This window comes from Streptomyces sp. NPDC056600, assembly GCF_042792855.1.
GTDB lineage: Bacteria > Actinomycetota > Actinomycetes > Streptomycetales > Streptomycetaceae > Streptomyces.
Genome location: NZ_JBHTVQ010000002.1, coordinates 1 through 55,001 on the forward strand (window position 1 = coordinate 1; position 55,001 = coordinate 55,001).

54 protein-coding genes and 1 pseudogene (1 of these 55 running past the window's edge) are annotated in these 55,001 nt (G+C 74.5%); 21 read left to right on the plus strand and 34 right to left on the minus strand.

The annotated features are described in order from the left end of the window. Positions 1-53 precede the first annotated feature (53 nt). The 7 genes and pseudogenes from ACFRAV_RS01265 to ACFRAV_RS01295 form a co-directional block, all read right to left on the minus strand. Positions 54-1,436, minus strand: coding sequence for an alkaline phosphatase family protein (locus tag ACFRAV_RS01265; protein WP_382550282.1), 1,383 nt, complete (start codon positions 1,434-1,436; stop codon positions 54-56). Next, complete coding sequence (eboE, locus tag ACFRAV_RS01270; protein WP_382550656.1) at positions 1,433-2,605, minus strand: metabolite traffic protein EboE; 1,173 nt, start codon at positions 2,603-2,605, stop codon at positions 1,433-1,435. Before eboE ends, ACFRAV_RS01265 begins: the two co-directional genes overlap by 4 nt. A gap of 2 nt (positions 2,606-2,607) precedes the next feature. After that, the gene (locus tag ACFRAV_RS01275) at positions 2,608-3,459 is read right to left on the minus strand and encodes a TatD family hydrolase (protein WP_382550284.1); all 852 of its coding nucleotides are present in this window, start codon (positions 3,457-3,459) and stop codon (positions 2,608-2,610) included. Further along, positions 3,459-4,214 carry an EboA domain-containing protein gene (locus ACFRAV_RS01280; RefSeq protein ID WP_382550286.1) on the minus strand — a complete coding sequence of 252 codons (756 nt, stop codon included), beginning with the start codon at positions 4,212-4,214 and terminating at the stop codon, positions 3,459-3,461. The genes ACFRAV_RS01275 and ACFRAV_RS01280 overlap by 1 nt, the downstream gene beginning before the upstream one ends. Before the next feature lie 323 nt (positions 4,215-4,537). Next, positions 4,538-5,413, minus strand: a pseudogene (locus ACFRAV_RS01285) (sugar phosphate isomerase/epimerase family protein); the annotation flags it as partial. Continuing rightward, positions 5,410-6,729: an SCO3242 family prenyltransferase gene (locus ACFRAV_RS01290; protein WP_382550288.1), complete on the minus strand. Its 1,320-nt coding sequence runs from the start codon at positions 6,727-6,729 to the stop codon at positions 5,410-5,412. The gene ACFRAV_RS01290 and the pseudogene ACFRAV_RS01285, both read right to left, overlap by 4 nt. Continuing rightward, entirely contained in the window at positions 6,726-7,844 is a 1,119-nt protein-coding gene (locus ACFRAV_RS01295; RefSeq protein WP_382550291.1) for an inositol-3-phosphate synthase, read from the minus strand. Before ACFRAV_RS01295 ends, ACFRAV_RS01290 begins: the two co-directional genes overlap by 4 nt. A gap of 181 nt (positions 7,845-8,025) precedes the next feature. Between ACFRAV_RS01295 and ACFRAV_RS01300 the strand changes: the two genes are divergently transcribed. Both ACFRAV_RS01300 and ACFRAV_RS01305 read left to right on the plus strand, forming a co-directional pair. Then, entirely contained in the window at positions 8,026-8,628 is a 603-nt protein-coding gene (locus ACFRAV_RS01300; RefSeq protein ID WP_382550293.1) for a CGNR zinc finger domain-containing protein, read from the plus strand. A gap of 5 nt (positions 8,629-8,633) precedes the next feature. Beyond that, positions 8,634-9,029 carry an SRPBCC domain-containing protein gene (locus ACFRAV_RS01305; protein ID WP_382550295.1) on the plus strand — a complete coding sequence of 132 codons (396 nt, stop codon included), beginning with the start codon at positions 8,634-8,636 and terminating at the stop codon, positions 9,027-9,029. Between the two features lie 105 nt (positions 9,030-9,134). Here ACFRAV_RS01305 and ACFRAV_RS01310 read toward each other — a convergent pair whose 3' ends face one another. From ACFRAV_RS01310 to ACFRAV_RS01320, 3 genes are all read right to left on the minus strand, one after another. Next, positions 9,135-9,812, minus strand: a complete 678-nt coding sequence (locus ACFRAV_RS01310) for a GntR family transcriptional regulator (RefSeq protein WP_382550297.1) — start codon at positions 9,810-9,812, stop codon at positions 9,135-9,137. Positions 9,813-10,001: 189 nt separating this feature from the next. Beyond that, complete coding sequence (locus ACFRAV_RS01315; protein ID WP_351111067.1) at positions 10,002-10,133, minus strand: hypothetical protein; 132 nt, start codon at positions 10,131-10,133, stop codon at positions 10,002-10,004. Then, positions 10,114-11,430: an OFA family MFS transporter gene (locus tag ACFRAV_RS01320; RefSeq protein WP_382550299.1), complete on the minus strand. Its 1,317-nt coding sequence runs from the start codon at positions 11,428-11,430 to the stop codon at positions 10,114-10,116. Before ACFRAV_RS01320 ends, ACFRAV_RS01315 begins: the two co-directional genes overlap by 20 nt. A 208-nt stretch (positions 11,431-11,638) precedes the next feature. Here ACFRAV_RS01320 and ACFRAV_RS01325 point away from each other — a divergent pair, with 208 nt between their 5' ends. From ACFRAV_RS01325 to ACFRAV_RS01355, 7 genes are all read left to right on the plus strand, one after another. Then, positions 11,639-12,610, plus strand: coding sequence for a 2-dehydropantoate 2-reductase (locus ACFRAV_RS01325; protein ID WP_382550301.1), 972 nt, complete (start codon positions 11,639-11,641; stop codon positions 12,608-12,610). Further along, positions 12,607-14,604 (plus strand): molybdopterin oxidoreductase family protein, encoded by a 1,998-nt coding sequence (locus ACFRAV_RS01330; protein WP_382550303.1) that lies wholly within the window; start codon positions 12,607-12,609, stop codon positions 14,602-14,604. The genes ACFRAV_RS01325 and ACFRAV_RS01330 overlap by 4 nt, the downstream gene beginning before the upstream one ends. A 4-nt stretch (positions 14,605-14,608) precedes the next feature. Further along, the gene (locus tag ACFRAV_RS01335) at positions 14,609-16,441 is read left to right on the plus strand and encodes an NADH-ubiquinone oxidoreductase-F iron-sulfur binding region domain-containing protein (protein ID WP_382550305.1); all 1,833 of its coding nucleotides are present in this window, start codon (positions 14,609-14,611) and stop codon (positions 16,439-16,441) included. Beyond that, the gene (locus ACFRAV_RS01340; RefSeq protein WP_382550307.1) at positions 16,438-17,298 is read left to right on the plus strand and encodes a 2Fe-2S iron-sulfur cluster-binding protein; all 861 of its coding nucleotides are present in this window, start codon (positions 16,438-16,440) and stop codon (positions 17,296-17,298) included. The genes ACFRAV_RS01335 and ACFRAV_RS01340 overlap by 4 nt, the downstream gene beginning before the upstream one ends. A gap of 7 nt (positions 17,299-17,305) precedes the next feature. Beyond that, positions 17,306-18,163 carry a formate dehydrogenase accessory sulfurtransferase FdhD gene (fdhD, locus tag ACFRAV_RS01345; protein ID WP_382550309.1) on the plus strand — a complete coding sequence of 286 codons (858 nt, stop codon included), beginning with the start codon at positions 17,306-17,308 and terminating at the stop codon, positions 18,161-18,163. A 231-nt stretch (positions 18,164-18,394) separates the two neighbouring features. Beyond that, positions 18,395-18,853 carry a hypothetical protein gene (locus ACFRAV_RS01350; protein ID WP_382550311.1) on the plus strand — a complete coding sequence of 153 codons (459 nt, stop codon included), beginning with the start codon at positions 18,395-18,397 and terminating at the stop codon, positions 18,851-18,853. A 63-nt stretch (positions 18,854-18,916) separates the two neighbouring features. Continuing rightward, positions 18,917-19,561, plus strand: coding sequence for a class I SAM-dependent methyltransferase (locus tag ACFRAV_RS01355; protein WP_382550313.1), 645 nt, complete (start codon positions 18,917-18,919; stop codon positions 19,559-19,561). 57 nt (positions 19,562-19,618) lie between these two features. Here ACFRAV_RS01355 and ACFRAV_RS01360 read toward each other — a convergent pair whose 3' ends face one another. Beyond that, complete coding sequence (locus tag ACFRAV_RS01360; protein ID WP_382550315.1) at positions 19,619-20,641, minus strand: bile acid:sodium symporter family protein; 1,023 nt, start codon at positions 20,639-20,641, stop codon at positions 19,619-19,621. 167 nt (positions 20,642-20,808) lie between these two features. On the opposite strand from ACFRAV_RS01360, the gene ACFRAV_RS01365 reads away from it, so the two are divergent. From ACFRAV_RS01365 to ACFRAV_RS01380, 4 genes are all read left to right on the plus strand, one after another. Continuing rightward, positions 20,809-21,678, plus strand: coding sequence for a LysR substrate-binding domain-containing protein (locus tag ACFRAV_RS01365; RefSeq protein WP_382550317.1), 870 nt, complete (start codon positions 20,809-20,811; stop codon positions 21,676-21,678). Between the two features lie 550 nt (positions 21,679-22,228). Next, entirely contained in the window at positions 22,229-24,055 is a 1,827-nt protein-coding gene (locus ACFRAV_RS01370; RefSeq protein WP_382550319.1) for an AMP-dependent synthetase/ligase, read from the plus strand. 115 nt (positions 24,056-24,170) lie between these two features. Next, a complete protein-coding gene (locus ACFRAV_RS01375) occupies positions 24,171-25,007 on the plus strand; it encodes an aldo/keto reductase (protein ID WP_382550321.1) in 837 nt (278 codons plus the stop codon). 112 nt (positions 25,008-25,119) lie between these two features. Beyond that, positions 25,120-25,872, plus strand: coding sequence for a glycoside hydrolase family 75 protein (locus tag ACFRAV_RS01380; protein WP_382550323.1), 753 nt, complete (start codon positions 25,120-25,122; stop codon positions 25,870-25,872). Positions 25,873-25,898: 26 nt separating this feature from the next. On the opposite strand, the gene ACFRAV_RS01385 is transcribed toward ACFRAV_RS01380, so the two are convergent. After that, positions 25,899-26,204 carry a 4a-hydroxytetrahydrobiopterin dehydratase gene (locus tag ACFRAV_RS01385; protein WP_382550325.1) on the minus strand — a complete coding sequence of 102 codons (306 nt, stop codon included), beginning with the start codon at positions 26,202-26,204 and terminating at the stop codon, positions 25,899-25,901. A 203-nt stretch (positions 26,205-26,407) separates the two neighbouring features. Here ACFRAV_RS01385 and ACFRAV_RS01390 point away from each other — a divergent pair, with 203 nt between their 5' ends. Next, the gene (locus tag ACFRAV_RS01390) at positions 26,408-27,274 is read left to right on the plus strand and encodes a helix-turn-helix domain-containing protein (RefSeq protein ID WP_382550327.1); all 867 of its coding nucleotides are present in this window, start codon (positions 26,408-26,410) and stop codon (positions 27,272-27,274) included. Positions 27,275-27,331: 57 nt separating this feature from the next. On the opposite strand, the gene ACFRAV_RS01395 is transcribed toward ACFRAV_RS01390, so the two are convergent. Then, the gene (locus ACFRAV_RS01395; protein WP_382550329.1) at positions 27,332-27,757 is read right to left on the minus strand and encodes an OsmC family protein; all 426 of its coding nucleotides are present in this window, start codon (positions 27,755-27,757) and stop codon (positions 27,332-27,334) included. Between the two features lie 91 nt (positions 27,758-27,848). After that, a complete protein-coding gene (locus ACFRAV_RS01400; RefSeq protein ID WP_382550331.1) occupies positions 27,849-29,927 on the minus strand; it encodes a phage holin family protein in 2,079 nt (692 codons plus the stop codon). A 160-nt stretch (positions 29,928-30,087) separates the two neighbouring features. Between ACFRAV_RS01400 and ACFRAV_RS01405 the strand changes: the two genes are divergently transcribed. Further along, positions 30,088-30,870, plus strand: a complete 783-nt coding sequence (locus ACFRAV_RS01405) for an MBL fold metallo-hydrolase (RefSeq protein WP_382550333.1) — start codon at positions 30,088-30,090, stop codon at positions 30,868-30,870. After that, positions 30,867-31,448 carry a DedA family protein gene (locus tag ACFRAV_RS01410; protein ID WP_382550335.1) on the plus strand — a complete coding sequence of 194 codons (582 nt, stop codon included), beginning with the start codon at positions 30,867-30,869 and terminating at the stop codon, positions 31,446-31,448. The genes ACFRAV_RS01405 and ACFRAV_RS01410 overlap by 4 nt, the downstream gene beginning before the upstream one ends. A gap of 74 nt (positions 31,449-31,522) precedes the next feature. Here ACFRAV_RS01410 and ACFRAV_RS01415 read toward each other — a convergent pair whose 3' ends face one another. From ACFRAV_RS01415 to ACFRAV_RS01430, 4 genes are all read right to left on the minus strand, one after another. Further along, a complete protein-coding gene (locus ACFRAV_RS01415; protein ID WP_382550337.1) occupies positions 31,523-32,725 on the minus strand; it encodes an MBL fold metallo-hydrolase in 1,203 nt (400 codons plus the stop codon). After that, positions 32,722-33,990: an aminotransferase class I/II-fold pyridoxal phosphate-dependent enzyme gene (locus tag ACFRAV_RS01420; RefSeq protein ID WP_382550339.1), complete on the minus strand. Its 1,269-nt coding sequence runs from the start codon at positions 33,988-33,990 to the stop codon at positions 32,722-32,724. Before ACFRAV_RS01420 ends, ACFRAV_RS01415 begins: the two co-directional genes overlap by 4 nt. 114 nt (positions 33,991-34,104) lie before the next feature. Next, positions 34,105-34,959 carry a hypothetical protein gene (locus ACFRAV_RS01425; protein ID WP_382550341.1) on the minus strand — a complete coding sequence of 285 codons (855 nt, stop codon included), beginning with the start codon at positions 34,957-34,959 and terminating at the stop codon, positions 34,105-34,107. A 172-nt stretch (positions 34,960-35,131) separates the two neighbouring features. Continuing rightward, positions 35,132-35,374 carry a hypothetical protein gene (locus ACFRAV_RS01430; RefSeq protein WP_351111112.1) on the minus strand — a complete coding sequence of 81 codons (243 nt, stop codon included), beginning with the start codon at positions 35,372-35,374 and terminating at the stop codon, positions 35,132-35,134. 178 nt (positions 35,375-35,552) lie between these two features. Here ACFRAV_RS01430 and ACFRAV_RS01435 point away from each other — a divergent pair, with 178 nt between their 5' ends. After that, a complete protein-coding gene (locus tag ACFRAV_RS01435) occupies positions 35,553-35,924 on the plus strand; it encodes a DUF2795 domain-containing protein (RefSeq protein WP_382550344.1) in 372 nt (123 codons plus the stop codon). Positions 35,925-35,949: 25 nt separating this feature from the next. Then, entirely contained in the window at positions 35,950-36,501 is a 552-nt protein-coding gene (locus ACFRAV_RS01440) for a type 1 glutamine amidotransferase domain-containing protein (protein WP_351111116.1), read from the plus strand. 146 nt (positions 36,502-36,647) lie between these two features. Here the strand turns inward: ACFRAV_RS01440 and ACFRAV_RS01445 are convergent, their stop codons facing one another. Continuing rightward, a complete protein-coding gene (locus ACFRAV_RS01445) occupies positions 36,648-36,920 on the minus strand; it encodes a DUF6158 family protein (RefSeq protein ID WP_108952774.1) in 273 nt (90 codons plus the stop codon). A 92-nt stretch (positions 36,921-37,012) separates the two neighbouring features. Here ACFRAV_RS01445 and ACFRAV_RS01450 point away from each other — a divergent pair, with 92 nt between their 5' ends. Further along, positions 37,013-38,131, plus strand: a complete 1,119-nt coding sequence (locus ACFRAV_RS01450) for a Vms1/Ankzf1 family peptidyl-tRNA hydrolase (protein ID WP_382550659.1) — start codon at positions 37,013-37,015, stop codon at positions 38,129-38,131. Between the two features lie 72 nt (positions 38,132-38,203). On the opposite strand, the gene ACFRAV_RS01455 is transcribed toward ACFRAV_RS01450, so the two are convergent. From ACFRAV_RS01455 to ACFRAV_RS01470, 4 genes are all read right to left on the minus strand, one after another. Further along, a complete protein-coding gene (locus tag ACFRAV_RS01455; protein ID WP_382550346.1) occupies positions 38,204-38,950 on the minus strand; it encodes an SAM-dependent methyltransferase in 747 nt (248 codons plus the stop codon). A gap of 17 nt (positions 38,951-38,967) precedes the next feature. Next, complete coding sequence (gene rsgA, locus ACFRAV_RS01460) at positions 38,968-40,095, minus strand: ribosome small subunit-dependent GTPase A (protein WP_382550349.1); 1,128 nt, start codon at positions 40,093-40,095, stop codon at positions 38,968-38,970. Between the two features lie 243 nt (positions 40,096-40,338). Then, positions 40,339-41,958: an ABC-F family ATP-binding cassette domain-containing protein gene (locus ACFRAV_RS01465; RefSeq protein ID WP_382550351.1), complete on the minus strand. Its 1,620-nt coding sequence runs from the start codon at positions 41,956-41,958 to the stop codon at positions 40,339-40,341. 88 nt (positions 41,959-42,046) lie between these two features. Beyond that, on the minus strand, positions 42,047-42,703 hold the full coding sequence (locus tag ACFRAV_RS01470; RefSeq protein ID WP_382550353.1) for a histidine phosphatase family protein: 657 nt from the start codon (positions 42,701-42,703) through the stop codon (positions 42,047-42,049). Between the two features lie 239 nt (positions 42,704-42,942). On the opposite strand from ACFRAV_RS01470, the gene ACFRAV_RS01475 reads away from it, so the two are divergent. Together ACFRAV_RS01475 and ACFRAV_RS01480 are read left to right on the plus strand one after the other, a co-directional pair. Further along, positions 42,943-44,370: a bifunctional phosphatase PAP2/diacylglycerol kinase family protein gene (locus ACFRAV_RS01475; protein WP_382550355.1), complete on the plus strand. Its 1,428-nt coding sequence runs from the start codon at positions 42,943-42,945 to the stop codon at positions 44,368-44,370. A 120-nt stretch (positions 44,371-44,490) separates the two neighbouring features. Beyond that, positions 44,491-45,315 carry a class I SAM-dependent methyltransferase gene (locus tag ACFRAV_RS01480; protein ID WP_382550357.1) on the plus strand — a complete coding sequence of 275 codons (825 nt, stop codon included), beginning with the start codon at positions 44,491-44,493 and terminating at the stop codon, positions 45,313-45,315. Between the two features lie 52 nt (positions 45,316-45,367). Here the strand turns inward: ACFRAV_RS01480 and ACFRAV_RS01485 are convergent, their stop codons facing one another. The 11 genes from ACFRAV_RS01485 to ACFRAV_RS01535 all read right to left on the minus strand — a co-directional run. Beyond that, positions 45,368-46,060, minus strand: a complete 693-nt coding sequence (locus tag ACFRAV_RS01485) for a GvpL/GvpF family gas vesicle protein (protein WP_382550358.1) — start codon at positions 46,058-46,060, stop codon at positions 45,368-45,370. A gap of 181 nt (positions 46,061-46,241) precedes the next feature. Beyond that, positions 46,242-46,568: a hypothetical protein gene (locus ACFRAV_RS01490; RefSeq protein WP_382550360.1), complete on the minus strand. Its 327-nt coding sequence runs from the start codon at positions 46,566-46,568 to the stop codon at positions 46,242-46,244. Further along, positions 46,565-46,822, minus strand: a complete 258-nt coding sequence (locus ACFRAV_RS01495) for a gas vesicle protein GvpG (RefSeq protein ID WP_382550362.1) — start codon at positions 46,820-46,822, stop codon at positions 46,565-46,567. The genes ACFRAV_RS01490 and ACFRAV_RS01495 overlap by 4 nt, the downstream gene beginning before the upstream one ends. A 4-nt stretch (positions 46,823-46,826) precedes the next feature. Further along, complete coding sequence (locus tag ACFRAV_RS01500) at positions 46,827-47,603, minus strand: GvpL/GvpF family gas vesicle protein (RefSeq protein WP_382550364.1); 777 nt, start codon at positions 47,601-47,603, stop codon at positions 46,827-46,829. Further along, positions 47,600-48,001, minus strand: coding sequence for a gas vesicle structural protein GvpA (locus tag ACFRAV_RS01505; protein WP_351111137.1), 402 nt, complete (start codon positions 47,999-48,001; stop codon positions 47,600-47,602). Before ACFRAV_RS01505 ends, ACFRAV_RS01500 begins: the two co-directional genes overlap by 4 nt. 101 nt (positions 48,002-48,102) lie before the next feature. Further along, positions 48,103-48,456 (minus strand): gas vesicle protein, encoded by a 354-nt coding sequence (locus ACFRAV_RS01510; RefSeq protein ID WP_382550366.1) that lies wholly within the window; start codon positions 48,454-48,456, stop codon positions 48,103-48,105. Between the two features lie 155 nt (positions 48,457-48,611). Beyond that, positions 48,612-50,507 (minus strand): transketolase, encoded by a 1,896-nt coding sequence (locus tag ACFRAV_RS01515; protein ID WP_382550368.1) that lies wholly within the window; start codon positions 50,505-50,507, stop codon positions 48,612-48,614. Between the two features lie 73 nt (positions 50,508-50,580). Further along, entirely contained in the window at positions 50,581-52,557 is a 1,977-nt protein-coding gene (locus ACFRAV_RS01520; protein WP_382550370.1) for a DUF5107 domain-containing protein, read from the minus strand. 47 nt (positions 52,558-52,604) lie between these two features. Continuing rightward, positions 52,605-53,153, minus strand: a complete 549-nt coding sequence (locus tag ACFRAV_RS01525; protein ID WP_382550372.1) for a GNAT family N-acetyltransferase — start codon at positions 53,151-53,153, stop codon at positions 52,605-52,607. A gap of 263 nt (positions 53,154-53,416) precedes the next feature. Beyond that, positions 53,417-54,340, minus strand: coding sequence for an LD-carboxypeptidase (locus ACFRAV_RS01530; RefSeq protein WP_382550374.1), 924 nt, complete (start codon positions 54,338-54,340; stop codon positions 53,417-53,419). Between the two features lie 9 nt (positions 54,341-54,349). After that, positions 54,350-55,001, minus strand: partial view of a prolyl oligopeptidase family serine peptidase gene (locus ACFRAV_RS01535; RefSeq protein ID WP_382550376.1) — the 3' portion only. The gene runs 1,331 nt beyond the window's last position; the window shows 652 of its 1,983 coding nt (coding positions 1,332-1,983); its start codon lies beyond the right edge, outside the window; the stop codon is at positions 54,350-54,352.

Genomic DNA, 55,001 nt, shown 5'->3' on the forward strand with positions numbered 1-55,001 from the left:
GGCGTCCTCCACGGACGTCCCGCCGCGGGCCGGACGGCCTCACCGGCGCCGGGTCAGGCGAGCCCCGCCAGGCGCAGCAGCAGGTTCTTCACCTCGGTGGCCTCGACGCGGTCGCCCAGCTCGTGCGGGGCGGAGCAGAGCAGCAGCGGGCCGTCCTCGTCCCGCTCGGGCAGCCGGCCGTGGCTGCCGCCCACGGGTGAGGGGTCGAGCGGGACGACGGCCATCCGGTAGCGCATGCCGAGCTTCTTGCGGGCCAGGGCGCCGGCCGCCTTCACCTTCACGTACGGGTCGAGGGGGTCCATGAAGAGCTCGGCGGGGTCGTAGCCGGGCTTGCGGTGGATCTCCACCAGCTGGGCGAAGTCGGGGGCGTGGTCGTCGTCGAGCCAGTAGTAGTAGGTGAACCAGCTGTCCGGCGCGGCCACCAGGACCAGTTCGCCGGCGCGCGGGTGGTCGAGGCCGTTCGCCTTCTTCCCCGCGTCGTCGAGGATCTCCGCGACGCCCGGCACCTCGGCCAGCAGGGCGCGGACCGTCTCCCGGTCCTCCTGCCGCCGCACGTAGACGTGGGCGATCTGGTGGTCGGCGACGGCGAAGGCGCGGGAGGTCGTCGGGTCGAGGTACTCCATGCCGTCCTGGGTGTGCACCTCCAGCAGTCCGGCGCGGCGCAGCACGCGGTTGACGTCGACGGGGCGGGACACCGGGGTGATGCCGTACTCGGAGAGCGCGACGACGGTGCGGCCCTCGGCGCGGGCCTGGTCGAGGAGCGGGGCGACTGCGGCGTCCAGTTCGGTGGCGGCCCGCAGCGAGCGCGGGTCGTCGGGGCCGTAGCGCTGCAGGTCGTAGTCGAGGTGGGGCAGGTAGCACAGGGCGAGGTCGGGCCGCCGGGTGCGCAGGACGTGGCGGGTGGCGTCGATGATCCAGCGGCTGGAGACCAGGTCGGCGCCGGGTCCCCAGAAGTTGAAGAGGGGGAACGTGCCCAGCGCGTCGGTGAGTTCGTCGTGCAGGGCCGGCGGCCGGGTGTAGCAGTCGGGTTCCTTGCGGCCGTCGGCGTAGTAGACGGGGCGGGGGGTCACGGTGATGTCCGTGTCGGCGCCCATCGCGTACCACCAGCAGATGTTGGCCACCGTGTAGGCGGGGGCGACCCGGCGGGCGGCGTCCCAGAGCTTGTCGCCGCCGACCAGCCCGTTGTGCTGCCGCCACAGCAGGACGTCGCCGAGCTCGCGGAAGTACCAGCCGTTGCCGACGATCCCGTGCTCGGAGGGGAGCGTGCCGGTCAGGAAGGTCGACTGCGCGGCGCAGGTGACGGCGGGCAGCACGGTGCCCAGCGGTGCGCGGGAGCCGTCGCGCGCCAGGGACTTCAGGTGCGGCATGTGGTCCAGGAGGCGTGGGGTCAGTCCCACGACGTCGAGGACCAGCAGCGGGTTCACCGAGGGTGTCACGGCAGCTCCTTGAGGCCGAGGTCGGTCAGCAGGTCGCGGGCGAGGGCGAGTTCGGCGGCGATGCCGTCGGCGAGTCCGCCGGCGTCGCGGGGGCGCAGCGCGGGCGGCAGTGCCTGCCAGGTGTAGGTCTCGACCTCGAGGTGGCGGGTGCGGGGGACGGGGCCGCCGACCAGGTGGGCGAGGGCGTCCCGCAGCACGGGCAGGGTGGAGGTCAGCGGCGGGGCGGGGGCGGCGTGCAGCGGGACGTGGAAGTGGGAGCGCCACGGCGCCTGCCGCGGCAGCGCCCCGCTCGTGAGGGCCTCGGGCAGGTCGTCGACGGCGTGCAGGGCGCCGTCGGGGGTGCGGGCGCGGGTCTGGTGGAGGAAGCGGGGCTCGGCGAAGGCGGCCAGCGCCTCGCGTCCGGCCGGGTCGCCGGGGTCCTCGGCGTGCAGGGCGGCGGAGAGCTGCGACTTGACGACGGGGACGCCGGCCGCCGCCAGGGCGTCGAGGGCGGGGCCGGGGTCCTCGAAGGAGGTGGCCAGGTGGCAGGTGTCCACGCAGACGCCGACGCGCGGGTGGCCGATCTCGGTGAGCGGGGCGACGGCGTCGGCGGTCGTCTCGATCACGCAGCCCGGCTCCGGCTCCAGTCCGACGCGGACCGAGCGGCCGGTCTCCTCGTGGAGCCGGTCGAGCCCGCGCCCCAGGGTGCGCAGGGCGGTCAGGGCCGCCGCGGCGCGTTCGCCGTCGTCCGCGGTGCGCCAGGCCAGGGGCAGGGTGGAGACGGTGCCCTCGGCGGCGTCCTCGGGGAGCAGCCGGGTGAGGACGCGGGCCAGGGCGGTGGTGTGCTCCAGGCGTTCGGGGTCGGCCCAGTCGGGCCGGTAGACGCGGTACTTGACCTCCTCGGCGCCGAAGGCCTGGTAGGGGAAGCCGTTGAGGGTGACCACCTCCAGGCCGCGGCGGTCGAGTTCGTCGCGCAGCCGGCGCAGGGCCGCGGGGTCGGTGTCCAGGGCGCGGGCCGCGTCGTGGGCCAGCCACAGGCCGATGCCGAGCCGGTCGCGTCCCAGCCGTCGGCGGACGGCCTCGCAGTGGTCGCGGAGCTGGGCGAGGACGCCGTCGAGGGTCTCGGCGGGGTGGACGTTGGTGCAGTAGGCGAGGTGGACGACGGAGCCGTCCGGGTGCCGGAAGCGCATCGTCATTCGCCCCCGCGCAGGATGGAGTTGCCCTCGTGGGTGGCCGCGGCGGCGTCGGCGGGCGTCAGGTCGAGGCGGCCGCTCAGTGCGTAGAAGGCGACCGGGTTGCGCCACAGCACCAGGTCGACGTCGTCCTCGCCGAAGCCCGCCGCGAGCATCGCGTCCCCGACCTTGCGGGTCTTCAGCGGGTCGCTCCTGCCCCAGTCGGCGGCGGAGTTGACCAGGACGCGCTCGGGGCCGTAGGCCCGCAGCACGGCGACCATGCGGTCCTCGTCCATCTTGGTGTCGGGGTAGACGGAGAAGCCCAGCCAGGCGCCGCTGTCCTTGGCCTCGGCGACGGTGGTCTCGTTGAGGTGGTCGACCAGCACCCGGTCGACGGGCAGCTTCGACTCGCGCACCACGTCGAGGGTGCGCCGCAGTCCGGTGACCTTGTCGCGGTGCGGGGTGTGGACCAGGGCGGGCAGGCCGTGGTCGGCGGCCAGTTGCAGCTGGGCGGCCAGCGCGTGGTCCTCGGCCGGGGTCATGGAGTCGTAGCCGATCTCGCCGAGCGCGACCACGCCGTCCTTGGCCAGGTAGCGGGGCAGTTCGTCGAGGACGGGAGTGCAGCGCGGGTCGTTGGCCTCCTTGGGGTTGAGCGCGAGGGTGCAGTGGTGGGCGATGCCGTACTGGGCGGCCCGGTAGGGCTCCCAGCCGAGCAGGGAGTCGAAGTAGTCGACGAAACTGGCCGGCGAGGTGCGGGGCTGGCCGAGCCAGAAGGCGGGCTCGACGACGGCGCGCACTCCGGCGGCGCGCATCGCCTCGTAGTCGTCGGTGGTGCGGGAGGTCATGTGGATGTGGGGGTCGAAGATGCGCATCAGTGTGTCTCCTGTGGGGCGGAGGCGGGAGCGGGTTCGGTGAGGGCCAGGACGCGGTACAGGTCGGCGGGCACGGTGCGGCCCGCCGCACCCCGTTCGGCGGCGAAGTCGCCCAGCATGCGCACGAGTTCGGCGTCGCCGTGGGCGCGTTCGGCGAGCCGGTCGACGGTGTCGAGGGGGACGCCGGTGAAGAGGCACTTGAGGACGGCGTGCCGCCAGGGGTGGGCGGGCAGGTGGCGGGCGCCGTAGGGGCCGAGGGCGGCGGCGACCAGCCGGGTGTCGTTGGTGCGCAGGGCGTCCTCGACGAGGTCCAGCGCCTCGTCGCCGGGGACCAGTGCGGGCAGGGCGTGGAGCACGGCGCGGCGTTCGGCGGCGGTGCCCTGGCGGTAGAGGCGGGCCAGTGTGCCGGGGCCGGCCCCGGCGGCGTGCAGCAGGAGGATCCGGGCGTCGTCGGCGGCGTCGGGGCCGACGCGGCGGCCTGCCTCGGCGAAGCGGATCTCCAGGCCGGAGACCCCGGCCGCGGGGGTGCGGGACTCCCCGGCCGCGGCGGTGTCGGCCCCCCGGGCAGCGGCGGTGCCGGACTCCTCGGCCACGGTGGTGAGGGCGTCCTCCAGCCAATCCCGTGCGGGGGCCGGGAGCCGGGCGGCGAGACGGGCGCGGCGCTCGGTCGTCGGGGACGGGACGGACGCCGGGGGTGCGGCGTGGAGGGTGTCCTGGGAAGCGGGGTCGGGGTCGGGACCGGGACCGGCGGTCATGCGGTGCTCCCTTCGGTGGCCGTGGTGGTGGAGGGCGGGGTGGTGGCGGGGGCATCGGTCGTGGCGGGGGGCGAGGTCCCGGCAAGGTGTCCAGCTGTCGCGGAGGGCCGGGTCCCAGCGAGGGGTCCGGTCGTGGCGGAGGGCGAGGTCCCCGCAAGGGGTCCGGTCGTGGCGGAGGGCCGGGTCCCGGCGGGCGCCGCCGTCGTGGGGGCGGAGGGCGGGGGCGGCATGGAGGGCGTGGTCGCGGCGGAGGACGCGGTCGCCGCGCGGGTCGTCGTAGTGACGTCCGCCGCCGTCGTGGCCCGTGCCGTCGTCGCCACCCCGGCCGTGTGCGCGGCCCGGTGGAGGAAGGAGAGCGAGTGTTCGGCGTACCGGGGTCCCGCGTGGGAGTGGCGGGGCAGTTCCACGACGGTCAGCCCGCGGTAGTCCGCCGCGGCGAGCGCGGCCAGCACGGAGGGGAAGTCGATCTCGCCCTCGCCGAACGGGAGGTGCTCGTGGACGCCGCGGCGCATGTCCTCGATCTGCACGTGCCGCAGCCAGGGCGCGGCCTCGCGGACGCAGTCGGCGGGCGGCAGGGGTTCCAGGCACTGGCAGTGGCCGATGTCCAGGGTCAGACCCAGCGGCCGAGGGTCACCGAGGAGACGGCGCAGCCGGTGGAAGCCGGCCAGGTCGGCGAGCAGGTGCCCGGGCTCCGGCTCGATCGCCAGGGCGACCCGGGATGCCTCGGCCGCGGCCAGCACGGGGTTCAGCGCCTCCGCGAGCCGCATCCAGGCGGCGTCCTCGTCGGTGCCGGGCGGGATGACCCCGCTGAAGCAGTGCACGGCGTGTGCGCCGAGGTCCGCGGCCACCCGGACGGCCCGCAGCAGCAGGGCGACGCGGCGGCCGCGGTCCTCCGGCTCGGGGTCGAGCAGGGAGGGACCGTGCTTGCGGCGCGGGTCCAGGACGTAGCGTGCGCCGGTCTCGACGGTGACCGCCAGGCCGAGTGCGGCCAGCCGCGCGGCGAGCTTGGCGGTGCGGGCGGCGAGATCGGGGGCGAGCGGGTCGAGGTGCATGTGGTCGAGGGTGAGTCCGACGCCGTCGTAGCCGAGGTCGGCGAGCAGGGCGAGGGCGTCGTCGAGACGGAGGTCGGCGAGGCCGTTGGTGCCGTAGCCGAGGCGTAAGGGGCGTAAGGGAAGGGTGTCGCTCGTGCTCGTTCTCATGTGAGGCTCACTTTCCGGCCGAGGCGGCGGGCGACGGGCGCGAGGGCCGCGGTGAGGAGGGCGGTCGCGGGGTCGCCGGCCCGGGCCGCGAGGGCGGCCTGCAGGGGGACGAGGGCGCGGATCCCGCCGCCGACGGCGCGCTGGGTCAGCTGGGGGGACGGGTTGAGCACGGCGTGCAGCAGGGGGCGGGCGGCGGTCACCGCGAACGCCGCGGCGGCCGGCGGGGTCAGGCGACGACCGAGGCCCGCGGCGAGCGGGGGCGGACGGCCACCGAGACCCGCGGCGAACGCGGTCGGACGCCCACCGAGGCCCGCGGCGAACGGGGCGAGGCGGCCACCGAGGCCCGCGGCGAACGGGGCGAGGCGGCCACCGAGGCCCGCGGCGAACGGGGCGAGGCGGCCACCGGGACCTCCGCCCCGCGGGGCCGGGCCTGCACCGTGGCCTCCGCCGGGCGGGGCCGGACGATCACCGGGACCCCCGCCGAGGGGGGCCGGACGGCGTTCGGGGCCGTCCGGTCGCCCGGTGTGTGCGGGCGGCGCCACGCCGGTGGGGGGCGACGCGGCACGAGGCCGACGCCCGATCCCGGTGACGGCCCCTGACGCGGACCCGGACCGCCCGCCGACGGCCGGGCCCGGCGCGGCCCCGAGGCGCGCGTCCTCGCCTCGACCACGCCGTGACGGACCGCCCTCGTCGCCCCCACTCGTGCGAGCGGCGCTCCGCACGAGCCCCGCGGTGACCGCGGCGGTCACCGCCAGGGCCGCCACGGACGGCCGCACCGCGCCGCCGCGGGTCTCGTGGCGGGAGACCACCGTGACGGCGCAGGTGTGCGCGCCCACGGCCAGGGCGGACGGCAGCGCGCGGAGGGGCGCCCCGGTGGAGGCGGCGCCCATCAGCAGGTCCAGGGCGCGGGCGGCGCCCATGGCGGCCGGTCCCAGCGGCGTGTGCTTGAGGTGCAGGTCGTAGGCCCACACGGTGGCCGCCAGGGGGGCCGCGACGGCCGCGGTGCTCCGGCCGGCCAGGGCCGCGCAGCCGAGGCCCGCCGCGGTGAGCCCTCCGGCGGCGGCCAGCGCGACCCCCGGCCGGATACGCCCGGACGGCAGCGGCCGCCCCGGTCTCTCCCTCGCGTCCTCCTCGCGGTCGGCCCAGTCGTTGAGGGCCATGCCCGCCGCGTACAGGCACAGTGAGGCGGCGACGGCGCCGAGGGTGCGGGTCCGGGGCCGTCCGCCGCCCGCGACGGCGCCGGCCAGCGCGTCGCCGGGCACGGTGAACAGCGCGGGGACGCGCAGCAGTTCGGCCCAGTCCCGGGCCGCGCTCATCGGCCGGCCGCCAGCCGTCGCGCCAACTCCAGCAGGCGGCCGTACTGTTCGCCGAGCGCGACCGGCCCCTCCCCCACCGGGTCCTTGAAGTAGAACCCGAGCTCACCGACGGGCCCCGTCAGACCCAGCTCCCCTGCCCGGGCCATGATGCGGGCGAGGTCCAGCACCAGCGGCGCGGCCAGCGCGGAGTCGCAGCCCTGCCAGGTGGTCTGCAGCACCATCCGGGTGCCGAGGAAGCCGTCGAAGGCGATGTGGTCCCAGGCCGTCTTCCAGTCGCCCAGCGCGGGGACGTCGTCGATGTGCGTGCCGCCCTCCGGCAGGGTGCCGAGCGCGTCGGCGAGGACCCGCGCCTTGCCGGCGTTCTTGGCGGCGGCGGCCGCCGGGTCGGCCAGTGCCGCGCCGTCGCCGCCGCCCAGCAGGTTGGTGCCCGACCAGGCCCGCACGTCCAGGGCGCGCTGGGCGAACATCGGCGCCAGCACGGCCCGCAGCAGGGTCTGCCCGGTCTTGCCGTCCCGTCCCGCGTACGGCAGTCGGCTCTCCTCGACGAGCGGGGCGAGCGCCGGGTGCTGGATGCCCGCGGAGGGGGTGAAGTTCACGTACGGGCAGCCGGCCCGCACCGCGGCCGCCGCGTACAACGCGCTCGGCGGAAGTCCGGGGCCGTCGGTCCGCGGCTCGGTGGAGGCGACGTTGACCACCACGACCCGCCGCAGTCCGCGCCGCCGCGCGAACTCCCCGATGTCGTCGGCCAGTCGCTCGGTGACGCCGTCGGCGTCCTCGGTCGCTCCCGCCCTGATCTCGCGGTCGGCGTCCTCGAGTTCGGCCCGGACGGCGTCCGGCAGACCGTGGGGCAGGACGCCCGCCCCGGCGAGTGCCTCGGCGCGCTTGGCGAGCGGACCCTCGGCGGTGTCGTGACCGCCGAAGACGAGGGCGGTGAGCGGGGGCAGCCCGCTGCGGGCGAAGGGGGGTGTCTCGGTGAGCATCCCGGTCGGCGGGCGCAGTCCGGCGGTCAGGGCCGCGCAGCCCGCGACGGCGGTGGTGGCGACGGAGCCCCTGGCCCCGATCAGCCAGACGCCCACCCGGGGCGGTAAGTCGGACGGTAAGTCGGACGGGGACATGACGCGGCCTCCTCGGTTCGCACGGAATACGCAACGGGGAAACTAGCAGCCGCGGGCGGGTCTTGATCAGTGTCAGGACGGACGGACTGTGCCTCGCGGACCTCTGCGAAGCACCGGAACTCCGCGATGGCAGCGGGCCTTCCGTCTGGCCGGGCATCGTGTAACCGGTTAAAGTGGTTACATGGACTCCGTCGCGCCCCCGGGGCTGACATTGCGCTCCCACACCGGTGCCGCCTACCGGTTCGACCCCGGCGCGCTCTGCCTGGAACTGCTGACCACCGGCGGCCCCGGCCCCTACCGCCGCTACGAGGTCCTGCACGAGCCCGCCGACCTGGCCGCCTGGGCGGAACGCTCGCGGCTGACCCCGACACCCGCGCTGGACGTCTCCGCGTCGGAGGTGGCCGACGCCCGAGCGCTGCGTGACGCGCTGTTCCGGGTGGTCCTCGCCCGCACGCGCGGCGAGCACCCCCCGTCCGGCGACCTGGAGACCCTGAACGAGGCGGCCGCCCGTCCGGCCATGGCGCCCGCCGTCGCCCCCGACGGGACGCGGCAGTGGGCCGGCACGCCCACCGGCACGCACCTGACGGCCACCGTCGCCCGGGACGCCGTCGAGCTGCTGACCGGGCCCTTCGCGCACCGCATCCGCACCTGCGCGGCCGAGGACTGCCACCTGGTCTACGTCGACACCTCGCGCCCCGGCCGCCGCCGCTGGTGCTCCATGGAGCACTGCGGCAACCGCCACAAGGTCAGGGCGCTGCGCGCCCGCCACTCCGAGGAAGGATGACCGCCATGCCCACAGGTCTCACCCAGGACGCCGGCTGGCAGATCGGCGTGTCCCGCACCCTGCCCCACCCGGTGGAGGCCGTATGGGAGTTCGTGAGCGGCCCCGACGGCATCGCCCTCTGGCTCGGCGCCGGTGCGGTCCTGACCCCGGAGAGGGGCGCCCCCTACCGGACGGCCGACGGGGTCACGGGCGAGGTGCGCGGCTACCGCACGGCGGACCGCATCCGCGTCACCCACGGCACGACCACGGTCCAGATCGCCCTCAGCCCCGCGGCCGACGGGGCCCGCACGACGCTGCGCCTCCACCAGGAGCACCTGGCGAGCGCCGAGGAGCGCGAACGGCGACGGGCCCACTGGCAGCACGTCATGGATCAGGTCGCCGCCGCCCTCGAGCGGCGGTGACCACGGCGCACGACACCTGGCCGGAGACCGGCGCCGCGGGGCAGCCGTGGGCACCCCTTGCAGGCGGCGCCCACTACCGGGGCGCCCGTCCCCGCCGCGGCGCGGTCAGCCCTTGGGGCGGGCGTGGTAGGAGTGCCGGGTGTGTTCCGTGTGCTCGCGCATGAGCCGCGTCGCCCCCGCTTCGTCCCGCTCGGCGATCGCGGCGATCAGCGCGCGGTGCTCGGTCCACGACTGGGCGCCGCGCTGCCGGGCGATCGGCGTGTAGTACCACCGCACCCGCCGGTCCACCTGCGCGGCCAGTTCGGCCAGGACGGCGTTGCCGGCCAGCTCCATCACCGCGGCGTGGAAGCGCGCGTTGGCCTCCACCGCGCCGTCGACGTCGTCCGCGGCGACCAGCGCCTCGCCCTCCGCGCACAGCGCCTCGAGCCGCTCGATGCCCGGCTTGCCCGCGTTCGCAGCGGCGAGCCGGGCGGCCTCGGCCTCCAGCAGCGTGCGCACGGTGAGGAGTTGGTCGGCCTCCTCCTCGGTCGGCTCGTGAACGAAGGCGCCCTGGGCGGGGCGCAGGTCCACCCAGCCCTCGGTGTTGAGCCGCTGCAGCGCCTCGCGGACGGGCTGGCGGGACACTCCGAGGTGACCGGCGAGCTCGCTCTCCACCAGGTGCTGTCCGGGCCGCAGCGCGCGGGTGGTGATGAGCTCCAGCAGCGCCTCGTAGACGCGGTCCCGGAGCGGACCGGGGCGTTCCAGCTTGGGCACGGCGCCCTGCGGCAGACCGGTGGACAGCATCGCATCCCCTCCTGAACACCCTGATCAACACCCTGATCCTGGAGACCCTGGGCACACCCCGTTGTCCATCGTCTACAGTCTACGGCGCTCGGGGAGTTGCGGCGCGGGTGACGTCGGACACGACACGCCGGTGCGCCCCGTCCCCTGCCGCGGGAACGAGGCGCACCGTGGGCGACGCCGGTCGCGGAGTCAGCCCGTGAAGAGCTGGGTGGCCTTGCGGACCAGCTCGAAGAGGCCGTAGGCGAGCGGCGCCCCGACCCACAACCACGAGAAGGCGATCAGCCCGCGGCGCCCGGCGCCCTCAGGCGGGTTCTGCGACATGGACGCCCTCCTTCACGTGGTACTTGGCGTGCACCGGCCGCACCAGCTCGTTGGCCACGAACCCGACGACCAGCAGGCCGAGCATGATGAACAGCGAGGTCCCGTACAGCTCGGGGCCCTCCTTGCCCGCCTCCTCCTGCCGGTCGGCGATCCAGTTGACGATCAGCGGGCCGAGGACGCCCGCGGTGGACCAGGCCGTCAGCAGCCGTCCGTGGATGGCGCCCACCTGGTAGGTGCCGAACAGGTCCTTCAGGTAGGCGGGGATCGTCGCGAACCCGCCGCCGTAGAAGGACAGGATGACCAGCGCGCAGAGCACGAAGAGCGGCTTGGATGTGTCCCCGAACAGCGCGATCATCAGGTACATCAGCGCGCCGACGCCCAGGTAGACGCGGTAGATGTTCTTGCGCCCGATCAGGTCGGAGGTCGAGGACCAGCCGATCCGGCCCGCCATGTTGGCCGCCGAGAGCAGCGCCACGAACCCGGCGGCGGCCGAGACCGACACCGGCGTCGAGGAGTCGGCGAAGAAGTCGGTGATCATCGGCGCGGCCTTCTCCAGGATGCCGATGCCCGCGGTGACGTTCATGACAAGCACCAGCCACAGCAGCCAGAACTGCGGCGTGCGCACGGCGTCGCGCGCGGACACCTGGACCCCGCCGACGCCGGCCGTGGCGTCGGCGGCGGCGTCGCCCTCCGCGGGCCTGGGCACGCGGATCAGCAGCACGCCGAGCGACATGAAGACCGCGTAGACCAGGCCGTGGACCAGGAAGGCGGTGGCGATGCCGGAGGAGTCGGAGCCGAACGACTCCAGCATCCGGGTGGACCAGGGCGAGGCGATCAGCGCGCCGCCGCCGAAGCCCATGATGGCGATGCCGGTGGCCATGCCCGGCCGGTCGGGGAACCACTTGATCAGCGTGGAGACCGGCGAGATGTAACCGATGCCGAGGCCGATGCCGCCGACGAAGCCGTAGCCGAACACGATCAGCCAGTACTGCCCGGTGTACGCGCCGAGGGCGGAGAGCAGGAAGCCCGAGGAGAAGCACACCAGGGCGACCGTCATCGCCCAGCGCGGGCCGTTGCGTTCGACGAGGGTGCCGCCGAAGGCCGCGGACAGGCCCAGCATCACGATGCCCAGCTGGAAGGGAAGCGCGCTCAGCGTGCCGCTGATGTCGAGCGAGGATTCCAGGGGGGCCTTGAAGACGCTCCAGGCGTAGGCCTGACCTATGGACAGATGGACGGAGAGGGCGGCCGGGGGCACGAGCCAGCGGCTCCATCCCGGCGGTGCTACCGGTGGACTCATGATCCGGAACCTTAGGTACCGCTTACCTGCTTGGGAAGACTCCGGACGCCCCCCGCTTCTCTTCCCGCACCGCTCGGCCTCATGCCTTGCCAGGAGCCTTGCCGCCTCACCTCCCATACTGTAGACAATATTCAGTCGACCTTCTCGCCGAACGGCCCGGAGGGAAGGCCCAGTTCCTCGGTACGCCCTCGACCGGACGGAGCTTGCTGTGAGAGTCGCGGTACTCGGCGCGGGCGCGATCGGCGCCTATGTGGGCGCCGCCCTGCACCGGGCGGGCGTGGAGGTGCACCTGATCGCCCGCGGCGCCCATCTGGAGGCCTTGCGACGGGACGGCGTGCGCGTCCTGAGTCCCCGAGGCGACTTCACCGCCCGTCCCCCCGCCACCGACGACCCCGCCGGGGTCGGCCCGGTGGATCACGTGTTCCTCGGCCTCAAGGCGAACGCCTACGCGTCCTGCGGGCCCCTGCTGAAGCCGCTGCTGAAGCCGGGGACGGCGGTGGTCGCCGCGCAGAACGGCATTCCCTGGTGGTACTTCCACCGCCACGGCGGCCCGCACGACGGGCGGCGCCTGCACAGCGTGGACCCCGGCGGAGCGGTCAGCGAGGTGATCGCCCCGGAACGGGCCGTCGGCTGCGTGGTGTACGCGGCCACCGAACTCGCGGCCCCGGGGGTGGTGCGGCACATCGAGGGGACCCGGTTCTCGATCGGCGAGCCCGACCGCTCCGTCTCCGCGCGCTGCACCGTCTTCAGCGAGGCGATGGTCGCGGGCGGCCTCAAGTGCCCCGTCGAGCCGGACCTGCGCGAGGACATCTGGATCAAGCTGCTGGGCAACGCCACGTTCAACCCGATCAGCGCCCTGACCCGGGCCACGATGCGGGAGATGTGCGTGCACCACGGCACCCGCCGGGTCGTCACGGCCATGATGCGCGAGACGGTGGCGGTGGCGGAGGCCCTGGGCTGCAGGGTGGGCGTCTCCGTCGAGCGCCGGCTGGCGGGGGCGGAGCGGGTCGGCGACCACCGCACCTCCACCCTGCAGGACCTGGAGCGCGGCCGGCCCCTCGAACTCGACGTGCTGCTCACCGTGTTGCTCGAACTGGCGGAGATCACGTGCGTCGACACCCCCACCCTTCGCACGGTCCACGCCCTGTCGGACCTGCTCGCGCTGAGGAGCGCCGCATGAGCAACTCCCCCGTCTCCCCCGCGGCTCCCGGGCCCCGCGCCCGGCGGCGCGGCCGGACCCCGAAGACCTACACCCGGCTCACCCACCCCCTGGTCCGCGACGCGCGCGACGAGCCGTTCCGCCGCGCCACCTGGAGCGAGGCGCTGGACCGGGTCGCCCGGGCGCTGCGTGAGCACCGCGGCGCGTTCGGGATGTTCTCCTGCGCCCGGGCGACCAACGAGATGAACTACGTGGCGCAGAAGTTCGCCCGCGTGGTGATGGGCACCAACAACGTCGACTCGTGCAACCGCACCTGTCACGCGCCCAGTGTGGCGGGGCTGTCGGCGGCGTTCGGCTCCGGCGGGGGCACCTCCTCGTACGAGGAGGTGGAGCACACCGACGTCATCGTCATGTGGGGTTCCAACGCCCGCTTCGCGCATCCCATCTTCTTCCAGCACGTCCTCAAGGGCATCCGGGCCGGCGCCCGGATGTACGCCGTCGACCCGCGCCGGACCTCCACCGCGCAGTGGGCGGAGAGCTGGCTGGGCCTGAACGTCGGCACCGACATCCCTCTGGCGCACGCCGTGGGGCGCGAGATCATCGCCGCCGGCCTGGTGAACGAGGCGTTCGTGGAGCGCGCCACCACCGGCTTCGAGGAGTACCGCGCGCTGGTCGAGCCGTGGACGCCGTCGCTGGCGGAGAAGGTGACCGGCGTGCCGGCCGAGGCGATCCGCGAGCTCGCGCACGCCTACGCGCGCGCCGAGCGGGCGCAGCTGTGCTGGACCCTGGGCATCACCGAGCACCACAACGGCACCGACAACGTCCGCGCGCTGATCAACCTGTCGCTGCTCACCGGCCACGTCGGACGGTTCGGCTCCGGCCTGCAACCGCTGCGCGGCCAGAACAACGTGCAGGGCGGCGGCGACATGGGCGCCATCCCCAACCGGCTCCCCGGCTTCCAGGACATCCTGGACCCGGCGGTGCGGCGGAAGTTCGAGGGCGCCTGGAACACCACCATCCAGCCCCGCTACGGCCTGAACCTCACCGAGATGTTCGAGGCGATGGAGGAGGGCTCGCTGCGGGCCGTCTACTGCGTGGGCGAGAATCCCGCGCAGTCGGAGGCGGACTGCGAGCAGGCGGTGCGCCGCCTGAGGGAGCTGGACTTCCTGGTGGTGCAGGACATCTTCATGACGGCGACGGCCGAACTCGCCGACGTGGTGCTGCCGTCGACTGCCGGCTGGGCGGAGACCGACGGCACCTTCACCAACAGCGAACGCCGCGTGCAGCGGGTGCGCGCGGCCGTCACCCCGCCCGGGGAGGCCCGCGAGGACATCGACATCCTCTGCGACCTGGCCGGGCGGCTGGGCCACGACTGGAAGTACGCGGACGCCGAGTCGGTGTGGAACGAACTGCGCGCGGTCTCACCCGACCACCACGGCATGACCTACGGCCGGCTGGACGAGCACCAGGGCATCCAGTGGCCCTGCCCGTCCACCGAGCGTCTCGAGCCGACCTACCTGCACGGCAGGCTGTGGGAGCGCGACCCCGGACGCCGGGGCAGGAGGGCGCCGTTCGGGCTGGTGCAGCACGATCCGCCGGTGGACGTCACCGACGAGGACCACCCGGTGCGGCTGACCACCGGGCGACGCCTGGACTCCTACAACACCGGTGTGCAGAGCGGCGGTTTCGCCTCGCCGCTCCGGCGCGGCGAGTACGTCGAGCTCAGCCCGGAGGACGCCGAGCGGTACGGCGTCGCCGTCGGCGAGGAGGTGCGGGTGGTCTCCCGGCGCGGCGCGGTCGTCGCCCCGGTGTGGATCGACACCGCGCTGCGGCCGGGGCTGGCGTTCATGACCTTCCACTTCCCCGACGAGGTGGACACCAACGCCCTGACCATCGAGGCCAACTGCCCGATCGCCGGCACGGCGGAGTTCAAGGCGTCGGCGATCCGGATCGAGAAGCTGCCCGCGCCCACACCCGCGGCCGCGCCCATGCCCACGCCCGACCACGTGAGGTGACCTGGTGGACCTGCACTTCGGCGACAGCGAACCCACCGACGAGGAACGCGCCGCGGTCGACGCGCTCCTCGGACCGCCGGCGTCCTCCTGGGAGGGCGCGGACCGCGACGAGACGCCCGCCGCCGACCTGCGGTGGGCACGCGGCGGGCGGGCCGCGCGCGACCGCCGCGACCTGCTGCTGCCGGGGCTGCACGCGATCAACGACCGGATCGGCTGGATCAGCGACGGCGCGCTGGACTACCTCTGCCGCCGCCTGACGGTCCCTCCGGCCGAGGCGTACGGGGTGGCCACCTTCTACGCCCTGTTCTCCGTGAGGCCCCGGCCGAGGACGGTGCTGCACGTGTGCACCGACATCGCCTGTGCCCCGGCCGGCGCGGACGGCGTGCTGGCCGCGGCCCGGGAGCGGCTGGGGCCCGGCTCGGGCGTCCAGGTCCAGGCGAGTCCGTGCCTGGGGCTGTGCGAGCGGGCCCCGGCGGCCCTGGCGATCCGGGCGGGCGACCCGGTGCGCACCGCGGTGGCCGCGCCGGCCACCGCCGCGTCGGCCGTCCTGGCGGCCACCGCCCCGGAGTCGGCCGCCGAGGAGCCGCCCGCCGCCCTGGCCGTCCCGCAGGCCGGGCAGGGCGGCCTGGTGCTGCTGCGCCGGGTCGGCATGGTGGACCCGTACTCGCTCGACGACTACCGGGCGCACGGCGGCTGGAGCGCGCTGCGCCGCGCCTTCGCGCTCGGCCCGGCGGGGGTGATCCGCGAGGTCACCGACTCAGGGCTGGTGGGCCGGGGCGGCGCGGCCTTCCCCACCGGGGTGAAGTGGCGTGCCACCGCCTCCCAGCCCGACCGCCCGCACCACCTGGTCTGCAACGCCGACGAGTCGGAGCCCGGCACCTTCAAGGACCGGGTCCTGATGGAGGGCGACCCGTACGCCCTGGTGGAGGCGATGACGGTCGCCGGGTACGCGACCGGCGCGCACCAGGGCCACCTCTACCTGCGCGGCGAGTACCCGCGGGCGCTGCGCCGTCTGGAGCACGCGATCACGCAGTCCCGGGCCCGGGGGTTCCTCGGCGAGGACGTCATGGGCATGGGGTACGCCTTCGACATCGAGATCCGGCGGGGCGCGGGCGCGTACGTGTGCGGCGAGGAGACCGCGCTGTTCAACTCGATCGAGGGCCGCCGGGGCGAGCCCCGCTCCAAGCCGCCCTTCCCGGTGGAGAAGGGGCTGTTCGGCAGGCCCACCGCCGCGAACAACGTGGAGACCCTGGTCAACGTCCTGCCGGTGCTCACCATGGGGGCGCCCGCCTACGCGGCCACCGGCACCGCGAAGTCGACCGGGACCAAGCTGTTCTGCGTCTCCGGCAGCGTCGCGCGGCCCGGCGTGTACGAGCTGCCCTTCGGCGCCACCTTGGGCGAGCTGCTGGAACTCGCCGAGGTGCGGGACGGGCTGCGGGCGGTCCTGCTCGGCGGGGCGGCCGGCTCCTTCGTGCGCGCCGACGAACTGGACGTCCCGCTCACCTTCGAGGGCACCCGCGAGGCCGGGGCCACCCTCGGCTCCGGCGTGGTGCTGGCCTTCGACGGCACGGTGCCGCTGCCGCGGCTGCTGCTGCGGATCGCCGAGTTCTTCCGCGACGAGTCCTGCGGCCAGTGCGTGCCCTGCCGGGTGGGGACGGTCCGCCAGGAGGAGGCGCTGCACCGGATCGCCGGGCGCACCGGCGCGGACGCCGCCGGTGACGTCGCCCTGCTGCGCGAGGTGGGCCGGGCCATGAAGGACGCCTCGATCTGCGGTCTGGGGCAGACCGCCTGGAACGCCGTGGAATCCGCCATCGACCGTCTGGGGGTCTACCAGTGACCGCGATACCGCTCGGCGTGCCGCGCCGCCTACTGGAGTTCACCCTGGACGGCGAGGAGGCCCGGGTCCCGGAGGGCTCTACGATCCTCGACGCCTGCCGCGCCTCCGGCAAGGACGTGCCGACCCTCTGCCAGGGCGACACCTTGGAGCCGAGGAACGCCTGCCGGGTCTGCGTCGTCGAGGTCGAGGGCGCGCGGACGCTGGCGCCGGCCTGCTCGCGCAGGGCCGAGCCGGGCATGGTGGTGCGCACCGGCACCGAGCGGGTCCGGCACAGCCGGAAGGTGGTGCTGGAACTCCTCGCCTCCTCGGTGGACCTCTCCACCACCCCCGGGGCCGCCGGCTGGATCGACGAGTACGGGGCCGTGCCGGACCGCTTCGGACCGGACGCCGCCCGGCAGACCGACGAGCCGCGGGTCGACAACGACCTGTACGTCCGCGACCTGGGCAAGTGCGTGCTCTGCTACAAGTGCGTGGACGCCTGCGGGGAGCAGTGGCAGAACACCTTCGCCATCTCCGTCGCGGGGCGCGGGTTCGACGCGCGGATCGCCGTCGAGCACGACGGTCCGCTCACCGAGTCGGCCTGCGTGTACTGCGGCAACTGCGTCGAGGTGTGCCCGACGGGGGCACTCTCCTTCAAGAGCGAGTTCGACCTGCGCGCAGCGGGTACGTGGGACGAGTCCCGGCAGACGCGGACCACCACGGTCTGCGCCTACTGCGGAGTAGGGTGCAACCTCACCCTGCACGTTCAGGACAATGAGATCGTCAAGGTCACCTCGCCGCACGACAACCCGGTGACCCACGGCAATCTCTGCATCAAGGGCCGCTTCGGCTACCAGCACGTACAGAACCGGGACTGACAGGGCTATGGGACGAGTCACGGAACGACGCAGGGTGATCCGGATCCGCGACGGAGTGGTCTCCGCCCGTCCGGACACGCTCGTCGCCGAGGAACCTCTGGAGATCCGGCTCAACGGCAAGCCGCTGGCCATCACCATGCGCACGCCCGGCGACGACTTCGCGCTCGCCGCCGGGTTCCTCGTCAGCGAGGGGGTGCTGGGCTCGGCCGCGGAGCTGCGCAACATCGTGTACTGCGCGGGGGCGACGGCCGACGGGGCCAACACGTACAACGTCGTGGACGTGCGGACCGCGCCCGGGGTCGTGATGCCGGACATCACCCTGGAGCGGAACGTCTACACCACCTCCTCGTGCGGGCTGTGCGGCAAGGCGAGCCTGGACGCGGTGCGCACGACGGCGCGCTGGGCGATCGACGACGGGGACGGGCCGGCCATGTCGCTGGAGCCGGCGCTGCTGTCGGTGCTGCCGGAGCGGCTGCGGGAGGCGCAGCGGGTGTTCGACCGCACCGGCGGGCTGCACGCGGCGGCCCTGTTCTCCGAGTCCGGGGAGCTGCTGGACGTCCGGGAGGACGTGGGGCGGCACAACGCGGTGGACAAGCTGGTCGGGCGGGCCCTGCAGAACGACGCGCTGCCGCTGTCGCGGACCGTGCTGATGGTGTCGGGGCGGGCGTCCTTCGAGCTCGCGCAGAAGGCGGTGATGGCGGGCATACCGGTGCTCGCCGCGGTGTCCGCGCCCTCCTCGCTCGCCGTGGACCTCGCGGCGGAGACGGGGCTCACGCTGGTGGGCTTCCTGCGGGGGGCCTCCATGAACGTCTACGCGGGAGAGGAACGGATCGCCCTCACGGCCGCCCCGGCCGTGCGGACCTGACGTCCCGTTCCCTCCGTCCCACGAGCGGGCGGGGCCCCGGCAGGCGGGGAGCGCCCCCTGCGCCACCGGGACCCCGCCCTTTTCCCGTCCCCCTTCGTGTATCGGTTTCGTGTATCGGTCACGTGGTCGAGCTGTGCCTCGTGCGGGCTGCTCGGCATGTCTCTCCATGCTTCGGCCGGGGTGCGCCGCTACGTTCCGGGCGTCCCGACTGACCGTTCAGGAGAGGTGCCCATGCGTAGAGGAAGAGTCGTCGTCGCCGGCCTGGTCGTGGCCGCGGGCCTGGTGGCCGGCTGCGGAGCCGCGGAGGACGGCGGCACCGCGGGGAAGGCCCGCGCGGACGTGAACGCGCGGCCCGCGCCGGTCACGAGCCCGCACGACGCCACCCCGCGGGACGCGAGGATCCTGGAGTCCGGCTTCGAGGACCACGCGACGTGGGGCCCGGACTCGTACGTGGTGAGGTACGAGATCACCAACGGCGGCAAGGACGACGCCCACTACTTCGTCGGGTTCGAGTTCCTGGACGAGGACGGCGACGTCCTCGGCTCGACCGGAGTGACGGCGGACAAGCTGGGCCCGGGGAAGACGAAGCGGGGGGACACCGCCCCCCTTCCCTCCGAGATCGAGAACGGCCCCCTGAAGTCGATCACCGCCGTCCGGGTCTCCACGGTGGAGCGCATGCCCGCCCTGTGAACCGCCGCACCGGCAGGGTTCCCGAGGCAGGCCGGGAACTGGTGCACTCACGCCACGGACATCTTGTCGCACCGCGTCCTGCGAGCCCTGGAGCGCTTCCACGCGGCCCACCCCTGGGACCACAACGCCCACTACCACCGGTGGATCCTGCGTCGCCTGCCCAGGCATGCGGACAGGGCTTTGGACGTCGGGTCGGGCAGCGGGGACCTGGCCCGGCTGCTGGCCACACGGGCCGGATCGGTGCACGGCATCGACGTCGACCCGGCCGTCGTCGGGCGCGCGCGGGAGCTCACCGCCCCCGCCGCCCCGGTGACCTTCACCGTCGGCGACGCGCTGAAGGAGGCGCCGCCCGGCCCCTACGACGTCATCACCTGTGTCGCCACCCTCCATCACCTGCCGTTCGGCGAGGCCCTCGCCTGCTTCCGCCGGCAGCTGGCGCCCGGCGGGACCCTGGTCGTCGTCGGCGTGTGCCGCCAGACGTCCCTGAGCGACCGCCTGATCGACGCCGTGGCCGTGCCGGCGAACGTCGCCATGGCCTTGATCAAGAACCGGGGACGCACGGGGCCGCGGCCGGTCTCCATGACCGCCCCCACCCGCCCGGCGGCCATGACCTTCACCGAGATCGTCCGCGAGGCTCGTCAGGTGCTGCCCGGCGCCCGCCTTCGCCGGCGGCTGTTCTGGCGGTACACGCTGGTGTGGCGCGGCTGAGGGCGGCGGGCCCGAGGGCGAGGCCGCGGGGCGGGAGGCTCGGTGCGGGGGGGGGCGCTACCGGGGCGCCGTGGTGGCGTAGTGGGGGCGGGTGTCGGTGGGGGCGGGGTCCCGTTCGCGGCGGCGGGCGACGACCGCGGCGACCATCAGCTGCATCTGGTGGAAGAGCATCAGCGGGAGCACCGCGAGGGCCGCCTCCGCCCCGAACAGCACGCTCGCCATCGGCAGCCCCGCCGCGAGCGACTTCGTCGAGCCGGCGAACTGGATCGCCACCCGGTCCCCCCGGTCGAACCTGAGCGCCTTGGAGCCGTACCAGGTGACCGCCAGCACCACGGCGAGCAGCACCGCCTCGACCCCGATCAGCTCGAGGAGCCGGACCACGCTCACCTGGCCCCAGACGCCCCGCACCATGCCCTGGCTGAAGGCGGAGTAGACGACCAGCAGGATCGCCCCCCGGTCGACGAGGGACAGCAGCCGTCGGTGCCGCAGCACCACTGCGCCGATCCAGCGCCGCAGCAGCTGCCCGGCGAGGAACGGCACGAGCAGCTGCAGCACGATCCGCAGCACCGCGTCCGTGGAGAACCCGCCCCCTCCCCCGATCTCGCCCCCGAGCAGCAGCGCCACCAGCAGGGGCGTGAGGACGATGCCGGCGAGGGAGGAGAAGGAGCCCGCGCAGATCGCCGCGGGCACGTTGCCGCGGGCGACGGAGGTGAAGGCGATGGAGGACTGGATGGTCGACGGCACCAGGGTGAGGAAGAGCAGCCCCCGGTAGAGGGCGTCGTCGAGGAGGAGCGGCACCAGCGCCTGGCAGGCCAGCCCGAGCAGCGGGAAGAGCACGAACGTGCAGCCAAGGATGGTCAGGTGGAGCCGCCAGTGGCGCAGGCCGTCCAGCGCCTCACGGGTGGACAGCCGCGCGCCGTAGAGGAAGAAGAGGAACGCCACCGAGGCCGTCGCCAGCCAGGAGACACCGTCGGCGGCGGCCCCCCGGGCCGGGAGCAACGCCGCCACCCCCATCGTCGCCAGCAGCAGCACGATGTAGGGGTCGACCGGCATCCAGCTCGGCCACTGCGGGCGTTTCACGGTGTTTCAGTGCTCCGGGATCTCAGGGGGCAGGGGCAAGGCACGAGCTCATGACGTGCCCTCTCCATCGTCCACCCTCGCGCCGTGATCGGGAATCCGGCATACCGCTCTCACTGTGATCGCGGTTCGTGATGACCGGCGGTCGGTCCGCCGTTAGGGTTCCTCCCATGTACGACCCCTCCCATCTGCGGACCTTCCTCGCGGTGGCGCAGACGCTGAGTTTCACCGGGGCCGCGCACCGGCTCGGGGTGCGCCAGTCGACGGTCAGTCAGCACGTGCGCCGCCTGGAGGACGCCACCGGCCGGCCGCTGTTCGCCCGGGACACCCATTCGGTGGAGCTGACCGAGGACGGCGAGGCGATGCTGGGGTTCGCGCGCCGGATCCTGGAGGTGCACGAGCAGGCGTCGTCGTTCTTCTCCGGCGAGCGCCCACGTGGCCGGCTGCGGTTCGGGGCGTCGGAGGACTTCGTGCTGACCCGGCTGCCGGAGATCCTGGAGGGGTTCCGCTACGACCACCCCGAGGTGGACCTGGAACTGACCGTCGAGCTCTCCGGCACGCTCCACGAGCGGCTGGCGGCGGGGAAGCTGGATCTGGTGCTGGCCAAGCGGCGGCCGCACGACCCGCGCGGGCAGCTGGTGCGCCAGGACCGGCTGGTGTGGATCGGCGCGGAGCGGCTGCGGCTGGACCCGGAACGCCCGGTGCCGCTGATCGTCTACCCGCCGCCGGGCATCACCCGCGCGCTCGCCCTGGAGGCGCTGGAGAAGCAGGGGCGCGCCTGGCGGATCGCCTGCACCAGCGGAAGCCTCAACGGCCTGATCGCCGCGGCCCGCGCGGGCCTGGGGGTGATGCCGCACTCCCGGGGCCTGATCCCGCCGGGGCTGGTGCGGGTTCCGGACCGTGCGGGGCTGCCGGAGCTGGGCCGGGTGGACTTCGTCCTGCTGCACGGGCACCGGCCGGGGCCGGCCCGCGGCGCCGCGCAGGCACTGGCCGCGGCGGTCCTGGCCGGCGGCGAGCGCCTGCACCGTGGACACCCGTGAACGTCCGGATCACCGCTGCGCCGAGCGGGGCCGCCGGCGAGCCTCCGAAGCTTTCGCGGGGGCAGAGCTCCCCGCGAACCGCAAGGAGGACCGCCCCTGCGCCGCCGGAACCGTCCGTGGGCCGACCGAGCCGCCCCCGCACCGGCCGGGACGCAGCCGTGAACCGGGCCGAGCCGCCCGGCGCCTGGCCGGGCGCATCCGCCCGGCCAACGGCCCGCCTCCGCACCGGCGGAACCCCCTGACGGGGCGGCCGGGCCACCCCGTGCCGCCCCCGTCACGCACGTCGCGGACACGACACGCGCGACCCGGTGACCGGGCCGCGAGGGTTCGGTAAAGACCCGCGCACAGAAGTTACGCCTGCGTAGGCCCAGGTGGCCGCCATACCCCCGTTCACCCCATTCGCTCCGCCCCGCCGGAGGCTTCCGGCGGTCCCCCGCCCCCGGCCCCCCTCCCGGCCGACCGCCGGGTGAGGTAGTTTCACGCGCCGGGGGGATCGGTTCACGGCGCGTGACCAGAGCGCGTGACCAGGGCACGGAAGCGGGGATCGGCCTTGCGTGAGTACTACAACCCGCCGCTGGCGGGGACACCGCCCGTCGGCGGCCTGGCCGACACCGTCTTCCGGCGTGCCCAGGCGGAGCCGGACCGTGTGGTGCTCACCCGCAAGGACCGCTCCGGCGACTGGCAGGACGTCAACGCCGCCGAGTTCCGCGACCAGGTGCTGGCCCTCGCCAAGGGCCTGATAGCCGAGGGCGTCCGGTTCGGCGACCGGGTGGCCGTGATGGCCCGCACCCGCTACGAGTGGACGCTCTTCGACTTCGCGCTGTGGACGGTCGGCGCCCAGGTGGTGCCGGTCTACCCGACGTCCTCGGCCGAGCAGGTCGCCTGGATGTTCCACGACGCCGAGGTCACCGCGGCCGTCGTGGAGCACGAGGACCACGCGATGACGGTGGCCACCGTCATCGACCGCGCGCCGAGCCTGCGCCGCCTGTGGCAGATGGACGCGGGCGCGGTGGCGGAGATCTCCGCGGCGGGCGCCCACCTGGACGACGATGTCGCCCACCGGCACCGCAACGCGGTCACCCCGGAGACCGTGGCCACGGTCATCTACACCTCGGGCACCACCGGCCGCCCCAAGGGCTGCGTCCTCAGCCACGGCAACTTCATGGCCGAGGCGGACACCATGGTGGGCCGCTGGGAGCCGGTCTTCCACTCCCGTCCGGGCGACGAGGCGTCCACCCTGCTCTTCCTCCCGCTGGCCCACGTGTTCGGCCGGATGGTGGAGGTGGCGAGCATCCGTCACGGGGTGCGGCTGGGGCACCAGCCCGAGCTGAACGCCGCGGTGCTGATGGCGGACTTCGCCTCCTTCCGGCCCTCCTTCGTACTGGCCGTGCCGTACATCTTCGAGAAGATCTTCCAGGCGGCCCGCCGCAAGGCGGAGCGTTTCGGGAAGGGCGCCGCCTTCGACAAGGCCGCCGACGTGGCCGTGCGGTACGCGGAGGCGATGGAGGAGCGGGACTGGGGGCAGGGGCCTGGCCCGTCGGCCGCCCTGCGGATGCAGCACCAGTTCTTCGACAAACTGGTCTACGGCAAGGTGCGCCAGGCGCTCGGCGGCCGGGTGCGGCACGCCATGACGGGCGGCTCCGGGATGGACCGCCGGCTCACCCTGTTCTTCGCCGGGGCGGGGGTGCGCGTCTTCGAGGGGTACGGCCTGACCGAGACCACCGCCGCGGCCACCGCCAACCCGCCCGACCGCGTCCGCTCCGGCACGGTGGGCCCGCCGATCCCCGGCGTCACCGTGCACATCGCGGACGACGGCGAGATCTGGCTGGCCGGCGACATCCTCTTCCACGGCTACCTCAACGACCCCCGGGCCACCGAGGACGTGTTGCGCGGCGGCTGGCTGGCCACCGGCGACATCGGCCGGCTGGACGAGGACGGCTACCTGCGGATCACGGGCCGCAAGAAGGAGATCCTGGTGACCTCCGGCGGCAAGAGCGTCTCCCCGGTGATGCTGGAGGAGCGGGTCCGCGACCACCCGCTGGTCGCGCAGTGCCTGGTGGTGGGCGACGACCGCCCCTACATCGCCGCTCTGGTCACCCTCGACCAGGAGGCCGTCGAGCACTGGCTCCAGATGCGCGACAAGCCTCCCCTGGCCGCCTCCGAACTGGTGCGCGACCCCGCTCTGGAGATGGAGGTGCGGCGCGCCGTCCAGGCCGCCAACAGCCTGGTCTCGCAGGCCGAGTCGATCCGCACCTTCCGCATCCTCGCCCAGCCCTTCACCGAGGAGCAGGGCCTGCTGACGCCCTCCCTGAAGCTCAAGCGCAAGGCCATCGAGAAGGCGTACCAGGCCGAGGTGGAGGCCCTCTACCGGAGTTGACGGTGCGACGGCCGCGGGTCCCGCGCGGGACCCGTCCGCCGCCCCCGGAATGCGGCACGCCCGCCGATCGTTGAGGATGGGATGCATTGTCCGTCCAACGAAGGATCGAGAGCGCGTGAGCAGCAAGGTCCCCCCGGTCGTCCTGAACAACGGTGTGGAGATGCCCCAGCTGGGCTTCGGGGTCTGGCAGATCCCGGACGACGAGGCGGAGCGCGCGGTGGCCACCGCCCTCGAGGCCGGCTACCGCAGCATCGACACGGCGGCCGCCTACGGCAACGAGCGGGGCACGGGCAGGGCCGTGGCCGCCTCCGGCCTGCCCCGTGAGGAGGTGTTCGTCACCACCAAGCTCTGGAACAGCGACCAGGGCCACGACTCCACCCTGCGCGCCTTCGACGCCTCGCTGAAGAAGCTCGGCCTGGACTACGTGGACCTGTACCTGATCCACTGGCCGCTGCCGAAGCGGGGCACCTTCGTGGAGACGTACAAGGCGTTCGAGAAGCTGCACGCCGAGGGCCTGATCCGGGCGATCGGGGTCTCCAACTTCCTCCCCGAGCACCTGCGGACGCTGATGGAGGCCACCACGGTGGTCCCGGCCGTCAACCAGATCGAACTCCACCCCCGCCTCCAGCAGTCCGAGGCGCGCGCGGTCCACGCCGAACTCGGCATCGCCACGGAGGCCTGGTCGCCGCTGGGCGCCGGCAAGGGACTCCTCGAGGTGCCGGCCATCGCCGCGATCGCCCGCAAGCACGGCCGCACGCCCGCCCAGGTGGTGCTGCGCTGGCACCTGCAGACGGGCAACATCGTGATCCCGAAGTCGGCCACGCCGTCCCGGATCAAGGAGAACTTCGAGGTCTTCGACTTCTCCCTGGACGAGGAGGACCTCGCCGCGGTCCGGGCCCTGGACGAGGGCCGGCGCACCGGCGCGGACCCCGCCACCTTCGACATGGTCTGACGGCGCGCGCCGCCCGGGGGCCGCACCCCGGCCCCCGGGACGGCCGCCCGACTGCTCCTCCCACTGACCCGAGCGGCCCGCCAGGGTCCGGAGAAAGAGGGGTTCCGCAGCAGTGCGTACCAGCAGCCCGACCCGTACGGCGTTCCTCGGCGCGGCCCTCCTGTCCGCCGCGCTGCTCCCGGCCGGCGTCGCCGGCGCGACCTACGACTCCGCGGGCGCGGCGCCCGTCGCCCGGCCCGGGGCGCCGCCGGGCCGCGGCCCGGTGCGGGTCGTCGACCTCCCGGTGACCGCGTGGACGGTGCGGGACAAGCTGAGGTCCTGTCACCGCGTCTCCCGCGGCGCGTACCGCACCGACGAGGGCCGCGGACCCGAGGTGCCGGTCTGCGCCCAGGGCGAGGTGGTGCACTGGACCGCCGACCTCGACGTCGACTGCGACGGGCTGCGCACCAGGCTCTGCAACGAGCGGACCGACCCCTGGTTCCGGCCCGACACCGCCTTCCACCAGGCCGACGGCATGCCGCTGCGCGCCGACCGGCTGCCCTACGTGGTGGTGCCCGGGCCCGGCAAGGCGTGGGACCACGCCGCGGCGGGGGTGGACGCCGGGGATCCGGTGGTGCTGCTGCACGGGGACCGGATCGCCTACGCGGTGGTCGGGGACATCGGCCCCGCCGACATCATCGGCGAGGCCTCCTACGCCGCGGCGAGGGCGCTGGGCCTGGACCCCCACCCGGTGGGCGGCGGCGCGCAGTCCGGGGTGACCTACCTGGTCTTCAAGGACGCCGAGGTCCGGCCGCTGGAGAGCCCCCGGGCGGCCGTCCAGGAGGGACGCCGCCTGCTCGGGACCTTCGTGAACCCGCCTTCGTGAACCCCCAGGAGTGCCGGGCCGGGCGGTCAGTGCGCGTCGTGGCGGGCGGCCAGTTCCTCGATCCGGTCGGCCAGTTCGACGTCCAGCGCGGTGATCCGCCCGCCCACGCTGTGGGTGTTCACCGACACGTCCACCGTGTCGTAGCCAAGGGTCAGGTCGGAGTGGTGGTCCAGCTCGTCCTGGACCCGGGCGACGTCCGCGACCAGCGCGGCGGCCGCCTTGTGCGAGGCGAGACGGTAGGAGCGCACCAGGTGGTCGTCCACCGCCCGCCAGGCCGGCAGTGCGGACAGCCGGTCCTCGATCTCGGACTCCGTCAGCGGTTGCACGGCCATGGCCCGTTCTCCTCCCACAGGTGACCAGGGATGATCCTCCCGGCCAGCCTGCCACAGGCTCCCCGCCCCGGGGCGGATCCGCGGGCCGTGGCCCCGCCCGTGCCGCGAGCCGTGGCCAGGAAACGACCGGAACGGTGGGACATCACGGAGCGGCGTGGCAGACTGCCCCCGCAGCGAAGGCGTGAAGGTCTGGGGAGGACGGCGTGAGCGAGCGACGCACCGCGCCCACCGTGGGTCAGGTGGTGCTCGGCAAGCGGCTCCAGGAGCTCCGTGAGACGGCCGGACTCAAGCGCGAGGAGGCCGCCCGGGTCCTGCACGTCGCGCCCGCGACGGTGCGCCGCATGGAGACGGCCGAGGTCGCGCTGAAGATCCCGTACGTGCAGATGCTGCTCTCCGCCTACGGGGTTCCCGAGCAGGAGGCGGCGGAGTTCGTGGCGCTCGCCGAGGACGCCAACCGGCCGGGCTGGTGGCAGCGGTTCCACGACGTGCTGCCCGACTGGTTCTCGCTGTACGTGAGCCTGGAGGGCGCGGCGAAGATGCTGCGGTCCTACGAACCCCACTTCGTGCCGGGGCTGCTGCAGACCGAGGACTACGCCCGCGCGGTGCTGCGGGCGGGGGCGACCGGCGCGGGCGCCGAGGCCACCGTCGAGCGGCACGTGGCGCTGCGGATGACCCGGCAACGGCTGCTGGAGCGGGAGACCCCGCCAAAACTGTGGGTGATCATGGAGGAGACGGTGCTGCGCCGCCCGGTCAGCTCCGACGCCCGGGTGATGCGCGAGCAGATCGACCGCCTGCTGGAGGCCACGGGCCAGGCGCACGTCACGCTTCAGGTCGCCGAGTTCGCGTCCGGTCCGCACCCGGGGGCCTACGCGCCGTTCTCCCTGTTCCGCTTCGCGGAACCGGAGCTGCCCGACATGGTGTTCACCGAGTACCTCACCGGCGCGCTCTATCTCGACTCCCGCAACGAGGTCGCCGCCCACCTGGAGGCCCTCGACCACATGACGGCCCGCGCCGCCTCCACCGAACGCACCCGCGCCCTGCTGCGCGAGTACCGGGAGCGGTACGTGTGAACGGACGGCGCCCGGGACGGCGCGGCGGAGGAGGTCCGCCGCCGCGCCGTCGGGGTGTCAGGCGAGCTTCGCCGACAGGGTGATGGTGGTGCCGGTGAGCGCCTGGCTGACCGGGCAGTTCTTCTTGGCGTCCTCGGCGGCGGCGACGAACGCGTCGTCGTCGATGCCCGGCACCGCGCCCTCCACCGTCAGGTGGATGCCGGTGATGCCCTCGCCGGGCTGGAAGGTGACGTCCGCGGAGGTGGTGAGCCGCTCCGGCGGGGTGCCGGCGCCGGCCAGGGCGTGCGAGAGCGCCATCGAGAAGCACGACGAGTGGGCCGCGGCGATCAGCTCCTCCGGGCTGGTCTTTCCGTTGGCCTTCTCGGCCCGCGACGGCCAGGAGACCGGCTGCTCGCCGATGCCGGACGAGTCGAAGGTGACGACGCCGTTGCCCTCGAGGAGGTTGCCCTCCCAGACGGTGTGGGCGGATCGCGTGGTGGCCACGTTTGATTCCTTCCTACGGAAACACTTCTGACGCCGATGCGGCTTCCGGGACGGCGTCCCGGGATCACCTCCATCGGCTACCCCCATGCCATCACACATTCCTCGCGGCGCGCCCGAAGGTCTCGTCCCGCGAACCCTCCAGCCACCGCCGCAGCACCCGGTGGACGGCCTCGGCGCCCACCAGGTCCCCCTCCGGGGCGGGCAGGGTCATCGGCGCCATCAGGAAGGCCCGGCTCTGCTCGCCGCCCAGTCCGCCGTGCGAGCCGATCTGTTCCTCGAAGGCGTGCACCTCGCCGGTGGCCGGGTCGTACATGGAGTTGATCATGATGTCGGCCGTGTGGGGGAAGCCGTCCGTGCGCCGCACGGCGGCCACCGCCCCGGGGCCGTAGCACGCGAGCGGGCCGGGCTCGTCGTCGCCGAGCTCCGCCAGCGGGACCTCGACGCCGTGCGCCGCCATCACCAGCGCGCCGTGCCGCTCGCTGCGGACCAGCAGGAAGCCGATCCCGGGATGGTTGGCCAGGGTGGACAGCAGCGCGGGGTGGCGGGCGTCGATCTCCTCGCGGCTCATCCGGTGCCCGACGTCGGGGAAGGACACCAGGCCCAGGTTGCCCGAGGCCAGCACGACGGGCTCGGCGCCCGGGGTCGGCAGCAGATGCTCCCCGGCGCCCTCCTCGACCGGCCGGTGCAGCGCGGCCAGCACCGCGGCGCGGGCCTCCGCGCCGCTGCGGGTGCGGCGCGCCCGGCGCGGCACGGGCAGTCCGCAGCCGGCCCGCACCATGTCGCCCAGCGAGAGGCCGTAGCGGGAGCGGAAGGTCTCGCCGGGGCTCTGCCCGTGGTCGGAGAGGACGACGAACCGGTAGGGCCGGGGAGAGTGCTCGGCGACCTTCTCGAGCAGCGACAGGGTCCGGTCCAGCCGGCGCAGCACCTGCGCGGCGTCCCGGCTGCGGGGCCCGGAGTGGTGGGCCACCTCGTCGTAGGCGACCAGGTCGGCGTAGACGGCGCTGCGGCCGGTGAGCATGTCGCCGGCGACCGCGTAGGCCACCACGTCCCGCTGGACGACCGTCACGAAGGCGCGCAGCAGCGGGTACAGCCCGCCGCGGTTCACCCGCGGTCGCCGGCGCTCGGCCCGGGCGCGCAGCGACTGCCCGATCTCCCGGAACACCTCGGCGACGAAGGACAGGGCGGTGCGGACCGCGTTGGCGGGGTCGGCGAAGTAGGCGAAGTAGCCGGAGCGGGAACGGAAGCCCTTGCCGCGGCGGCGTGCCGCGATGGACAGCACCAGGGCCTGCTCGCCCGCGCCGCCGCTGAACAGGTTGCCCCTGCTGGCGCCGTCGACGGCGAGCAGGCCGGGGTGGCCGGAGTGCTTGACGGCGCGCTGCTCCAGCACCACGGCGCTGGAGGGACGGTTGCAGACCATCACCTCGCGGCGCTGCTTGTCGTACCAGCGGAAGGCGGGCACGTCGTCGTTGGAACCGTGCAGGATGCCGAGCTGGCTGGCGCCGGTCTGGCTGGACCAGTCGGTACGCCAGGGCGCGATCCGGTGCGTGGGCGCGTGCGCCGCGGGGTCCTTGCCCAGCCGGCGGGCCACGGTGGGCATCAGTCCCCGCTCGACGGCGTCCATCAGCACGTCGTGGCCGACGCCGTCGAGCTGGACGAAGACGATGCCGGGGGTGACCGGGCCCTCGATCGCGGCGCGCGCCTCGCGTCGGTTGCGGCGGTCGGACAGCCGGTAGAGGCGGCGGCGGTAGGCGTCGTCGTCGCGGACGGCGAGGGCGCCGCCGGTGGCCGAGGCCACCGCGGACATCACCGCGGCGACCACCACCGCGGTCTCCGGCCCGGCCTCCCCGCGCTGCACGGGGTTGAGCCACAGGGCGAGCAGGAGCAGACCGCCGTTGAGGAAGAACACCAGCAGCCCCAGCACCAGCGCGGGCACCAGAAGCAGCAGCCGCACCAGCAGCGGCCAGACCAGCGCGGACAGCAGGCCGAAGACGCCGGCCCCGAGGGCCGCGGTGACGCCGAGTCGGGTCGCGCTGGTCCCGTCGGACGCCTCGAGACGGAAGTCGGGCAGCAGCCCGGCCAGGACGAGCATGGTGAGCGTGGAGACCACCCACACGGCGACGCTCCGCCCCAGCTGTCCCGCGCCCCGCCGCCAGCGGTCCTTCACTCGCACCTCGCGTTCTCCACGTGTGATCCACCTGTCCGGCCAGGAGACCGTTCAACCCTGCCATACCGGGCAGACGGCAGGTACGGGCAGCCCGACCGGCCTGCCCCCGCCCACCGTGCCGTTACCCGTAGGCTCGTCGGCAAGTCGCGGAAAGGAGGGCATCGAGGTGCCCGCGGAGATCACCTGGTGGGGACACGCCACCTGCACGCTGCGGGACTCCGGTGTGCGCGTCCTGACCGACCCCCTGTTCACGCGTCGTCTGGCGCACCTGCGCCGCCGGCGCGGCGCCCCGCCGCCCCCGGACGCCTGGCGTGCGCAGGTGGCGCTGGTCTCGCACCTGCACGCCGACCATCTGCACCTTCCGTCGCTGGCCCGGCTGGACCCGGGCACCGTGCTGCTGGTCCCGCACGGGACCGGGCGGGCGGTGCCGGCGCTGGCCCGGCTGGCCAGGTCGCGTGAGCTGGACGTGCGGGAGATGGCGCCGGGCGAGCGGGTGCGGATCGCCGACCTGACCGTGCGGGCGGTGACCGCGCTGCACGACGGGCGGCGGCTGCCGGTCGGCCCGCAGCGCTCCCCCGCGCTGGGCTTCGTGGTGGAGGGCGAGCAGCGCACCTACTTCGCCGGGGACACCGGCCTGTTCGAGACCATGGCCGAGGAGGTGGGTCCGGTCGATCTGGCGCTGCTGCCGGTGGGCGGCTGGGGTCCGTTCCTCGGCGAGGGCCATCTCAACGCGGCCCGGGCGGCCGAGGTGCTGCGGACGCTGGGCCCGAGCTGCGCGGTGCCGGTGCACTACGGGACGTTCTGGCCGGTGGGCCTGGACGCCGTGCGGCCGTACGAGTTCCACGCGCCGGGTGACGAGTTCGCCCGTCTCGCGGCGCGCAGCGCGCCGGAGGTCGACGTGCGTCTGCTGGGCCACGGCGAGTCGACGCGGTTCGGGGACGCCGGATGACGCCGGACGGCGCGGTCGGATATCCGATGCTGTTCCTGCTGGTGCTGGCCGGCGCGCTGGTGCCGGTGATCCCGACGGGGGCACTGGTCAGCTCGGGCGCCGTGGTGGCGTTCCACCACGGCGCGCCAGGGGTGTCGCTGGGGGTGGAGCTGCTGGTGGCCTCGGCGGCCGCGTTCCTCGGAGACATGGCCCTGTACTCGCTGGGCCGGCGCGGCATGGACTCCCGGGGCGGCACCCGCTGGCTGGAGCGCATCCGCGACCGGGCGCCGCAGGAACGGATGGAGCAGGCCCAGGACCGGCTGCGCCGTCACGCGGTGCCGGTCCTGGTGCTGTCCCGGCTGATCCCCGGGGGGCGGCTGCCGGTGATGCTGGCCTGTCTGGTGTCCCACTGGCCGCTGGCCCGCTTCGTGCGCGGCAACGCGCCGGCCTGTGTGGTGTGGGCGGCGACGTACCAGGTCATCGGGGTGCTCGGCGGGTCGCTCTTCGACGAGCCGTGGAAGGGCGTGGTCGCGGCCGTGCTCCTGACCGTGGCGATCAGCGCGGCCCCGGCCGCCTGGAGCCACTACAAGGACCGCTAGAGAAGGGGGGCCCCGTCGCCGACGCCCCCCTTCGCGCGTACGTGGCCCCCTTCGCGTGTACGTGGCCGTCGCGGTCAGTCGCCGAGGACCCGTGATCCGCCGATCGGCAGGTCCCACAGGTCCTCGCGGTCGCGGCCGGCCGCGGCCCAGGCCGCGCGGACCCGGTGGAGGGGTTCCATGACCGGCTCGGAGGAGAGCAGGAAGGTGCCCCAGTGCATCGGGGCCATCCGCCGGGCCCCGAGGTCGAGGGTGGCGCGGACCGCCTCCTCCGGGTCGCAGTGCACGTCGCGCAGCCACCACCGGGGTTCGTAGGCGCCGATGGGCATCAGCGCCAGGTCGATGCCGGGGTAGCGCTCCCCGATCCGCCGGAACCAGTGCCCGTAGCCGGTGTCGCCGGCGAAGTACACGCGCCGCCGCTCCCCCACCTCGCCGGCGCCCGGGCCGGTGCCGTCGTCGGGGCCCGCGGTGAGCATCCAGCCGCCCCACAGGGTGCGGCAGGTGTCGGTGAGGGTGCGCTTGGACCAATGGTGCGACGGCACGAAGTCCAGCCGTACGCCGCCCAGCCGGGCCGACTCCCACCAGTCGAGCTCCACCACCCGCCGGAAGCCCTTGCGGGTGAACCACCGGCCCAGCCCTCCGGGCACGAACATCGGGGTGTCGGACGGCAGCCGGCGCAGGGTCGGCAGGTCGAGGTGGTCGTAGTGGTTGTGGCTGATCACCACGGCGTCCACCGGGGGCAGCGCGTCCCAGGGCACGCCGACCGGCGTGACGCGGGCGGGCGTGCCGAGGATCCGGCGGGACCAGACCGGGTCGGCGAGCACGGTCAGGCCGCCGATGCGCATCACCCAGCTGGCGTGTCCCGCCCAGCTGACGGCCACCTGACGCGCGTCGACCCGGGGCAGCGGCTCGGGGCGGCAGGGGATGCGGGGGATGTCCGCCAGCCCTTCGCGGCTGGGCCGCACCGCGCCCTCGCGGGCGAACCGCGCGAAGGAGCGCAGCCCGGGCAGCGGGGCGGTCAGCCGGTCCTCGAACGACTTGGGCCAGCGGCGGCCCTGGCCGGGCGCCGTGATGCCGTCGGGCGAGGGCGTGCGGGTCCGGGGCGGCGGCGCGGCGGTGCGCAGCCGCCCCGGGCTCCCCTCCTGTCCTCTCCCCGGTCCGGGATCCTCCCCGGACCGGCGACCGGCACCGCCCCGGTGGTCGGGGTCGGTCCGGTGGTCCGGGTCGGTCCGGTGGTCGGGGCCGGGCAACTGCTGTGACCTGTAGCGCGGTTGGGTCATCGCACGCTCTCCCCTCGCTCGGCCGGTGTGCCGAGGCCGTCGAAGGCCGTTCGCCATCGGGTCAGCGCTCCCCTCACCCGGTGCAGTTCCAGCGGGTCGGGAGCGGTCAGGCAGGCGGCGCGTTCGGTGGCGTCGCCGCCGAGCAGGTCCCCGGTGGACAGCCGGACCCGCGGGGCGGCCAGGTCGTCGCCGAAGCGGTGACCTCCGCTCGCGGGGACGCCGTAGTGCGCGTCGAGCCGTTCCTCCAGCTCCTGCGCGTCGCTCACGCCGTGGGTGGCGAGCGAGTCGGCCAGCGGCGACAGGTCCGCGTAGACGCACCGCCCGGCCTGCGGTGGCAGGGTCAGCCCGCCGACGGAGACGACCAGTTCGTGGACCGCGGCGGCCAGCCGGGCGTGCAGGCGGACCGAGGCGGTGCGGCGGGCGACGACCTCGTCGGGCTCGCTCAGCGCGTAGGCGGCGGCGACGGCGAGGGGCCTGGGGATCTGGGCGCCCAGCGCGGTGAGCACGTCGAGCACCCGGGCGCGCAGCGCGCCGCCGTCGCCGGGTCCGGTCGGGAAGCGGGCGATCGCGGCGGGCCAGCCCGCCGGGAGGAGCCCGCCGCGCAGGTCGGAGACGACCGCGACCCGGCCCGGCAGCATCTCGGCGGGACTGAGCAGCACGGTGCCGTGCGGATCGTGGACCGTGTCGCGCCAGGTCTCGTCGCTGATCACGAAGAGCCCCTCGGCCTCGGCGGCCTCGACGGTCTCGTGCAGGAAGTCGGGGGTGGCGACCACGCCGGTCGGCTCGTCGGCGGGCGAGAGCACCAGCTGGCGCGGGTCCCCGCCCTCCGCGCGCACCCGCCGCACGGTCTCCAGCAGGGCGTAGGCGTCGGGCACGCCGCCCGACTCGGGCGGCGTGGGGACGTGGAAGACGGGACGGCCCAGCAGGCGCGCGTAGGGCGCCCACCAGGCGGCGCACGGGCGCGGCACCAGGACGTCGCCGCCGAGCGTGGCGGTCAGCGCGAGCAGCAGCGCCGGCGCGCCGGGGGCGGCCGCGACGCGGTCGGGCCCGGCCGGCAGGCCACGCCGGGCCCAGTAGCCGGCCGCCGCCTCGAGCAGGGCCGGCCCGCCGCCGGGCGGTTCGTCCTCGGCCCGCTGGGCGGCGGCGGTGAGCACCGCGGTGAGTTCCGGGAGCACCGGCAGGCCGTCGTCCGGCATGCGCGGCCCGAACCGCACCGGGCCGTGTCCGACGGCCGGCTGGGCCCCGTCCCGTTCCGTCCGCGCCATCCGCACCTCCGCGCGGTCACCGGCATCCGCCGTCGCGGTCCTTCCGCACCGGATGCCGTGTCCGATGGCCACGAGTACCCCGTGACGGGCGGGACATGACCCGCCGCGCGGCGATCAGCGCATACGGCCGCCGCGGGAGGGGGCGAAACGCTGCCGGACGCGGTGCCCGGCGGCGACCGCGGCTCCGGCGATCAGCAGGCCGCCGGCCACCTGGAGCGGCACCGAGTCGGTGAAGGCGCCGCCCGCGCCGGCCTCCACGCCCCGGTGCACCGGCGGGGCGGTGCGGTGGTGGCCCTCCTTGCCGCCGTGGCCCTCCTTGCCGCCCTGCTCGCCGGGGCCACCAGGACGGTGCCCGGGTTCCTCGCCCCGGCCGCCGCCGGCGCCGCCCGCACCGCCGGGTCCCCCGGAGCCGCCGCCGGGGCCACCGCCCTGGCCGCCACCAGGGCCACCGCCGGAACCGCCGGGGCCGCCGCCCGGCTCGTGGAGGAGTTCGGGCTCGACCGGCTCGATCTCGATCCCGGTGGTGGAACCCAGCGCCGGGTCGCCCGGCGCGTCGGCCGCCGCGCCGCCCCCGGCCTCGTCACCCGGAAGGGGCTCCGCCTCCGCCGCCGCCAGGTCGTCCGCCGCGCCGCCCACCGCCTCGTCCGTCCCGGGCTCCTCGAGGCCGGTGTCCTGAAGGACGGCGTCCTCCGGCACCGCGCAGGCGGCCGGGTCCGCGCCCTCCTCGCAGGGGGCCGCGGCCGCCGCCCCGCGCAGACCGCGGGAGCCGTCCTGCCCGGGGCAGGCGTCGGCGGCGCCCGGCTGCGGGGCGCGCTGCTGCGAGGTGGCGATGCCCGCCACGGCCTCGGCGCGCGCGCCGGCCGTGCCCGCCTCGCAGGATGCCGGTTCCGCGAAGGCGGTGGGCGCGGCGACCGTCACGGCCGCGCCGGCGAGGGCGGCGGCGGACAGGACACGGAGAGTGCGGCGCATGGGGCGGGGCTCCTTCAGCCGGACGACAACGGGTGCGTCCATCCCAGCCCGGTCCCCGGCCCACCGCGCGCCGCGCGGCGCCATCCGCGTGACTCCCGCCGCCGAACGGGGGAGGCCGGGGCCCCTTTCGTGGCCCGCCTCCCCCTCTGTGACGCCTGGCCCGGACGACGTCTCAGGACGTCCGTCCCGGCTGACCGCCCGTACCGGGCGTACCGCCCGGCAGGGCGGGCCGTACCGCCGGCGGCGCGGGGAGCGCCAGAGGAACCGGCAGGGGTGTCGTGGCAGGCAGTGCGACATCCCCCTCTTCCGAGGCCGTCTCCCCCTCAGGTCGGGGGAAGACAAAGTCCTCGTACCAGTCCATCGCCAGCATCATGCAGAGCATCAGGACCGGAATGATCACTACGAGCACCACCATGGGTCCGTCCTCCCAGGGGTGAACGGGGGCGCCGGAGCGCCCCGGGTCACCTTCAGCCTGCCGGACATTTCGGACTCCCGCGCGCCGACGGGATTCGCCCCGCTCCGGCCCGGACCGTCGGTGTGTCGCCTCCGCCTCTTCGGGTACGCGGGGGCCACCCGAAGATGTGGAGGGAGCCATGCAGCGTGGCAGCGACCGGTTGAGCGTTCACCGGGACGACGAGATGAAGCACGAGCTGCGGGGTCTGCTGCAGTCCGGACACCCCACCCGTACGGAGGAATGGCACGACCCCGAGCCGGTCGCCGACGACGACCCGGCGGTGGCGGGCGGCACAGCCGAGGTGCGGGAGGCCCCACTGGCCACCGTCCGGCTGGAGCTCGCCCGGATCCTGGGCCGCACGGCCTTCCCGGCCGGCCCCCAGCAGCTGGCGCGCACCCTGCGCCGCAACCATGCCCCGGACGCCCTGGTGGAGCCCCTGGAGCACCTGCCGCACAAGGACCGCTACTCCAACGTCCAGCAACTCGCCGAGGCGATCACCCGTCCGGAGTAACGAGAGAGAGGATGAGGAACGGACCATGCGCATCGCGTTTCTGACCGCCCCCGAAGGCGTCGAGCAGGTCGAGCTGACGAAGCCCTGGCAGGCCGTGACCGGCGCCGGACACGAGGCGGTCCTCGTGTCCACGCAGTCCGGCGAGGTCCAGGGCTTCAACCACCTGGACAAGGCGGACACCTTCTCCGTCGACCGGACCGTGGACGAGGTCTCGGCCGACGAATTCGACGGCCTGGTGCTTCCCGGCGGCGTCGCCAACCCCGACGCCCTGCGGATGGACGAGAAGGCCGTCGAGCTGGTGAAGGACTTCTTCGACCGCGGCGTCCCGGTCGCGGCGATCTGTCACGCCCCGTGGACGCTGGTGGAGGCCGGTGTGGTCTCCGGCCGGGAGCTCGCCTCCTGGCCGAGCCTGCGGACCGACATCGCCAACGCCGGCGGCACCTGGGTGGACGAGGAGGTCAAGGTCGACACCAACGGCCCGAACGTCCTGGTCACCAGCCGCAAGCCGGACGACCTCGACGCCTTCGACGAGGCCCTGCTGCGGGAGTTCGCCAAGGCCGCGGAGAACCGGGGCTGAGGCCCCGCCCGCGGCGAGCCCGCGGGCGGCGGCACGGTGAACACGGTGAAGGGGCCGGCCCTGGTGGGCCGGCCCCTTCACCGCGCCCCCACCGGCGGATCCCCGGGGGCGGGCGGCGGGAGGTCCCCCGTCGCGGGGGCCCGAGTTCAGTCGCGGGCGGCCTGCTCGGGGTCGCGTTCCCGGGCGCCCTCCCGGGTGCGTCCCGCGGAGACCGGGCGGCGCGGGTGGCGGCGCAGGTACTCGCCCTCGAGCTGCGCCATCCGCTCGTTGTGGGTGCGCAGTGCGTCGCTGGACCCGTGCAGCAGGGTGTCGTGACGTGTGCGGTGGATCGTCTCGAGTTCCTTCATCAGCTGCTGGTCGTCCAGCCGGTCAGGTTCGACTCCTGCCATGGCGGCACCCCGTTCCTCGTGTTCCTTCATGGGGCCACGGGTACCCGCCTGTGACACGGATCCGACGCACGAAGGAGGACAACCACCCGACCGACATCGCCACCGACATCGGACGCGGAACCATGGATCTCGCTTTTCTTCAGCCCTTGTACGAGCGCCGGGGCCCGTATGCCTCGGTCTACGTGGACACCTCGCGCCACACCCAGGACACGCCGCACGAGAGGCACCTGACCGCCCAGGCGGTCGCCCGTGAGCTGGCCTCGCAGGGTGCGGACGAGGCGACCTGCGAGGCGGTGCGGGCGGCGGTCGACGGACTCCAGCACTCCGGCGAACCGCACGGCCGGGCGATCTTCGCCCATGACGGCGAGGTGGTCCTGGACCCGTCGCTGGCCCGGCCGCCGCTGCGGGAGACCACCGCGGTGTGGGCGCCGCTGCCGCACGTCTCGCCGCTGCTGAACCTGCTGGGCGAGGACCCCACCTGCCTGGTCGTGTACGTGAGCCGTCGCGGCGCCGATCTGGAGCTGCGCAGCGCGCTCGGCTCCTCGCACGCCGGGGAGGTGGTCGGCAGCCAGTGGCCGCTGCACCGCACCTCCTCGTCCGACTGGTCGGAGCGGCACTTCCAGCTGGCGGTGGAGAACACCTGGGAGCGCAACGCGGCGGAGGTCGCGCGGGAGGCGGCGGCCTGCCTGGAGGAGATGCGGGCGGACCTGCTGATCCTGGTCGGCGAGGACCGCGACCGGCGCACGGTGCGCGACGCGCTGCCGCAGGCGGTGCGGGAGTGCACGGTGGAGGCCTCGCACGGGGCGGGCAGCCGCCTGCTGGACGGCGAGGTGGAGGACCTGCGCGCCACCCACGAGCGGCAGCGGGCGGAGGCGGACCTCGGGCGGTTCCTCGCGGCGCGGGGCCGCGACCCGCAGGGCGGCGCGGGAGCGGTCGAGGGGGTGCCCGCGCTGGTGGAGGCGGCGAGGGAGCACCGGATCGACGAGTTGCTGGTCCATCCCGACGGGCCGGACGGGCACCGCCAGATCTGGATCGGCGAGGAGCCGGACCAGCTCGCGGTGCGGCGCTCGGACCTGCGGATCCTCGGCGAACAGCACGCGTGGGCGGCGAGGGCGGACGACGCGCTGCTGCGTTCCGCGGTCGCCGCGGGGACGCCGGCCGTCTCGGTGGAGCCCGCCCTCGAGGACGACTCCCCCGTCCTCCCCATCGGCGGCCTGGGCGCCCTCCTGCGCTGGAGCTGACCTGCCCGCGATGACGTGCCCCGTGCGGGGCCCGGACGGTACGCCGTCCGGGCCCCGCACGGGGCGGGAGCGTCAGCGCTTCATGAGGGCGAAGACGCCCCAGCCGAGGTACTCGCGTCCGTGGCGCGCGTACTGGGCGGGCTCCGAGCTGAGCTGCTCGCGCACCTCGGGGGCGAGTTCGTCGTCAGGGTGCGCGTCCAGCCAGCGGCGCATGGAGAGCCACTGGGCCGCGACGTAGCGGTCCCAGCTGTCCTGGTCGGCGAGCGTCATCTCCACGACGTCGTACCCGAGCTCCTGGAACCGCTCGATCAGCTCCGGCAGGAGCAGGAAGTCGGCGACGGAGCCGGCCTGGCAGGCCCGGGCGGTCTCCTCGTCCGGAGGGGTGCGCAGCCAGAACGGTTCGCCGATCAGCATCAGTCCTCCGGGGCGGAGGCTGCGGTCGAGCAGCGCGATGGTGCCCGCGACACCGTCACCGATCCAGGTGGCGCCGACGCAGGCCGCCAGATCGACGGGCTCGTCCGCGACGTGACCGGCGGCGTCGCCGTGGACGAACGCGACCCGGTCGGCGACGCCGAGTTCGGCGGCGCGGGCCCGGGCCTGCGCGGTGAAGAGGGTGCTGATGTCCACGCCGGTGCCGGTGACGCCCAGGTCACGCGCCCAGGTGCACAGCATCTCGCCCGAGCCGCTGGCCAGGTCGAGCACCCGTGTCCCGGGGGCGAGGCGGAGCGAGGCGCCGAGAGCGGCGAGCTTGCCGGCGGTCAGCGGGTTGTGGATGCGGTGTCCGCTCTCGCGGACGGTGAAGATGCGGGGAAGGTCCATGACCAGAGTCCTTTCCGTCATGCCTTGAAGTGGGAGGAACGCTTGAGGGCGCGCACCTGGCGCGTGATCTGCTTCATCGGCCGCTCCAGCTCGGCGCGCAGCCTCGCGTCGGTGCGGGCGGCGGCGTGGGCGTTCTCGCGCTGCAGCCGGTGGTAGCTGTCGAGACGACGCCGGGTGAGGTGGCCGCCTTCGACGGCGGCGAGCACCGCGCAACCCGGCTCGGTGGCGTGGGCGCAGTCCGCGAACCGGCAGTCCTCGGCCAGCTCGGCGATGTCGGCGAAGGTCTGCTCCAGCCCGTCGCCGGCGTCGTGCAGGCCGACGCCCCGCAGGCCCGGGGTGTCGATGAGGACGCCGCCGTGGGGCAACGGCAGCAGCTCACGCCACGCGGTGGTGTGCCGGCCCTTGCCGTCGCTGTCGCGCACCGCGCCGGTGGCCAGGAGGTCCTGGCCGAGGAGGCGGTTGCCCAGGGTGGACTTGCCCGCGCCCGAGGGGCCGAGCAGGACGACCGTGCCCGACAGGACGGCGGTGAGGACGTCCAGGCCCTCGCCGGTGGCGGCGCTGGTGACCAGCACCTCGGCGCCCGGGGCGGCGGTGGCCACCTCGGCGGCGGCCCGGGCCGGGTCCTCGCACCGGTCGGCCTTGGTGAGCACGACGACGGGGGTGGCGCCGCTCTCCCAGGCCAGCGCGAGCATCCGCTCGATCCGCCCGAGCCGGAGCGGGTCGGCGAGGGAGACGGCCACCGCGACGGTGTCGACGTTCGCGGCCAGTACCTGGGCCTGCGAGGTGCGTGAGGTGGTGGCGCGGACCACGGCGGTCCGGCGCTCCAGGACCTCCACCACCGTGGCGGAGGTGGCCGCGCCGGCGGGCCGGACGGCCACCCAGTCGCCGGTGCAGGGCGTCAGCGGGTCGCCGGCGCCCCGGAAGGGCGCCGGCACGCGGACGGGGCCGGTCTCGCCGACGACGTCGCACCGGCCGCGTTCGGCCCGCACGACGCGGCAGGGGACCAGTCCGTCGGCCCGCGAGGGGGCGAAGGCGCGCTCACGTCCGGTGTCCCAGCCGTAGTCGGCCGGCGTCAGGACGCGTTCGGAAGCAGAGTGCGCGGAGGAAGAGTGCGCGAAGGAGTGTGGATCGGGGTGATGGGACAACGTGGAGACCCTTGAACAGGGGCCTCGCCGGACGACAGGCGTGCCGGATCGCTCCTACGGAGGAGGGAGGCAGGCGAGGGTCAGGACGAGGCCCGGGAAGTGTGGATGGTCCGGGCGCCGCACACGGCAGGCGTCTCCACGACAGTCATCAACACACCTCCTGGGATCTCCACGGGCGAACCGGTCGTCGCACCGGCGGCTACGGTACCATCCGCAGCCGCCGGCGTCACTGCGCGCCCCTGGTCAGCGGGGGCGTTCCACGCGGCGTTCGTCCCAGACGGCGGTCGGGGTCTCCCGGACGTTGCCGTCGCTGCCGAAGACGAGGAACCGGTCGAAGGACCGTGCGAACCACCGGTCGTGGGTCACCGCGAGGACCGTGCCGTCGAACGCCTCCAGCCCTTCCTGGAGCGCTTCCGCCGACTCCAGGTCGAGGTTGTCGGTCGGCTCGTCGAGCAGCAGCGCGGTGACGCCCTGCAGTTCCAGCAGCAGGATCTGGAACCGGGCCTGCTGCCCGCCGGAGAGCCGGTCGAAGTTCTGCTCGGCCTGCTTGGTGAGCTCGTAGCGCCGCAGCCGGGACATCGCCGCCCCGCGGTCCTGCGCGTGCTCGGTCCACAGGATGTCGAGCAGGGTGCGCCCCAGCAGCTCGGGATGGGCGTGCGTCTGGGCGAAGTGGCCGGGCACCACCCGCGCCCCCAGCTTCCAGGCGCCGGTGTGCGCGACGTCCTCCCCGGCGAGCAGCCGCAGGAAGTGCGACTTGCCGGAGCCGTTGGAGCCGAGGACGGCGACCCGTTCGCCGTAGAAGACCTCCAGGTCGAACGGCTTCATCAGCCCGGTGAGTTCCAGCGACTCGCAGGTCAGCGCCCGCACGCCGGTCCGGCCGCCCTTGAGCCGCATGGTGATCTCCTGCTCGCGCGGCGGCTCCGGCGGCGGACCCGCCTCCTCGAACTTGCGCAGCCGGGTCTGCGCGGCGGCGTAGCGGGAGGCCATCTCGTGGCTGACCGCCGCCGCCTGCCGCAGGTTGATCACCAGCTTCTTCAGCTGTGCGTGCTTCTCGTCCCAGCGCCGCCGCAACTCCTCGAAGCGGGCGAACCGCTCGCGGCGCGCCTCGTGGTACGTGGCGAAGCCGCCGCCGTGCACCCAGGCGTCCGCCCCGGCGGGGCCGGGCTCCACGCTGACGATCTTCTGCGCGGCGCGGGAGAGCAGCTCCCGGTCGTGGGAGACGAACAGCACCGTCTTGCGGGTTTCGCCCAGGCGCTCCTCGAGCCACCGCTTGCCCGGCACGTCGAGGTAGTTGTCCGGCTCGTCGAGCAGCAGCACCTCGTCGGTGCCGCGCAGCAGCGCCTCCAGGACCAGGCGCTTCTGCTCGCCGCCGGAGAGGGTCCGCACCTGCCGCCACTGGGCCTTGTCGTAGGGAACGCCGAGCGCGGCGGTGGTGCAGATGTCCCAGAGCGTCTCGGCCTCGTAGCCGCCGGCCTCGCCCCAGTCGGCCAGGGCCTGCGCGTAGCGCATCTGCGCGGCCTCGTCGTCCTGCGTCATCATCGCGAGCTCCGCCGCGTCCACCGCGTCGGCGGCGGCCTTGATCCGCGGCGTGGAGACGGAGACCAGCAGGTCGCGGACGGTGGTCTCGTCGCGTACCGAGCCGACGAACTGGCGCATCACGCCGAGTCCGCCCTGCACGGTGACGGTGCCGCCGTGCGGCTTGAGCTCGCCGGAGATCAGTTTCAGCAGCGTGGTCTTGCCCGCGCCGTTGGGGCCGACCAGCGCGACGACCGCACCCTCGCCCACCCGGAAGGAGACGTCGCCGAGCAGGGCTCGGCCGTCGGGCAGGTAGTACTCGAGGTGCGCGGCTTCCAGGTATCCCATGGGGAGGCATTGTCCGGGTCCCCCCGCGACCAGGGCAAACCGTTATCACGCGTCACTCCGTGCGACGGCGGCGTTCCCCACGGCGGCGTCATTCCACGGGGCTGCCCGTGGGGCCGCTGCCGGAGTCCGGGCCGGGGGTGGAGACCACGGCCCCGGCCCAGGACAGGGCCTTCCAGCCGTCCTCGGGGGAGCCCTCCAGGACGACCACGCCGGTGTTCTCCAGCGGGTGGGACGCGGCGAACTCCACGTCGACGTTGGCGGCGCGGGCGGCGGTCCAGGTGCGGATGGCCGCGCCGTGGCTGACGAGGGCCACGGTTCCGGCGCCGAGGGCCGCGGCCTCCTCGACGACGGCGTCGTAGCGGCCGAGCATCTCCACGCCGTTCTCGCCGCCCGGCATCCGCCGCCCGACCTGGCCGGCCGCCCAGGAGAAGGCGATCTCCATGTACCGCAGCCCGCGCTCTCCGTGCCCCGGCTCGCCCTCCAGCTCCCCGGCGGTGACCTCACGGAGGCCGTCCCGCACCCGCACCTCCAGACCGAGCTCGCGGGCGAGCGGGCGGACGGTCTGCTGGGTGCGCAGCAGGGTGGAGGTGAACAGGGCGCCGATGTCCTCGCCGTGCAGGGCGTCCGGGAGGGCCCGGGCCTGCCGCTCCCCCAGCTCCGTCAGTGCGGGGCCGGGCACGCGTGTGTCCAGCACGTTGTGCGCGTTGGACGGGATCTGCCCGTGGCGGATGAGCAGCAGACGCATCCGGTCCCTCTCCTTCCGCTCGGCGACGAGGGGCGCGCGTGCTGCCGGGTTCCCTTTCGTGGCGGTTCGTGCACCTGCGCGCGTCCGGTCACCCGCGGTTCGGGGCGCGTGCGGTGTGTCTGCGACGGGAAGCCTCCTTGGGCGGGTACTCGTCGGGAATGACGCGTTACTTCGGTGGTGGCGGGGGCGCGGGCGGCGCCCGGGGATCGTGTGGAACGGCCAGGGGGGTGCTGCAACGCATGCTGGACGCGGATCGCGGTGTGTTCGAGGCGGTGGCGAGGCAGCACTGGCCGGGGGCCGGGGTGCTGCTGCCGAAGCTGAGCCGGGCGGCCAACCACGGTGTGCTCTGGTTCGCGGTGGCGGGCGCGATCGCCGCCTCCCGCACGCCACGGGCGCGGCGGGCCGCGCTGCGCGGCGTCGGGTCGCTGGCGCTGGCGTCGGCCACCATCAACACGGTCGGCAAGTGGTCGGTGCGCCGTGCCCGGCCGGTGCTGGACGTGGTGCCGCTGGTGCGGAGGCTGGACAAGCAGCCGCACACCACGTCGTTCCCCTCCGGCCACTCGGCCTCGGCCGCGGCCTTCGCGACGGGGGTGGCGATGGAGTCCCTGGGCTGGGGCGCCGCGGTGGCCCCGCTGGCGGGGGCGGTGGCCCTGTCCAGGGTGTACACCGGCGTGCACTACCCCGGCGACGTGCTGGCCGGGGCCGCCCTGGGCGTGGGCGCCGCGTGCGCGGCGCGGGCGCTGGTGCCCACCCGTGACCAGGGCAAGCTGCCGGCCCGGCCGCGGGCGGCCGCTCCCTCGCTCACCCACGGGGCGGGGCTGATCATGGTGGTCAACAGCGCTTCCGGCAGCTCCGAGCGGGCGCAGGCCATCCGCGCCGCGCTCCCGCTGGCCAAGATCGTCGAGTGCGAGCCGCAGGCGCTGGAGGACGAGCTGGAGCGCGCCGCCTCGCTGGCCCGGGTGCTGGGCGTCTGCGGCGGGGACGGCACCGTCAACGCGGCGGCCCGGATCGCGCTGCGCCACGACCTGCCGCTGGCCGTGCTGCCGGGCGGAACGCTCAACCACTTCGCCTACGACCTCGGCGTGGAGGACGTGCGGGGGCTGGCCCGTGCGCTGGAGCGCGGCGACGCCGTCCAGGTGGACGTGGGCATGTTCTCCACCGAGCAGCGGCGGGGCATCTTCCTCAACACCTGCAGCCTGGGCATCTACCCCGAGCTGGTGCGGGAGCGGGAGCACTGGGCGCCGCGGATCGGCGGCTGGCCGGCCGGTGTGCTGGCGGCGGTGCGGGTGCTGCGGGCCGACCGGCACCCGCTGGAGGCCCGAATCCAGGGCCGGACGCACCCGCTGTGGCTGCTGTTCGCGGGCAACGGCACCTATCACCGGATGGGCGTGATGTCGGGCCGGCGGCTGGACCTCGCCGACGGGCAGCTCGACGTCCGGGTGGTGCACGGGGGCCGTCGTCCGGCGCTGCGGCTGCTGTCCGCGGCGCTGGCGGGTCCGCTGACCCGCTCCCCCGCGCACGCCGCCGTCCAGGTGCCGCACCTGCACATCGAGCGGGTCTCGCCCGGCACCCTGCTGGCGTACGACGGCGAAGTCACGCGCGTGGAGGGCGAGGTGACGTTGCGGAAGCTGCCGCGCGTGCTGACGGTGTACCGCCCGATGCCCTGACCCGCGCGAGGACCGCCGGCCGCCCACCCTCCGCCCGCATCATGAGACGGGTATCTCATGATGCGGGCGGAGGGCTTAGCGTGGCACCCGTCGGCAGTACGTCACCGAAGGGGGCACGGCATGGGCAGGGCACAGGAGACCGCGGTGTACACGCACGGGCACGGCGAGGCGGTGCTCCGCTCACACCGCTGGCGGACGGCCGCCAACTCGGCCGCGTACCTGCTGGGTTCGCTCGGTCCGGGCCTGCGGGTGCTGGACGTCGGCTGCGGTCCCGGCACCATCACCGCCGACCTGGCGGAGCTGGTCCCCGGCGGCCGGGTCGTCGGCCTGGAGCACGCGGAGGGGGTGCTGGAGGCCGCGCGCGCCGAGGCGGCGCGGCGGGGGGTGGCGAACCTGGAGTTCGCGGTGGGCGACGTGCACGCGCTTCCCTACCGGGACGGCGAGTTCGACGTGGTGCACGCCCATCAGGTGCTCCAGCACGTCGGGGATCCGGTGACGGCACTGCGGGAGATGCGGCGGGTGACCCGGCCCGGCGGGGTGGTGGCGGCGCGCGACTCGGACTACGGCGCGATGAGCTGGGCGCCGGTCTCACCCGGTCTGGACCGCTGGCAGGAGCTCTTCCGGCGCACGGCGCGCGCCAACGGCGGCGAGCCGGACGCGGGGCGTTTCCTGGCCGGCTGGGCCGCGGAGGCGGGGGGCTTCGAGGAGGTCGCCGTGACCTCGTCGGAGTGGGTGTACACGAGCGCCGAGGAGCGCGCCTGGTGGGGGACGATGTGGGCCGAGCGCACGCTGGCGCCCGTCTACGCGGACCGGGTGCGGGAGCTGGGCCTGGCCGGCGCGGACGACCTCGCGGAGATCGGCGAGGCGTGGCTAGAGTGGGGCGGCCTGCCGGAGGGACGCTTCACGGTGCCGCACGGCGAGATCCTGTGCCGCGTGGCGGGCTGATCCCCACTCGGCAGGGGCTGATCCGCACTTCGCAGGGGCTGATCCGCCCCGGTCACTGGCCTCCGCCGAGGGAGCAGAAGGAGTACGGGGCCCACGGGCCGGTCAGGTGGACCTTCACCCCGCCCTCGGGCAGACTCTCGCGGGCCTTGTCGACCATTTCGACGAAGCCACCGGACTGCCGGCGCGGCACCAGGTAGGCGGCGTCGAGGAGGTTGCGCCCCCAGGCGCTCTCCTCGGCCTCGGTGACCTTCAGGATGCGGGTCGGGCGCAGCCGGGTGTCCTCGGCGGCGGCGCGCAGCTCCTCGTGCAGGCGGGCGGCGAAGTGCCCGGCCTGCTCGGCCTCCCGCTCCACCCCGGCGTAGACGCGGACGCTCCACTCGACCCGCCCCGCGAGCCGGTCGAGCACGGCGCGGATCTCGGTGGCGTGGGTCTCCAGCAGGACCCGCACGGCGCTGTCGTCCGGCAGCACGGTGGCGAACCGCAGGGGCAGCGGGGTGGTGACGGTGGTGAGGGCGTCGATCACCTGCTCGTGCGCCCTGGCCGTGACGGTCAGCCACGACGGGTCCTCCAGACGGCCCCGCAGCGGTTCCTCGGCGAACTCCGCGGCGGGCACCGTGCTCACCACGGCGACCAGGCCCTCGTGGTGCACCGCGGTGGGCGGGGAGCCGGCCACGCCCGCCAGTTGGGCCTGCAGCGCCGCCTCGAACGGGCGGCAGACCGCGTAGACATACCGCAGTCCGCTCATGGTCTCTCCTTCTCGCCGTGGGGCCGGGGCAGGCGGTCGGGGTTCCGCCCGGGCAGACGGTCCGGGTTCCGCCGGTGCGGGTCCGGTACTCCCACCCTGCACGAGCGCGGGCCGCCGCTCCAGTTCCCCCGCCCGGGACACATGTCCCGGACGGCGGCGGGGCGGCGGCCCGTGGGGTCGCTCAGGCCGGCTCGATCTCGTGCCGGCCCTCCTCCTCGGCGGGGAGCTCGTCCTCGCCGTCCGGCTCCGCGCGCAAGTCACCCTCGTCGTGGGACGAGCGGGTGAACACCTTGCGGACGAGCGAGTCGTCCCACCAGGCCGTCGCGGCGCCGGCGGTGCGGACGCCCTCCATCAGCAGCCGCCGCCCCTGGTCAGCCAGGTAGGCGCGGGGCTCGTCCCGGCCGACCAGCACGATGGCGACGGCCACCACGAGCGGCAGCGTCCGGGTGCGTCCCACCACGTAGCCCGCGGTGGCCGCCAGCCCGATCTCCCAGCGGTGTGCGTTCACCCGAACCCACCTCCCCCCTGCTGCACTCCGGCAGCGGCCTCGAGCCTCTCGAGCAGCTCGTCCTCACGCTGGTCGAACTCCTCGTCGCTGATCTCGCCTGATTCCAACTGCTCCTCCAGACGTGCCAGTTCGGCGCGGATAGTGGCAGGGTCGTAGTAGATGCGCTCGGCTTCGCGCATCACCTGGCGGATCACCCAGGCGCTGCCGCGCACCGGTGCGAACGGCAGCAGCAGCACCTCGGAGAGGAGTCCCACGGCGTCACTCCACAGCCGTGCCGGCCGTCTGCCCCGCGCCGTCCTGCGCGTGGTCGGCCGGGCCGGGCTCCACGAAGCTGTAGGGCGGAAGCGGCCCGTTGACCCGCAGCTGCACGTGCGGGTTCGCCTCGCGGAACTCCTCGACCGCGGCGATGAACCGGTCCGCGGTCGCGGTGTCCACCAGGAAGGACAGGTTGGTGATCCAGCCGGAGGAGTCGGCGCCGGTGGCGACCGAGGCGGCCTGGGGCTCCAGCGCCTGCTGGAGCGCGGCCGCGTCGATCTCCTCACGGGCCTTGACGGCGCCGACGACCATCTCGCCGAGCTTCAGCTTGTCGTCGTGACTGCCGCCGCCGGCCTGCCGGTTGGCCTCGGCCAGGGAGCGCACCTCGGCGTCCTCGGCCATCACCACGTGCAGGACGGCCTCCTCGTCGTGGTTGGCCTTGACGTTGTACTCCGCCTTGCCGTCCAGCGCGCGCAGCCGCTCGCCGTAGTGCCCGGAGCGCTCCGACAGGACCCGCAGCACGGAGTCGTCGTCGGGCGCGACGTTGCCGAACCGCATCGGCAGCACGCAGCCGCCCGCGCCGGCCTCGGCGAGGATCGTCTGGTGGGCCAGGAGGTCACGGCGCTTGGGACGCAGGTCCTCCGGCGCTTCGCCGACCACGGCGACCAGATCGCCCTCCTTCAGCAACCGCACCGGGTTCGGCGGGTCGCCGACGCCGCCCATGCCCTCGGGCAGCGAAGGGTGGGACGCCGAGGCGATCCCGTAGACGTAGGTGCTCACTTCTCGTCCTCCTTACGTCGGGACGACGCAGGTTCCTTGCTTCCCTCGCGGCCCTGCCGGAAGGCGTCGGAGATGCTGTCGGCGGCTCCCGAGAGCGCGCCCTTGGTCTTGCCGTGGGCGCCCTTCTCCGTCATGTCGCCGACCAGGTCGGGCAGTCCGGGGTTCTTGCGCGGTCCGGACTCGAGGTCGAGGCGGTTGCACGCCTCGGCGAAACGCAGGTACGTGTCCACGCTCGCGACGACGACACGTACGTCGATCTTCAGGATTTCGATGCCGACCAGGGAGACGCGAACGAACGCGTCGATGACGAGGCCCCGGTCGAGGACGAGTTCAAGCACGTCGTAGAGGCCGCTGCTGCCGCCCCCACCACCGCTCTGCTGTGCCGGTACAACCGTCACGAGTGCTCCTCACTGTTTCCGGGCAGGGCTCCGCCAGGCATGCGGGCCCCTGCCCTGTCACGGGAAGTCGGGCGGACGTCTCGGACTGAAGGCCGCCGCTGTCAGCGGCTCTTGCCGTCCGAACGTCCGCGTTCGTAGCGCCTGATGCGCTTGTAGCCGGTGAGCATGCCGTCCGGATCGAGGTCGACCTGGTAGGTCCCCAGCAGGCTCATCGTGTCGGGGACGCGCTCCAGTTCGAGCACCTCCACCTGCAACGACCAGCCGTCCTCGGTCCTCTCGAAGGACGACACCGACTCGGCGGCCATCCCGGTCAGCTCCTCGAGCTGACCCCGCGCCTCACGGAGCACTTCCGTGGGTCGCGGCCGGCGCTGCTCCGGCTCCTTCTTCTCGGTCTTCTCGGCCTTTTCGGTGTCTTCGGCCTTTTCGGTGTCTTCGGTTTCCTGCTTGTTCGTCATGGCCACCTCTGTGAGTGCGGATGACCGGTGACCCTGACGGCAAACCTCCCGATGCACACCGACCGGACGCCGTTGCGGACTTCCCGTGACAGCCCCCGTCGGGCCGCTTCACACATGGGTCGACCTCGTGTCGGTCCGACGGGGGCGGGTGGGCCTCAGCCCGTGACGCCCTGCTCCGTCAGCAGGCGCGCCGAGGCCGCGACGGAGCTCGCGTCGATGCCCGCCTCGCGCAGCTGCTCCTCGGGGCTCGCGGAGCCGGGCATGGACCGCACGCCGAGCCGCACCAGCCGCGGCGGCGGGGCACCGTCGTCGAACGCGGAGGCGACCGCGTCGCCGATGCCGCCCTCCTCGTGGTGGTCCTCCACGGTGAGCAGGCAGCCGGTCTCCGCGGCGGCCCTGCGCAGCGTCTCGCGGTCCACGGGCTTCACCGAGTACAGGTCGACCACCCGTACGGCGATGCCCTCGCCGGCCAGTTCGTCCGCGGCCTTCAGCGCCTCGTGGACGGTCACGCCGGCCGCGACCAGCGTGAGCCGGTCCTCGTCCGAGGAGCGCAGCACCTTGCTGCCGCCGACCGGGAACTCCTCGTCGGGGCCGTAGAGGACGGCGCCCTTGCCGCGCGAGGTGCGCAGGTAGCGGATGCCGGTGAGGTCCGCCATGGCGGCGACCAGCTTGGCGGTCTGGTTGGCGTCGCACGGGTAGAGCACGGTGGAGCCGTGCACCGCCCGGAACATCGCCAGGTCCTCCACCCCCATCTGCGAGGGGCCGTCCTGGCCGATGGACACGCCGGCGTGCGAGCCGACCACGTTGATGCCGGAGTCGCTGACCGCCGCCATCCGCACGAAGTCGTGGGCGCGACTGAGAAACGCGGCGAAGGAGGACGCGAAGGGCACCCAGCCGCGTGCGGCCAGTCCCACGGCGGAGGCGACGAGCTGCTGCTCGGCGATGTAGCACTCGAAGAACCGCTCCGGGTGCTCCTTGGCGAAGGCCTCGGCCCGGGTGGAGTCGCTCACCTCGCCGTCCAGGGCGACGACGTCGCCGCGCGCGGTGCCGAGGGCGGCGAGGGCCGCTCCGTAGGCGTCCCGGGTGGCCGCCTCCTCGCCCTTGTCCCAGCGCGGCAGCTCGGGCGCGGCAATGTGCGGGGCGGGCCGCGCGGGGGCCTCCCGGGGCGCCCCGACCTCGACCCGCAGGTCGCGTTCGCCGCCGAGTTCGGCGATCGCCGCCTCGGGGTCCTTCAGCGGCTTGCCGTGCAGTCCTTCCTTGTCCTCGGCCGCGGACACGCCGCGCCCCTTGAGGGTGCGGGCCAGCACGACGGCGGGCTGGCCGACGGTCGAGGAGGCCTCGCCCAGTGCCCGCTCGATCGCCTCGGCGTCGTGGCCGTCCACCTCGACGGTGTGCCAGCCGAAGGCCTTGAACCGGCGCGCGTAGGCGTCCAGGTCGTGGCCGTGGCGGGTCTCGCCGCGCTGGCCGAGCCGGTTGACGTCGACGATGGCGGTGAGGTTGTCCAGGTGCTCGAACGACGCCTGCTCGGCGGCCTCCCACACCGAGCCCTCGGCCAGTTCGCTGTCCCCGCACAGCACCCACACCCGGTACGGGGCCTTCTCCAGCCGCTTGCCGGACAGGGCGATGCCCACGCCCACGGGCAGACCCTGGCCCAGCGAGCCGGTGGCGGTCTCCACCCAGGGCAGCCGGCGCGGCGTGGGGTGGCCCTCGAGGCGACTGCCCTGCTTCCGGAAGGTGAGCAGTTCCTGGTCGTCGATGGCTCCGGCGGCCTTGTACGCGGCGTACAGCAGCGGCGAGGCGTGGCCCTTGGACAGCACGAAGCGGTCGTTGCCGGGGTCGCCGGGGTTGGCGAAGTCGTAGCGCAGGTGGCGGGCCAGCAGCACGGCCATCAGGTCGGCGGCCGACATCGAGGAGGTCGGGTGGCCGGACCCGGCGGCCGCGGCGGCGCGCACGCTGTCCACCCGCAGCTGCTGTCCCAGCTCGGCGAGGTGGGCGGCTTCGGCGGGGTCGAAGGCGTCGGTGGGGGCGGGTGCTCGGTGGTCGGTGTGCATGGGTCCCCTCGGATTCGGCGTTGCCGTGACCTCATCCGCGTCCCCCTGGCCGGGTGGCCGAAACGGCCGGGGCTCACTCCGGCGGGCGCATCCGGAAGTCGTGGCGGGCCGGCAGGGGCTCGTCCGTGCAGGCGGCCCACAGGCGGCTGACGGTCTCCGAGCCCTCGCGCAGGTCCGCCACCTCGAAGTCTTCCGCGAAGACGGCACGGGCGGCGTCCCGCCGTCCCTCGGCCAGCAGGAGCTCCACCTCCAGCAGCCGGAAACGTCCCCGAGCCCGCGTCCGGGCGGGCAGCCGCTCCCAGACCTCGCGGGCCCGGGCCGTCCGGCCGACCCCGAGCAGCGCCTCGGCCGTCTCGCGTCCCAGCGCCGCCACGGCGGGCTCCCACCTGTCCGGGACGGCCTCCTCGCCGCCCGCGGCCGCGTGGCACAGGGCCTCGAAGGCCTCGTCGTAGCGGTCCGCGGCCCGCTCCGGGTGGTGCTCCTCCTGGTCGGCGACCGCGGTGCAGCGCAGCAGGGCCCAGTGCCCGGGCGCTGCCTTCAGCCCGCGCTCCCAGCTCCGCACGGCCTGCGCGCGGTCTCCGGCGTGCCACTGGGCCAGGCCCAGGTGATATTCGGCGGTGGCGGTCGCGGCGGCGGTCTCCAGCATGTCCCGCCAGTGCGGCGCGACCGGCGTCACGTGCGGCGGGCCGGTCTCCGGGTCCTCCTCGGGGAGCGTGCCCCTGCGCAGCAGCTCCAGCCAGGGGCGCTGCTCCTCCCCCAGCGTCTCGGGGGCGAAGGGCGTCCCGGGCAGGGTGAAGCCGCCGCGCAGCACTTCCAGCGCGCCCCAGCCGGAGCCGGTGGCGAGCCGCTCGCCCGGTTCGGTGTCCGCGGCCGGCGCCCAGGCGGCGTAGGCGGCCTCCACGTCGGCGCGGGGCAGCACCGCCTCCAGCCGCTCCTCCGCCGTGGCCAGGGCCCGGCCCCAGTCGTCGCCGTGCGCGGCGGCCGGGTCGACGTCCAGCGGGCCGTACGCCTCCAGCCAGGACACCTCGCTCTCGGCGTCCAGTTTGACGTGCTCCAGCTGGGTGCGGGCGAGCCCGGCCTGGATCTCGCAGTAGCCGCCCGTGCCGGGCTCGGTCAGCCACTCCTGCCAACGCCGCCCGCCCGGGCCGCTGCCCCAGACGAACAGCTTGCGTCCGCGCAGCGTGTCGGTGGAGGTCTGCACGAGTCCGCGCCCCGCGTCGTCGAGGGCGGCTATCCACCCGCGGCGCCCGTCGGGCACGTCGTAGAAGTAGTCGGCCGGGAAGACGCTGTTCAGCGGCCGGGTGCGGTCGACGCCGTCGTAGGCGGGCACCTCGACCCTGCGGAGCCGTCGCGTGTAGCCGAAGTGCCAGGCGGCGTCGGCGGGGGCGAGCACCCGGCGCTCCTCGGGCACCGCGATGTTGGACCACCAGTAGGTGGGGACCGGCCGCTCGTGCGGGTTGCGGATCCGCACGCCGACGTACAGGAAGTCGGAGCCGTCCGGCAGCCACAGGTCGACCTGGAACGGCAGGTCCCGCAGCCTCTCCCACTCCCACAGCCGCAGCATGACCCCGCCGTCGGGCGCGGTGACCCGGGCGGCGTGCAGCGGGGAGCAGGACAGGGCGGTGTGCCCGGTCGCGCCGATGTTCCACTCGATGCCGCCGGAGTACCAGGCGCCGTTCAGCGCGAAACAGGCGGGCTGGAACACCGGGTTGCGGTACAGCAGTTCGCGGCCGGTGGGCTTGTGGACCAGGGAGGCGATGCGGCCGCCGAGCGCCGGCAGCACGGTGACGCGGAGCCGGTCGTTCTCCATGACGAGGGCTTCCACGGGGCGGGGCTCGCGGCGGCGGTCGTAGCCGTCGCGCACCCGCTCGGGGAGCAGTCCGGTCAGCGGGGCGTACCCCATCTGCCGGGCCATGTCCCGCGGCAGGCCCTGCCGGTCGCGGTCCTCGACCTGGTGGACCTCGTCGAGCGGCCTCAGCGGCGGCAGGGGGTTGTCGGGGCCCAACTCGGCGGCGGGCAGCGTCAGCACCTCACGGCGGATGGTCGTCACCCGACCATGGAAGCGGCCGGACGGCTCCGGCGCCAGAGGCCGGTCGGTCAGTCCTGGATCATCTCCGCGGTGATCGCCCAGCGTTCGTGGTCGCGCCACGCGCCGTCGACGAACAGCATGCGCGGGGAGAACCCCTCCTTGGCGAAGCCGGCGCGGCGGGCCAGCGCGAGCGAACGGGTGTTGCCGGGCTGGGCGTTGATCTCCAGCCGGTGCAGGTTCAGCGGCGGCGCGAAGGCGTACCGCACGAGGGCCCGCAGCGCCTCGGTCATCAGACCGCGGCCGGCGGCTCGCGCGAACGCGCCGTATCCGAGGGCGCCGGAGCGGAAGGCGCCGTGCACGATGTTGTTGACCGTCACGTAGCCGGCGAGAGCGCCTTCCTGCGTGCGGTCGCAGACGAGGAAGCTCTCCTTGTCCGCGCTGTCGATGATCCGCTGCGCGTAGGCGCGGAACGCGTCGGGGGTGTCCGGCGGGAACAGCCACGGGTGGTGCAGCTCCCGGCTCTCCGCCGCCCGGGCGGTGAACTCGGCCTCGTCGGCCAGGGTGAGGGGGCGGAGGCCGATCCGGTCGGTGACGGCCACGTACGAGCTCTCGCGCATGTGGATCACCCTAGCCCTTCCGGGAAGGGGCGGGTCGGGGGAGCGAACCGTGCCGCCCACCGGGGTTGTGACTGGCCCACGCTGGGGCGGGAGTCGCGTGCCCAGGGTGTCGTCGGCTTGGCCCGGGCAGGGGGAGCCGCTCGCCGCGGAGGCTCGGGCCGGCGCCCGCCCGTGCCGCCCCCTGGGCGGCCCAGCCGCCCGCAGAGGGGTCGAGGCCGGCACCGCCCGCAGGGGTGTCCGTCGGCCGGATGGGCGGCGACGGGTCAGGCGAGGGCCGGGTGGTCCAGGGTGAGGGTGCGGGCCTCCGTGTCGAGTTCGGCCATGACGCCGAAGGGGATCGTCAGGGCTCCGTCGCCGTGGCCGAAGCCGAACTCCTCGGCGACGGGGACGCCGAGGCCGCCGAGCCGGTCGGCGAAGAGCGCCCGCAGTTCCTCGTAGGGCCCGCAGCCCAGCCAGGAGCCGAGGACCACACCGGCGACGCCGTCCAGCCACCCGGACCGCAGCAGCTGCGTGAGGATCCGGTCCAGCCGGTACCGCTCCTCCTCGACGTCCTCGATCATCAGCAGCCCGCCCCGCGCCCCGGCCCGCGCGTGCGGCGTGCCCAGGTCCGCGGCGAGCAGGCTGACGCAGCCGCCGAGGGTGACCCCGCGAGCCCGCCCGGGCACCAGGGTGCCGCCGGACCCGGTGACGACCTGGGTGGTCTCCGGCTCGAAGAGGGTGGCCCGCAGGTGCTCGCGGGCCTTCTCGTTCTTGAGGAAGTCGACGCCCGCCGCCATCGGCCCGTGCAGCGTCACCAGCCCCATGCGGGTGGCGAACGCCTCGTGCAGCGCGGTGATGTCGCTGAAACCGACGAAGACCTTGGGCCCGGCGGCCCGCATCGCGGACCAGTCGAGCAGGTCGACCATGCGCTGCACGCCGTAGCCGCCGCGCGCGCAGATCACCGCGTCGACGGAGAGGTCGCACCAGGCGGCCTGGAGGTCGGCCGCGCGGTCCGCGTCCGTCCCCGCCAGGTACTCGAACTCCCCGTGACGGTCCCGGACGTGGGGCATCACGACGGGGTCGAGGCCCCAGCCACGCAGCAGGTCGAGCCCGCCCTGCAGCCGCTCGTCGGGCACCGGCCCGCTGGTGGCGACGATCGCCACCCGCGCGCCCGGCGCCAGCCGCTTCGGTCTCGTCGACTCCCGCACGCTCGTCCCCTACTTCCGCAGTTCCAGCACCGGTACGTCCGGTGCCTCGAAGCCGAACACCTGGGCGTACAGCGACAGTTCCGCCTCCAGCGCCCGGACCATGGTGTCGGCGCGCCGGAACCCGTGGCCCTCGCCCTCGAAGGCGATGTAGGCGTGCGGGACGCCCCGCCCGCCGGCCCTGACCCGTTCGAGGAACCGCTCGCTCGCCGCGGGCGGGCAGATCGGGTCCTCCAGTCCCTGGAGCAACAGGAACGGCGCCTCGATCCGCTCGGGGCTCTCGCCCGGCGAGCGCTCGCGGTACCGCTCGGGCACCTCGGCCAGCGGGCCGACCAGGGACTCCAGGTAGCGCGACTCGAAGTCGTGGGTCTCGCCCGAGGCCCACGAGGTCAGGTCGAGCACCGGATAGATGACGGTGCCGCAGGCGTAGACGTCGGTGAAGGCCAGCGAGGCGGCGGTGGTCCAGCCGCCCGCGCTGCCTCCGCGCACCGCCAGACGTCGGCGGTCGGCGACGCCTTCGTCGGCGAGGGCGAGGGCGGCGGCCGCGCAGTCCTCGACGTCGACCACGCCCCACTGCTCGCGCAGCCGGTTGCGGTACTCCCGCCCGTACCCGGTGGATCCGCCGTAGTTGACCTCGACGACGCCGATGCCGCGGGAGGTGAAG

Coding starts and splice junctions, on each gene's coding strand:
- eboE (WP_382550656.1), bottom strand. CDS start 2,605: ATGCGCTTCCGGCACCCGGACGGCTCCGTCGTCCACCTCGCCTACTGC.
- ACFRAV_RS01275 (WP_382550284.1), bottom strand. CDS start 3,459: ATGCGCATCTTCGACCCCCACATCCACATGACCTCCCGCACCACCGAC.
- ACFRAV_RS01280 (WP_382550286.1), bottom strand. CDS start 4,214: ATGACCGCCGGTCCCGGTCCCGACCCCGACCCCGCTTCCCAGGACACC.
- ACFRAV_RS01290 (WP_382550288.1), bottom strand. CDS start 6,729: ATGAGCGCGGCCCGGGACTGGGCCGAACTGCTGCGCGTCCCCGCGCTG.
- ACFRAV_RS01295 (WP_382550291.1), bottom strand. CDS start 7,844: ATGTCCCCGTCCGACTTACCGTCCGACTTACCGCCCCGGGTGGGCGTC.
- ACFRAV_RS01300 (WP_382550293.1), top strand. CDS start 8,026: ATGGACTCCGTCGCGCCCCCGGGGCTGACATTGCGCTCCCACACCGGT.
- ACFRAV_RS01305 (WP_382550295.1), top strand. CDS start 8,634: ATGCCCACAGGTCTCACCCAGGACGCCGGCTGGCAGATCGGCGTGTCC.
- ACFRAV_RS01310 (WP_382550297.1), bottom strand. CDS start 9,812: ATGCTGTCCACCGGTCTGCCGCAGGGCGCCGTGCCCAAGCTGGAACGC.
- ACFRAV_RS01315 (WP_351111067.1), bottom strand. CDS start 10,133: ATGTCGCAGAACCCGCCTGAGGGCGCCGGGCGCCGCGGGCTGATCGCC.
- ACFRAV_RS01320 (WP_382550299.1), bottom strand. CDS start 11,430: ATGAGTCCACCGGTAGCACCGCCGGGATGGAGCCGCTGGCTCGTGCCC.
- ACFRAV_RS01330 (WP_382550303.1), top strand. CDS start 12,607: ATGAGCAACTCCCCCGTCTCCCCCGCGGCTCCCGGGCCCCGCGCCCGG.
- fdhD (WP_382550309.1), top strand. CDS start 17,306: ATGGGACGAGTCACGGAACGACGCAGGGTGATCCGGATCCGCGACGGA.
- ACFRAV_RS01350 (WP_382550311.1), top strand. CDS start 18,395: ATGCGTAGAGGAAGAGTCGTCGTCGCCGGCCTGGTCGTGGCCGCGGGC.
- ACFRAV_RS01365 (WP_382550317.1), top strand. CDS start 20,809: ATGTACGACCCCTCCCATCTGCGGACCTTCCTCGCGGTGGCGCAGACG.
- ACFRAV_RS01385 (WP_382550325.1), bottom strand. CDS start 26,204: ATGGCCGTGCAACCGCTGACGGAGTCCGAGATCGAGGACCGGCTGTCC.
- ACFRAV_RS01410 (WP_382550335.1), top strand. CDS start 30,867: ATGACGCCGGACGGCGCGGTCGGATATCCGATGCTGTTCCTGCTGGTG.
- ACFRAV_RS01415 (WP_382550337.1), bottom strand. CDS start 32,725: ATGACCCAACCGCGCTACAGGTCACAGCAGTTGCCCGGCCCCGACCAC.
- ACFRAV_RS01420 (WP_382550339.1), bottom strand. CDS start 33,990: ATGGCGCGGACGGAACGGGACGGGGCCCAGCCGGCCGTCGGACACGGC.
- ACFRAV_RS01425 (WP_382550341.1), bottom strand. CDS start 34,959: ATGCGCCGCACTCTCCGTGTCCTGTCCGCCGCCGCCCTCGCCGGCGCG.
- ACFRAV_RS01430 (WP_351111112.1), bottom strand. CDS start 35,374: ATGGTGGTGCTCGTAGTGATCATTCCGGTCCTGATGCTCTGCATGATG.
- ACFRAV_RS01435 (WP_382550344.1), top strand. CDS start 35,553: ATGCAGCGTGGCAGCGACCGGTTGAGCGTTCACCGGGACGACGAGATG.
- ACFRAV_RS01440 (WP_351111116.1), top strand. CDS start 35,950: ATGCGCATCGCGTTTCTGACCGCCCCCGAAGGCGTCGAGCAGGTCGAG.
- ACFRAV_RS01445 (WP_108952774.1), bottom strand. CDS start 36,920: ATGAAGGAACACGAGGAACGGGGTGCCGCCATGGCAGGAGTCGAACCT.
- ACFRAV_RS01450 (WP_382550659.1), top strand. CDS start 37,013: ATGGATCTCGCTTTTCTTCAGCCCTTGTACGAGCGCCGGGGCCCGTAT.
- ACFRAV_RS01455 (WP_382550346.1), bottom strand. CDS start 38,950: ATGGACCTTCCCCGCATCTTCACCGTCCGCGAGAGCGGACACCGCATC.
- ACFRAV_RS01465 (WP_382550351.1), bottom strand. CDS start 41,958: ATGGGATACCTGGAAGCCGCGCACCTCGAGTACTACCTGCCCGACGGC.
- ACFRAV_RS01470 (WP_382550353.1), bottom strand. CDS start 42,703: ATGCGTCTGCTGCTCATCCGCCACGGGCAGATCCCGTCCAACGCGCAC.
- ACFRAV_RS01475 (WP_382550355.1), top strand. CDS start 42,943: ATGCTGGACGCGGATCGCGGTGTGTTCGAGGCGGTGGCGAGGCAGCAC.
- ACFRAV_RS01480 (WP_382550357.1), top strand. CDS start 44,491: ATGGGCAGGGCACAGGAGACCGCGGTGTACACGCACGGGCACGGCGAG.
- ACFRAV_RS01485 (WP_382550358.1), bottom strand. CDS start 46,060: ATGAGCGGACTGCGGTATGTCTACGCGGTCTGCCGCCCGTTCGAGGCG.
- ACFRAV_RS01510 (WP_382550366.1), bottom strand. CDS start 48,456: ATGACGAACAAGCAGGAAACCGAAGACACCGAAAAGGCCGAAGACACC.
- ACFRAV_RS01515 (WP_382550368.1), bottom strand. CDS start 50,507: ATGCACACCGACCACCGAGCACCCGCCCCCACCGACGCCTTCGACCCC.
- ACFRAV_RS01525 (WP_382550372.1), bottom strand. CDS start 53,153: ATGCGCGAGAGCTCGTACGTGGCCGTCACCGACCGGATCGGCCTCCGC.